Origin of the sequence: Desulfobulbus alkaliphilus (assembly GCF_016918545.1) — a bacterium.
In the GTDB taxonomy this organism is placed as follows: domain Bacteria; phylum Desulfobacterota; class Desulfobulbia; order Desulfobulbales; family Desulfobulbaceae; genus Desulfobulbus; species Desulfobulbus alkaliphilus.
Window position 1 is genome coordinate 1 of sequence record NZ_JAFFQC010000008.1, and the last position, 57671, is coordinate 57671.

Below are 57671 nucleotides of genomic sequence, written 5' to 3' on the forward strand. Positions count from 1 at the left end.
GCCGTAGGGTGGGCAAACGGCCGTATCGTTTGCCCACGCGGAAACGGGATGCAACCAAACAGACAAGCAATGGTCACGCGGGGAAACCGAACCCGTGGGCGGCAACCAACCCGCCCCGCCCTCAAGATCCCCGAGGCGAGACCCGGCAATGACCCGACAAACGCAGGCGAAATGAAACCCAGACAACACCAGGACAACAGACCCGGGATAACGGGACAAGGCGGCTATTCCCTGGTGGAGGTGCTGGTAGTGCTGGCCATCCTCGGTTTTCTGATCGCCATGACCAGCCCGCGCCTGGCCGGGACCATCGCCCGGGGGCTGGAGATCACCACCCGGACCAACATGGCCCGGCTGGGGAATTTCCTCACCCATGAACTGCAGCAGAACCGCCGCTACCCCACCGGGATGATCAATATTGTCAGCGTGGACGGCGCGGACGGCAGCTACCACAAGCCCATGGTCTCGGACCAGGACCCGGGTACCGGCCCGGAGGTGCTCAGCGAGCGCATGGACCGGCGCCACGGCCTGCGCATCCATTACCTTGATGCGGCGGAGGCCGAGGAGCTGCGCCAGTTGGGGGTCTTGTATGTGTTCAATCTCAATTCCCCTTATGACCGGGACGTGGCGGTGGGCATGCCCCGGATGCAGCCGGTGGAGGTCGGGGTGGCGGTGCTGATGACCGGCGGCGGTTTTGCCGCCGACGGCACTTTTGATCTGGCCGCCGAGGAGGCGGACCGGGCCCATCCCCAGCACCTGTTCCGGATGCTGTTTGGCCTGGGCACGGAGACCTCGCTGGTGCGCGACGGGATGGTATTCAATGCCCCCACCTGTCCGGAGAGCGGTCTGCGGCCGATCAATTACGGGTGGCAGTATTACAGCCTGGTGCTGCCGCGCCTGGCGGCGACCTCGGCACGGTTGGAGGAGGTCGATCCCCTGGGATCCGGCGGGCAGGTCACGGCCTACGCCGTCAGCGGCCGCCACGAGGCCGCGGCCCTGCAGACGGTGATGCGGCGGACGGTGCAGGTGTACCAGCCGCAGCGGCGGGGATTTTTTTCGGTCATGGACGCGGAGGGCGGGATGTGGACCCGGGACGAGCCGCCCACATGGGGGATAGACATCAACGGCAACGGGGCCATTGATTGAGAAGAAACCGGCCGGCGTGCCGGTAGGATGGCGGGGTGAAGGATTATCCGCGTGGGCAGGGGGCGGCCCCGCCGACCATGAGAATCGACCGCGTGGGCGGATAAAAACTCGCCCACCCTACGGCTCGATCTTCTGGCGCGGGACCGTAGGGTGGGTAAACGGCTGTATCGTTTGCCCACGCCGGACCACGATGTGGCATGAACAGACAGATTATGAACACGCAGGACGGATCGACCACGTGGGCGGAAACAAACCAACCCACCCTGCAGGTCTGGACCGGTGGAAAAGACAACCGCGTGGGCGGATAAAGACCCGCCCACCCTACGGCTCCATCCTCTGGCGTGGGACCGTAGGGTGGGTAAACGGCTGTATCGTTTGCCCACGCGGTGGCAAGAAGACCATGGCGGGGGGCGTCCCCGCGCCAGAGACAGAATATTGAGGCAGCAATGAGACGAGCAGCAAGACGACATTTTCACGGCAGCGGGACACCGGGGTTCACCCTGCTTGAGGTGCTGCTGGTGCTCACCATTCTTGGTTTTCTGGGGGCCATGATCTACCCCGCGGTGGGCCTGCTCAACAACCGGGAGCGGGAGCGGATCACCCAGGCCAAGATGGAGGAGATCCGCCGGGCCATTGTCGGCGATCCGGACCGCTTTGACGAGGCCGGCCGGCGCATCATCGGCGGCTATGTCGGCGACATGGGCGAATGGCCGGACCTGTGGGAAGCGCGGGCGGAGATTAAGCCGGGTTTTACCGGCTACGGCTGGGACAACCCCGGCAATATGAGTTCGGGCCTGGGCCAGGGACCGGATTATGCCATGAATCCCGCTAACGTCTATTTTCGCCCCTCGGGTCATTTTGTCAAGGGGCGCTGGCAGTGGCACCGCCCCTTCCGCAAGCTGAGTAACGACACTGTCAACAATTACGACCACATCGGCGGCCTGGCCACGGAGAACGAAGGCCAGCCCCGGGGGTTGTGGACCCGCACTCCTGAGGAACTGCCCACGAATCTGGGCACAGCGCCGGACATTTACTCCGCCCCGGGCGAAGACCTGGGCGACCGCTGGCGGGGGCCTTATCTGCTGCCGCCGGTGAACCACAAACCCGAGGCTGCCAGCCACTATGCCGCCACCGACGCGGAATACGCCCAGCTTGCCCCCACCGCGACCGGTCCCAAGGCCTGGGAGGACGGCGATTATACCGCCCTCGCCGGCGGCGAGCACTTTGACGAGAAGGAAGCCTTCCGTCTGCTCCAGACCGACGACCGACTGGCGGACGGCTGGAACCGGGCCCTGCGCTTTTTCATCACCGACGATCCTGACCAGGACGGAGAAACCATCTTCTGGATCCTCTCCGAGGGGGCCGACGGCAGGGCCACCTACCCGACCAAGGGCGACTGGACCGGCGGCAACTGGATCATCAATGAGGATGACACCATGGCCCGGGAATTTGACCCGGACAACCCCGACCTGGGCGGCTACAACCCCAAGGCTCCGGAAAACCTGGATAATATCATCATGAAGATCCATTCCTCGGAATGGCGGGCGATATTCGCCGAACAGAACCGGCGCAAGCGGCAGCAGACCGAGGTCACCCTGGCCGCCATCCGCCGGGCCCTGGTGGGAACCGACACTCCGGCGGAGGGGGGGTTCAATTCAGGCTTTACCGGCGCGATGTGCCGCTTGCCGAAACTATTCCACTGGCGGCAGGCGGACCTTGTCTGGGATGACGCCACCGACGAGGAACCGCCGGTTCCTTACACCAAGGGCCAGCCCCGGGAACTGTGGACCGCCCGGCCCTATACGGCTGATCCCGCGCACGAGCTGGATCCGCCCGCCTGGGGGACCTGGGGCATAGGCTGGCAGGGCCCGTATCTGCCGCCACCCTTTGGCGCTGGCGAGAAAGAAATCCTCCGCGACGGCTGGGGTCGGGAGATCCTCTTTTTCCGCGACGAAACCAACAACAGCCTGCTGGTGCTCAGCCGGGGCGAGGATGGTCGCTTTGATTTCGGCGACGACCTCGACCCCACCGAGCCCGTGGACGTCACCACCTACGACCCCGCCGACCCCGACGGCTGGAACGCCGACAACCTGGTGCTGCGCATCGACGCCAACCACTGGCAGGGTGCCCGACTGACCCTGCACCTGACCGTGCTCAATGCCACCCCGAATGTGACCAAGGCGATGGTGGCGCGCGGCCTGAACGACAGCGGCGACCCATTGACCGAGATCCTCACCGCGCCGGACGATCTCCCCGATGACTGGCATGTCCCCTCGGCCTTTACCTATGATGCCACCACGGATCCCCCGGCCATAAGCGGCACCCGGCAGCTGGTGATCTGGGACGATACTAACAACAATAATCAGGTCGACTCCGACGAAGACCACATTGTCATTCCCCTGACCCTCCATGTTCACAAGGATCTGGACAACACCTTGCGTTACCTGACCATTGATGCAGACAGCCATTTCCCCCGCGAACCCTGACCAGGGGCGCCCAGTCGCGGCGGTGGGCGCCGGAGAACGATGAGAACAAAAATCACCCTTCCAGATCTGAAACAGCTTGCCGCCCGGGTGCGCCACCTGCCGGCCCTGCTCCAGCCCGGTCGGCGCATGCTGGCGGTGGAGATCGCCGGCAAGTGGATTCTCGCCGCCGTGGCCGAGGCCCGGGGGCGGCGGCTGTCGGTGCGCAATTTCGTTGCCCTGGAGCGCACCAATGCCGGCGATGACCTGCCTGATCCGGTCAACCTCAAGGAGATCATGGAGCGCCTCGACTACCGCACCGGCCCGGTGGTGCTGGTGAGTCCCCTGGCCCGCTCGGTGCAGATCACCATGAACCGGGCCAAGGTCAAGCGGCTGCGTCAGTATCAGCTCCGCGACGCCCTGCGCTGGGAGGTGGAGCCCTACACCGGGGTCAGCGGCACCCAGGCCCTGATCGGCGCGGAAAAGGGTGACCGGGTGGAACACGAGGACCTGATGCTGCTCACCGAGGATGAGGAGGAGATGGATGTCAATGTCTCGGTGATCGAACAGAACGTCTACCGGGCGATGAAGCAGATCTTCCGACGCTCCGGGCTGCGACTGGCACGGATGTATCCGCCGGAGGTCTGTTTCTACATGCCGCTGTTCCAGGATCCGCCGGACAGTGCCCAGGCGGTGTTCGACATCGGCGCCGATTACGCCAACTTCACCATTGTCAAGGGCCGGCGGCCCAAGCAGATCAACACCTATCCCCTGGGCCGGGAGGTGCTGCTGGATCTGATCGAGGGCGGCGAGTCGCCGGAGGCGGAATCATCGCTGGACTTCCTCCTCAAACAGGTGCCCGGCCCCCTGCCCCTGCTGCTCACCGGCATCGGCGCCACCCTGCCCCGGATCATCGCCTACCTCGACGAACGCTGCGAGTACGGGGCCGAGGCCCTGGTGCTGAGCCGCTCCGACAAGCTGGCCGCGGCCAGCCACGAGAGCCTCAACGCCATGTACGCCATTACCGCCGGGGCCGCCCTGCGGGAACTCTCCGGCCCCTCCTGGCGGCTGATCGGTATCACCGACGCCATCCCCCTGCCGGTGCGGATCCGCCAGAGCGGCCATGTGGTGCCCATTGTCGTGGCTCTGCTCCTGGCCGGAAGCCTCTTTGCCCATTACGGCTACATGAAAAACAGCCGGGAGCGCTACCAGGCCCAGACCGCCGAACTGCAGGCCCAGGTCCAGGAACGGCAGCGGCAGCAGGAGGCCTTCAACAGGCTCAAAACCCAGGAAGACGAGCTGCGTCGCGATATCAGCCGGTTCCAGCGCCAGATCGCCTTTCTCCGGGGGGGCTCCGATGACAACCTGATCCATATCATCCAGGTGCTGCGCGCCTTTTTCGAGTTGCCGGCGCAGATGCGCCTGGAGAGCATCCAGCAGACGGAGATGAAATTCCTCCTCCAGGGCAGCGGCGATGATTTCGCGGTGATCGGCGATTTTGCCGTGGCCCTGCAGCAGCATCCCTGGTGTCAGGCGGTCAATATCAAGCTGCTGGAGCACAGGGGCGAGGGCAGCCTCCATTTTCAGATCGAGATGGAAACCATTCCCGGGACCTGAACATTCACCGGGACAAAACAGACCAGGATACCGGACCCCGGGCCGGCAAATGATCGCGGCCAACGCGACCCCGAGACGAAGAAGAGACGAGCATGGCGATGAAAAAACTGACCAAACTGGAATCCTTCGGCCTGATCGCCGTCATCCTGGTAAGCGGCAGCTATTTTTACATGAAAAAGGTCTACGACCCCGAGGCCGAGGCCCTCAAGCGGAGCATCAGCCAGCTCAACTCCACCATTGCCAGCTACAACCGGCTGGGAGCTCCCCCGCACACGATGCAGATCAATCGGCAGATCGAGGAATTACAGGGAGAGCTGGATAACCTGACCGAGGAACTGCTGGAGGCGGGAGGCCGCACCGGCACCGCCGCCGAGGTCACCGAGATGCTGGCCAGCATCAGCACCATGGCCAGAAATCACCACATGACGGTGCTCAAGATCAGTCCGGAACGGGAGGTGCGGGACGAGCTGTTCATCTGGCAAGCGGTCAACGTCCAGCTGCGCGGCCGCTACCAGGATTTCGTCGCCCTGATAGAAAGCCTCAAGGGCATGGCCCAGCCGGTGCAGCTCTCCCGGCTGCGGATTGAACGGGACCCGGGCAACGAGGGCGCGGTCCTGATCACGGCAACTTTATTGGTATAAACGGATGAGAACACACACTATCATGATAACAATGATCATCATCGGGCTGCTGCCGGCTGTCGGCGTGGCAGCCGCAAACGACCGCATCCAGCTGGGACCACCGGTGGTGGTTGACGGCTCTCCGGAAGCCGCGACGACCGCGGCGGTCGAGGGGGAAGAACCATCCAGGGAGGCCACGGCGGCGGAACCGGGGCCTGCCGCAGCGGCGACCAGCGGGGAAGAAGCCGCCCCGGCGGCGAGCGAGCCCCTTGAGCGGGTTGAGGAGGTCGTGGCGGTGAACATCGAAGAACCGCGGCCGATCCTGCTGGATCAGGACGGCACCGTGGCGGCGACGGACCGCGACCCCTTTGCCGATCCGCCGAGCCGCAGAGTGTTTGAGGCCGGATACGGCAAGGTGGTGGACTCCATCAACCTGCAGGGCATCATCCGGGTGGGTGAGCGCCAGGTGGGCCTGTTCGCGGTGGACGGGGGCAGCGGTGGGCGCGACCAGGGCCGCCTGCGCCAGGTCGAGGTGGGCGAGCCCCTGCGCTTTTTCATCGGCGCCACCGAGTACCGCTTTACCGTGGCCCAACTGGAGGAGCGGTCAGCGGTCCTGATCGGAGAGAACAACGAAGACTATAAGGTCTGGCTATGAACAGGGCGCTGTTGTTCGTAGTACTTGCATTGCTGGTCCTGCTCAGCGGCTGCGCCGACAAATCCGTTGAGAGCTGGGTCGAGGACGGCCATCCCTTTGCGCCGCCGCCGGCCGGGACACTCGACCACAGCCGCCTGCCGGCAACCGCGCCCGAGGAGCGGCCCATTGTCCGCATCCTCTCCGGCACCGAGGTTACCGGACCGGAGGAGGCCCTGAGCCTGATGACCACACCGCACCCCCACACCCACACCCTGGGCCTGCGCACCATGGTCGACCAGCTGGCGGTGCGGGAGGTACCGCTCATCCAGGTGGCGGCGACCCTGGCCGAGCTGAGCGGCTACAACATCGCCGTGACCCGGCAGGCCGCCGATATTCCGGTGACCGTATACCTGCGCGACATCCCCCTGCGCCAGGCAATGGAGGCCATCTGCCGCCTCAACGATCTCTGGTACCGGGAGGATGACCGCATCATCACCCTGATGACCACCCGGGAATACGGCGAGGAGATGGTCATCCGCCGCAATGAAAAGAGCCGGGCCTACTGGCTGCGCTACACCAACGCCAACGACATGGCCAAGATCCTCCAGGCGGTGATGAGCACCAAGGTGCAGTTCAACGACATCGGATCGGAAGAGGTCTACGGCCATGTCAGTGAAACCAAGGCCGCCGGCTCCACGATCAGCGGCGGAGGCGACGAGACGGCGGCGGCCTCCTTCAATGTCGAGGAGGTCCGCAGACTGCTGGCCCTCAGCGGTCCCGGGGGACTGGCATCGAGCAACGCCCTGGATCTCAACCTGCAGCTCGAACGGGATGTGCCGGCGGTGATCACGGTGTTCAAGCGCAACAATGCCATCATCGCCCGCTCCCTGGATGAAACCATTCTCGAGGACATCGGCCGGGTGATCGAACTGATGGACACCCCCACCAGCCAGGTGCTGCTGGAGATCTCCATCCTCCAGCTCAACCTGGGCGAGGGTTTTGAGAGTTTTTTTCAGCTCGATGTACCCGGGGCCTATCAGTATGCCTATCCGGACAATATTTTCGATTATGACCCCTCCGGAGCCACGCCGATATTCCGGCCGGATCGGGAGGTCCGCCGCGGCGAGAGCAGCGTCACGGATGCCGAGTGGTCATGGAACCCCCCGGTGCGGGCAACGACCGGGGATGTCGAGGAGGAATTCTACCGCTTCAACTACGGCGGACGGGAAATCCTCTACCCGGTCAAGGCCCTGGGCACCACCATCGGCTCCAGCCTCGGCCTGGCCAATACCACCTTTGATGTCCTGTTCGGCAACCGCAGGATCCAGGCCCGGCTGCAGCTCTATGCCAGCGATAACCGGGCCGAGGTCCTGGCCACCCCCTACCTGATGAGCGCCAACAACTCCCGGGTGGAGTTCTTCGTCGGCGAGGAAGTGCCCCTGCGTGACGATGTGGAGAGCACGGTGCTCTTCAACCAGGAAGGCTTCATTACCACCAATATTTTTGATGTCAAGATCAAACGGGAAGAACTGGGCACCGACATCGGCATCAGCTCCTTTATCAACGAGGATGGCACCATCACCATGGACCTGGAAGCGGAGATTTCCTTTCCCCAGTACGGCATCAGCTCCATCGGGGTGGTGAACACGGTCACCGGCGCGGTGGTCCCCTTCCCTCTGGATGGAGTGGACCGCAGCAAGCTGACCTCGATCATCACCGCCGCCTCGGGCCAGACCATCGCCATCGGCGGCATCATCCGCGAACGGCTGGAGGAGTATGAAAAGAAGGTGCCCATATTGGGCGACATTCCCCTGTTTGGTTTCTTTTTCAAGGAGGTCAACGACAAGCGGGCCAAGATCGAGACCGTGATTCTCATCACCCCGCACATCATCACCCACCCGGCCCTGGCCGGGCGGACCAGCCGCGACTTCCTTGAACGGCGCAGCTCCCACCCGCGGATCACCCGCGATCAGGAGACCCTGCTCGACTATCCCACGGTGGAAAACACCACCGGTCTTTCAACCCCTCCGGAACCCGATGCAAGCCCTGACAATGTCCCAGCAGAGCAGCGCTAAACCCCCTTCCATGGAGGATCTGCTCCTCCTCACCCGGGATCTGGAGGCCACGGACCTGCACATGAGCGGGCACATGCCGCCGGCCTTCCGCATCAAGGGGCAGATCACCCCCTACAACTGCCCCGCGTATTCGCCGGCGGAGGTGGAGGGGCTGCTGGCCGAGATCATGGCCAGCCGCCACCACGACCTGCTGCGGCAGAATTTTTCCGTGGATCTGGGACTGCACAAGCCGGGCATCGGCCGCTTCCGGGTAGTGATCTATTACCAGCGGGGCTGCATGTCGGCCGCCATCCGGCTGCTGGCCGACGGCATGCCCAGCTTCGCCGATCTCGGTCTGCCGCAAAGCCTGGCCCAGCTGCCGAGCTTCCGCGACGGGCTGGTGCTGGTCACCGGGGCCACCGGTTCGGGTAAATCCACCACCCTGGCCACCATCATCGACGAGATCAACCGCACCAGCTGCCGCAACATCATCACCATTGAGGACCCCATCGAGTACGAGCACGCCAACCTCCGCAGCATCATCTTTCAGCGGGAGCTGCATACCGACGTGACCTCCTTTGCCGATGCCATCCGCGATGCCCTGCGCCAGGATCCCGACGTCATCCTGGTGGGCGAGATGCGCGACCCGGAGACCATCCGCACGGCCATCACCGCCGCCGAGACCGGTCACCTGGTGCTCTCCACCCTCCACTCGCGGGACGCCACCAGCTCCATCAACCGTATTGTCGGCACCTTCCCCGCCGGGGAACAGAACCAGATCCGCCAGCAGCTCTCCACCTCCCTGCGCACCGTGGTGTCGCAGCGGCTGCTGGCCAATTCCTCCGGCAGCGGCCGGGTACCGGCGGTGGAGATCATGTTCATCAATACCGGTATTGCCAACCTGATCCGCAACGGCAAGGACGAGATGGTCTACTCCTCCATCGAAACCGGGCTCAAGGAGGGCATGCAGACCATGGAGCAGTCCCTCATCCGCCTGGTGTACGAGGGCAGAATCACCGTGGACACGGCCCTGTCGGCGGCGCGGCGGCCGGATCTGCTCCGGAAGCGGCTGACCACGCTGCGGCGATAAGGGGGAAGAGCATGCCCAGGCAACGTTTCGGTGAATACCTGATCCAGCAGAAAGTCCTCGGTAAGGAAGCGGTCTCCGCCATCCTCGACGAGCAGCGCATTGTCCAGGATCCCTTTGGCCAGCTGGCGGTACGCCGGGGCTATATCGGCGAGGAGGATCTGGTCCATCATCTGTCCGGCTTCCTCGGCATTCCCCTGTTCAACCCGGAGACCGTGACCCCGGAGCCGGCCCTGACCGGCAAGATCCCCAGAAAACTGGCCCTCAAGCTGGGGATCTTCCCCGCCGGCCTGGGGCCGGGGGGAGAACTGGTCTGCGCCTGCGCCGGGGCCATCAATATCGCCGCCCTCCAGTCGGTGAGCCGGCTGGTCAACCGGACCGTGGCCCTGCAGCTGGTGACCAACAGCCGGCTGCGGCGGATGCAGAGCGATCTGTACAGCCGCCAGTTCGACACCTCCATCCGCATCAGCAGCGTGGCCGGGGTCGATGATGATGTCCATCTGATTTCCGAGCTGCTGGAAAAGCTGCTCCTGCGGGCCCTGAACATGGAGGCCTCGGATATCCACATCGAACCGACCCTCAGGGATCTGGTGATCCGCATCCGGGTGGACGGGATGCTGGTGGTGGCCGAGTCCCTGCCCGTCTCCCTGGCCAACAAGCTCATCACCCGGGTCAAGGTGCTGTCGCGGCTGGACATCGCCGAAAAACGAATGCCCCAGGACGGGGCCTTCTTTTTCAAACCCGAACGCCTCGATGTGGACATCGAGGGCACCAATATCCGTACTTCGATCCTGCCGGTGGTCTACGGGGAGAAGGCGGTCATGCGCATCCTGCCGCCGCATGACGCCGCCATCGATCTGGAGGCCATCGGCATGCGGTCGGACACCCTGGAACTGTTCCGGCGCATCGTCACCACGCCCTACGGTATTGTCCTGGTCACCGGTCCCACCGGCAGCGGTAAATCCACCACCCTGTACTCGGTGCTGCGGATGCTGCGCAGCGACACGGTCAACGTCACCACCCTGGAAGATCCGGTGGAAGTGAAGATGGGGGGCAACATCAATCAGACCCAGATCGATCCGGGCCCGAAGATCTCCTTTGCCGGGGCCCTGCGGGCCATCCTCCGCCAGGACCCGGACATCATCATGGTGGGCGAGATCCGCGACGGCGATACGGTGCGGGTGGCCCTGCAGGCCGCCATCACCGGTCACCTGGTGCTCTCCACCCTGCACACCAACGACGCGCCCTCGGCCTTCACCCGCCTGCTGGACATGGGGGCCGAGCCTTTTCTGGTGGCCAACTCGATCCGCGGGGTGCTCGCCCAGCGCCTGGTGCGGCGGGTCTGCACCGAATGCAGCCTCCTGGAGCCGGTTTCCGCCGGCGAACTGCGGATGCTCGGCCTGCCGGAGGACGAGCATTTCGAGGTCCGCCGGGGCAGCGGCTGCGAGGCCTGCGGCAATAAAGGCTATCGGGGCCGCAGCGGCATCTTCGAGCTGCTGCCCGTGGATGGGGGCATCGAAAAGATGGTGGCGGACCGCGCGCCCACCGAACAAATCCGCGAGTACGCGCTCCGCCATCTCAATTTCCGCACCCTGCGCCAGGAAGGCATCCTCAGAATACGCCAGGGGCTGACCACCCCCGAGGAAGTGATGCGGGTCACCATGGGTTGACGCGGAGCAAGCAAGCATGCCTATTTATACCTATACAGCCATCGACAACAAAGGCGCCATGAGTCGCTCCACCATGGTGGCCGCCGATCCGTCCGCCGTGGCCGCTTCCATTCTCGCCAAGGGAATGACCCCCATGGCCATCAGCGAGGTCGAGGAAGGCGGGGTTGATTTCAACCGGCTGCTGCGCAGTATCGGGGTGATCCGCCTGCGGGAGGTGGTGCTTTTTCTGCGGATGATGGCGGCACTCATCGGTTCGGGCATCACCATTACCGAGGCCATCGCCGTGCTCCACGAGCAGACCATCAACCGCAAGTTCAAATTCATCCTCGGCGAGGTGAAAATGCTCATCGAGGGCGGGGTCTCGTTCAGCGATGCCCTCAGCCGTTACCCCCGGGTCTTTCCCGAGATCGTGGTCAACATGATCCGGGCCGGCGAGGCGGGCGGCATTCTCGAGCGGGTGCTCTTAGACCTGGTCGAGTACCTGGAAAAACGGGCGGCCCTGAAAAAATTACTGCTGCGCAGCTTCCTCTATCCCTCTGTTGTCCTGGTGGTGGCCATCGGGGTGGTGGTCTTTCTGGTCACCTTTGTCATCCCCAGATTTTCGGAACTGCTCCAGGGCTCAAGGCTGCCGTGGAACACCCAGCTGATGCTCGATCTCTCCGCTTTCCTGATCACCAACGGCAAGACCATCGTCATGTCGGTGATGGCCACGGTGGCGGTGACCGTGCTGCTGTTCGTGATCCGGGAGACCCGACATTACATCGACCTGTACAAGGTGTTCATGCCGGTGCTCGGCCTCATCTCCCGTCTGGGCACCATTGTCCAGTTCGCCCGTACCCTGGGCTCGCTGCTGGCCAGCGGCATTCCCCTGGTGGAAGCGCTCACCATCACCCAACCCACCCTGGGCAATCAGGCGGCGAAAAACGCCATCGACAAGGCGATTGAAAAGGTGGCGGCGGGTGAACAGTTGTCGGTGGTGCTGGCGGGGACCGGCATCTTCACCAGTCTGATGATCTCCCTGGTCCGCATCGGCGAGCAATCCGGCAACCTGGAAAAGCAGGTCCTGCTGGTGGCGGAGATCTATGAACAGCAGTTGGAGGATCGCATCAAGCTGATGACGTTACTGATCGAACCGATGCTGATCATCTTTCTCGGCGGGTTGGTTGGTTTCGTGGCCTGGGCCCTGGTGGCCGGGATGCTGACCATGTATCAAAGCTGAACAATACCGACAAAGGCAGTGCCGGTGCAAGGCAGGGCACATGGCTACCGGATACAGGCAGAAGGCATGGGCCGCCTGACCTGAAAACCAGAACCGATGACCAACACAACAGCCGGGCCAACCCGGCGGTCGTCATCCATATCCGATCAACAAAGGAGAACAACCCATGAAACACCTGATTGCGGCCCTGTGCTGCACCCTGGCGCTGAGCGCCTGCTCCGGCGGCCAATCCGAAGACGGCAACGTCCTGGCCCGCTTTGATGGCGGCGTGATCACCAGCGAGGACGTCAGCGCCCGACTGCAGAGCATGCAGCGCAACACCCGTTTCCGCGACACCCCCGAGCTGCTCACCCCCGAGTTCGCTTTTGAGCATGTCCTCAACATGGAGATGATCATTGCCAAGGGCAAGGCTGAACAACTGCACCGTGACCCGCATATCCGCAATGCCCTCCATGAGCACATGAGTAGTCTCTTTCTCAAACTGATGGAAAACGACCTGATCACCACCATCGATCGGGACGCCATCACCGAAGAAGAGCTGCTGGCCTTTTACGAGGAGCACCTGAACCTGTACCAGGAACATGCCCGCTACACCCTGCGCGCCTTCAGTGTCGCTCCGGAACAAATTGAGGCAGCCACAGCCGCCCTGCGCGAGGAAGAACTGTCCTTTGCGGAGGCGGCGGAACGCTATGCCGCGAAGGAAGAGGAACGCACCAGCGGCGGCATGACCGGCACCCGCACCCTGCAGCGTTTTCAGCCTTCCTGGCAGCCAATCGTGGAACACCTGGTGGTCGGCGAGATTGCCGGCCCGGAGGTCATCGACGACACCACCTACTTTCTGCTCCTGGAAAGCAAGACCGAGGCCCGGCAGCACAGCTTCGAGGACAGGAAAAGCTACATCAGAAACGATGTCCTCTACAACCGTTACCGGGATCAGTGGCGGCAGGTCTATGAAGACTTGCGCGAGCAATTCCAGGTCCGCATCGATGAAGCCAGGCTGGCTGAATTTTACGAGAACGCGGCCGCGGGGAGGTGAGCCGGATGAAAATTATGACAACGACCCTGGCCCTCACGCTGATCCTGATTCTGGGCGGGGGTGATGCCGCCCAGGCTCATTCGACCGAGGGCCGGGTCAGGATCGACCTGAGCCTGAAGCAGCCGGGGGTGGACGACTTTGCTTATTTCATGGAATATTATGTCCATAATGAGCTGCACCGCGACCGCGAACCCCAATGGAAGGGGCGCTTTTACGTCAAGACCTTTGACCGGGTGGAGCGGGAAGGCAACCGGGCGGTGGTGTATTTCGATACCCTGGACCTCAAGAACAGAACGGATTTTGCCGACAGCATGACCTTTGCGCGGGGCAGTGACGGCCTCTGGCGCTATACCAGCGAAGAGGGCGAACAACTGGTGGTCTATACCTATGTCACCAAGGTAACCTATTATTACCAGAAGTTTGTCCTGCCGCTCTCCATTGCCGGCCTCTCGCTTGCCGTCATCGGTCTCGGCCTGCTGCGCCTGCGCCGCAAACGCCGGCAACAGGCGGCAGCCGCAAGCGGGGCCGCTGTCTCCATGACGTCTCCGGATGCGTCCGGAGACCAGAAAGGCTGAGCAGGGAGTTGAAGGATTATGGGCAATATCTCCCTTGCGGTGCTGGTACTGGCCGGGACATTACTGGTCTTCACCGATGCCCCGGAGCGTATCAGGGCCCTGATCGATGACTCCATCCATACCGGGCAGCAGCTCGCCACCGCCGGTGACCTGCGCTCCATATCGACCATGCTCGATATTCAGTATGTCAAGCAGGGCCGCTACCCGGCGGAGGAGCGTTTCGAGGCCTGGATGGCGGCCACCTTCAAGGAAAACCATGCCGGCGACCTGGCCCGGGACCACTGGGGCAATCCGTATGTGTATACGGTCATCGACCAGGGCAGGGGGTATATCCTCCGCAGCGCCGGTGCCGACGGCCTGCTGGGAACCGAGGACGATATGTGGGTGACCGGACCATGATTTCTTTTGACATCAACACCATGAGCCTGGAGGCCCAGCTGGCGCTGATCACGGTGTTCGGCCTGGCCCTGGGCAGTTTCCTCAATGTGGTGATCTCCCGCCTGCCCGGCGGGCGACGGGAATTCTTCAGCTCGATTTTTTCGCGCTGCCCGCACTGCCGCGGCCGGATCCGCTGGTATGACAATATCCCCCTGCTGAGCTACCTGCTCCTGCGCGGTCGCTGCCGGGACTGCGGGGTGACGATCCCGCTGCAGTATCCGCTGGTGGAGGCGGCCATGGCCGCGGTGGCGGTGTTTTTGTATCTGCAGTACAGCGCCACGGCTTATTTTTATCTCTATATCTGTTTTTTCGCCATCCTGATCGCGGTGTCGGTCATCGACCTGCGCCAACGATGGATTCCCGACAGCCTGGTGATCATCGGCATCGGCTGCGGCATCATCGGCAGTCTGTTCACCCCCCTGCCCGGCTGGACCCATGCCATGGCCGGGCTGGTCTTCGGCACCACCATCCCGCTGATGCTGGTCACCACCTATGAAACCCTGCGCGGCAAAATTGTGATGGGCGGCGGTGATATCAAACTGATCGGCATGATCGGCGCCTTCCTCGGCTGGCAGCCCCTGGGACTGATCCTCTTTTACAGTGCCCTGGTCGGCAGCCTTGCCGCCCTGGGACTCAAGTGGGCCGGCCGTTTTCCCAAACTGCCCTTTGCCCCCATGCTGACCCTGGGCACGCTGCTGGCGGTGTTTGCCCCTGACCTGATACCCTTTCTCAAGGTACGATTATGAAACTCCTGCAGACCTTTAAAAAAATCAACCGCCTCAGCCTGAAACGGCTCAACGGCAAAAGCGCGGCCCTCTTTCTGCTCAACCGCAAAATCCCGGCCATGGCCGGAGGCAAGACCAATTTCGGTACCATCACCGATCTGCAACTGGACCGGACCGGCAAGACCATTTCCTTTGAAATCACCCGTAACACGGTGGCCAACACCATCACCGTGCGCGGCTACCGCATCGATGCCCGCAAGGGCCAGTCCTGCCTGGGCTGGCAGGCCATGGAATTCGCGGGCCCGGACAAGGAGCACTACCGGCGCGCCTTTGCCGGCGTCGATCATATCCAGGTGCCCAAAACTTCGATCTTCATGCTGGAGGCGGTGCTGTGAATTCCACCCGACAACGGCGACGATATCTGGTCCACCTGCGCTACCAGCTGCCCCAGGCCGGCGCGGCCCTGGCGGCCAATCTGCTGGTGATGCTGTTCATGGCCGTGCTCATGTCCTGGTTGTACCTGCTTTTTTACCAAGGCAATCTCGTGGGCAGCCACAACCGGCTCTTTCCCCTCTATCTGGCCGGCGCGGCCCTGGTGGTGATGCTGCTCTCCACCCTGTGGAGCCTCAGGCGCAGCCGGGCAGTGGCCGGCATGATGGGTAAAATCTTTCTGCTGCTCACCGACGCCTCCCGCGGGGTGTTTCCCCGGCAACCGCTGGTTTTCCGGCAATCGGATCATTTCCGCGACCTGGCCCAACCACTCAATGCCTGCTTTGTGCGCATGAAACGGCAACAGGCCAGTCAGGAGGAGACCCTGGAGGTGCTGCAAGGCCTGCAGGAGGCACTGCAACGGGATGAACTGAATCAAGAGATTATTGATGCGACCCTGGCCGAGGCCATCGAGCTTTTGCAACGGGAGTGACCCGGGGCAAAAGCCGGGCAGGCTCGCAACCCTCACCAACACGGGGGTTGTGCCGGTGTGATGGCGCAGCCTGAAACGCTTCGGTGGTCAGGCGGGTGATCAGCCGCGGGGTGTCCACCTTGCAGCCCCCCCCCGGCAAGGACCCTCGTCGCTCTCCCGGGCAAGAAAAATCAGACAGTTAATGCTAGCCAGACAGTTAATGCTAGCCAGACTGCTCATGCAAACCAGACTGCATATGCAAGCCATTTTCCCTTCGGATTTCGCCCTTCCGTCATAACGTTTTTTCGACATGACGCCTTTTCGATATGACGCCTTTTCGATATGATCGTACCGCGGGCCGCGGGCCGCGGGCCGCGGTAATCCCCCTGGACCCCAGGACGCCTGCACCACCAGGTCAGCCCTGCTCTCGCCTTTGAAACGCACCGCCCTTTGTGCCGGAATCGGCACGATGGCCCCCCAGCCGGGATGACTGCTGCCCCGCGCCTGCGGTCGGCGCGCCGAAAAGGAACCACACCCTTTGAACTGCACCTCAGCCCCTTGAATAACCTTAGAAATCCCTGACCAAGGATGCCGTCCCTTGTCAACAGCGCAGGCAGTCTGACTCTGCTTTTCGCACCAGTAGTGCTTTGCAGCGCTGGGGCATGGTCCCGGGTGAACAAGATGGCGCAGGGTTGCGGGTGGAAGGCGCGACACATTGATTTGCCGGCCAGCGGCGATTGTGTCGCTTGCGCCTGGGGGGTGGGGATGTGGGCTGGGGCGGTTGGTTGGATGGTGTTGCCGGGCGATCCCAAGCACCTCAAGGCGCTTGGCTTTCCTTCGACCGCCAGGGCGCTGGCAGTCACGATTCGAGCGAGGCGCCGAGGGGTGATCCGCTCCTCCCTGGATGGAATGGGGCGGTGCGCCGATAGCCGTGCTGTGCACATTGACCGGGAGGGGCCGTGCGGCCCCTCCCGGAGAGGTTCAGGTTGGTGTCATGCCCGGTCGTCTGCATCAAACCAGGCTTTGATGATTAATCCTCCGGCCACTCAGCAGCTGTGTAGAAGACCCAATCATCCAACTCGTCGGTTTCCGGCCAGGAGTGGCCTTCGGGGCAAGCAGTGTAGAAATTCCACGCCTGGGTTGTGGTCAGGTTGATGCCTTCGCGGATGACTCCTTTGCCTTCATCGGCGCGGGCGGATACGCTGCGCATAAAGACAGCAAAATCAGTTGTTGCCTCTGCCTCTGGATCGCTAACTGCATACCTGTCTACAGTCGCACTCAGGCGGGGCAGGACGATGCTGTAGTTGTTCCAGGTAAACCGATCTCCGCTGATACCCGCAGGGCACAGCCCGGCGGTGGTGATCATGCCTTCGGTGATCAGGGTGTTCTCGGGACCGACACCCAGGACGATGCGGCCGGGAGTATCATACCTGCCGAAATGGTCGGCTCTGGTATGTTCTTCTGGCGCCGTAATGCCGCCGAAGTTGACAATGTCAGCATCGTCATCTATAGCACCCATGCCCGCCATGAGCACGCCCAGACCTCCCTGGACAGAGACTCGAGCCATGAAATCCCCGCGGTCATCGGAGTCTACAGGGGTCATCCTTCCTTCTACGTTCCCGCGACCTTCCCGGTAGGCTTCGGTTTCGTAATTCTCGGGTACGCCATCAGTGCATTCAACTCTATCCAAACCGCAATCCAGCGCATCATAATCATACGCATTCAGGTTGTAGAGGGTGGTAATGCCCAGGCTGCGCAGTTCATTGGCTTCAGCATCATTCAGGATGTGGATCTGGAACCAATGGTGCTCGTCAAAGTCCTTGGAAAAGGTGGCCGGACCGACGTTCGGGTCGGTGGTCCTGGTGGTGGTGGGTACGCGGTAGTGGGCAAAAAGGTTGGAAGCTACAGCATCATTCGTATCCACCAGGTTGACCAGACCATTGGGAAAATTTCCGTTCCTGGTTTCATTAAAGGTTGACAGTGCCGTAACCAACCGCTGCTGGTTGGAGTCGCACACCACTTCTTCGGTGCCGCCGACGATGCCCGCAAAGCGCGGGGCCACCATGGCAATAAGAAAACCCATGATGGCCACGACCACCAGAATTTCCAGCAGGGTAAAGCCTTCCTCGGATGTTGCCTTGCGTCTGAGTTGTTGAGTCAACATGTTACATTCTCCAAAAGTTGTTCCGTTGATAATGGTGCAACAACTCACCCTCAGAGTCTGTGGCTACCGGCCATAATATCAGCATATCTTGGTCACGGCGGATATCTTATGCTGGCAATTTTGACCTTGCCTGCGTCCACGGGATGATCCGCCATCCCCTTCCCAGCACCCTGCCGGGCAAAGGGTGGTACTTCTTTCCCTCCACTCTAGGCATCACCTCCTTAAACGATTCATGATGAAGTTAAAAAAACAAGCACACGTACCCAGGTAACAGCGGCCTGCAATTGTTTGCAGAAACGGCGCGGGCCTGGTCACTCTTTCCTGAATCCGTGACGGCTGGACGCTTGCTTTGGATATACCTTGCTGTAATCATTTTATAATTGCAGCGAAATCCCTGGCAATAACGTTCACCAGCCGCCCTTCGGGCCATCCGTCCGCACGCCATCTTCATTGCTCGTAACCATCCGATAAAGTGTCCATTAATCGAACGGTCACGAACAACAAAGCTGACGCACGGACAAATGCTCACGGATCCAGGTCTTTTTGACCATACGCATTCCTGGCCTGCTGTCTTGCCGGCGGCCGACACGGTCGCCAAAACCGTGGCAGGCTTTGTCCTTTCCCATCCCTTTGTGCCAAGGCCCGGAAATTGTCAGTTCAGCCACCGAACAATCAATCTGTGCCATTCCTGTCAGATTACGTTGTCAGCAATGAACCTTCATGCCTGCCAATCATTCTCCACAGACCAGCCGTTACCCATCCTCTCTATTGTTATTTGGGCGAGATGTGCAATGCTCACCCTTTGGGTCGTTATGCTAGCAGACCTTCGTTAGCCTGTCAATCCTTTTTTTGCACACCCTAAAGATTGTACACTCGACCAACATGAGGGCCACGGGACGACAGGAAAAGGTGAGGCGCGTCAGTATACAAGAGGGGCGTGCTGCTCTACGACGGCATAGAGAGACGATGCCGCTGGCCGACGGAATCTGGACAGCCCCATTAAAACCGCCATTCCGCAAGGCTCTTTCAGTTGTAATGTTTCAGCCATCGGACCGCTTCCGACTTACGCTCAAAAGTCTGTGACATGCAGGGGAACCCTTTCAACCTCACCTCTGCACAGGATACCGTCCCCTTTTTTCGTTTACGCGCTTTCACGGTAGTCAGAGAACCTCCGCCTCAAGGCGAGGATTTTCTGGTCGCATTTTTGGTCGCATTTTTTTGCTGATTGATGCGATTTTCTGATAACGGGAGATATTTGCAGCTCATCGAACCCCTGAAAACAAAAAAGGCTAACCCGCCGATATCCGGCAGGTTAGCCTTGCAAATGAATGGTGCCGAAGGCGAGATTCGAACTCGCACGACCGTGGGCCACTACCCCCTCAAGATAGCGTGTCTACCAATTCCACCACTTCGGCATGTTGTTTTTATTGTGTTGGTTCGTCCGGCAACGCCCCCTCGGCTGGCTCAACGGGAGTCACCGGAACCACAGGTGCCGGTAGCGGAACCACCGGAGACGGCATCGGTTCCTCGACCGCGGGTGGTTCCTCGGGTTGCTCGACCCTCAGGTCGCCCATCACCGTCCCGGTGCTTCTTGTCGAGGCAAGATAAGCAAGGCTCACAGAGGTGAGCATGAAAATGATGGCCGCCAGGGTAGTGATTTTATTAAGCAGCGGCACAGGGCCTTCTGAACCGAAAAGGGATTGGCTCGATGATCCTCCGAAGGTCGCACCAACATCCGCTCCTTTCCCCTGTTGCAGCAACACAATGCCAATGAGAAAAAAACAAATAAAAACGTGGACTGCGATAAGTATTGTTGTCATGTAAAATGAACTATCCGTGCAAACGAATCGGGGTTGAGGGCCGCACCACCAACAAGCGCGCCATCTATATCAGGCTGGGCCATCAACTCGTCGATATTGTCAGGTTTAACCGAACCACCATACAACACTCTCACCGTTTCGGCAATCTTTTTATCGTACAGTCCTGCCAGTAATTGCCGAAGAAAATGGTGGACCTCCTGGGCCTGTTGCGGGGTGGCCGTTTTACCGGTACCAATAGCCCAGACCGGTTCATAGGCGAGCACCACCTGCTCTGCCCGGGCTGGCGGCACATTTTCAAGCCCTTCGCACAGCTGCGTTTCCAGGACCTTGAAGGTCGCTTCGGCTTGCCGCTCGTCCAGGGTCTCACCGATGCAGAGAACAGGTACAAGCCCGGCATCGAGTGCCGCCAGCAGGCGCTGATTCACCATGACATTGTCCTCGCCGAAAATGTGTCGCCGTTCAGAATGACCGATGATAGCCATGCGCACCCCGAGGTCGGTGAGCATCCGAGGAGATATTTCTCCCGTGTAGGCCCCTTCCTGCTCCCAGGCAACATTCTGTGCCCCAAGCAGAACGGCGGAGTTGCGCAACTCCGCGGCCACTGCCGCCAGCGAGGTAAACGAGGGCGCCACCATGACGTCACGATCGGTATGCTCCCGGCTGATCGCGGCTATGGCTTGAGCCAAACGCACGGCTTCCCCGCTCGTAAGATACATTTTCCAGTTTCCGGCTAGTAACGGCCGCCTGCTCATAATCCCCTCCTCTCTTTGCTTCGCTCTTCGGTACCCATCCGTGTATCAACCCAGGGCCTTGACGCCCGGCAGTTCCTTGCCCTCCATCAACATGAGAAAAGCGCCGCCACCGGTGGACATATAGGAAATATTATCCGCCTCACCCGACATTTTGACCGCCGCATTGGAGTCGCCGCCACCGACAACGCTCAAGGCGTGGGAGGCCGCGATGGTGTGCGCCAGGGCCAGAGTGCCCCGCGAAAAAGCCTCCAACTCAAAGGCTCCCACAGGGCCGTTCCAGACAATGGTCCTGGCATCGGCCAGCACCTCATTGAAACAGATCACCGAGGCCGGACCGATATCCAGGGCCATCCACCGGGCTGGTATATCCTGCACCGTCACCTGCTTGCAGACCGCATCAGGGCTGAAGCGGTCCGCGGCGATCACATCGACCGGTAAATACACCTTGACCTTTTTCTCCCTCGCTTGACGGAGTATTTCGACAGCGTCTTCGAGCAACTCATCCTCGACTTTGGATGCACCGACATCATAGCCTTGCGACTTCAAAAAGGTATTGGCCATGGCACCACCAAGGATCATGCTGTCGACCCGATCCAGCATGGCATGCAGGGCCTCGAGCTTGCCCGAGACCTTGGCGCCGCCGATGACGGCCACCAGGGGACGCTGGGGCGTTTCCACGCAACGATGGAAGTACTCCATTTCCCTGGCGAGAAGAAAACCGGCTGCCCGTTCGCGCACATGGGCGGTTACGCCCACCACCGAGGCATGGGCCCGATGGGACACCGCAAAGGCATCGTTGACGTAGATATCGATGCCCGCGGCCAGTTGCCGGGAAAAGTCCGGATCATTTTTTTCCTCTTCGGCGTGAAAGCGAAGGTTTTCCAGCAGGAGCACCTGGCCATCGGCCAGTTCCGCCACCGCTGCGGCGACCTCCGGGCCGATGCAATCAGGGGCAAGGGCAACGGGCATGCCCAGCACGGCCCCGAGATGGGCGGCCACAGGGGCCAGCGAGTACTTCGCCACCGGCTGTCCCTTTGGCCTGCCCATATGGGTACAGAGGATGATCCGTGCCTTATGTTCGATCAGGTAGTGCAGGGTGGGGAGCACGGCCCGGATGCGCAGGTCATCGGTCACCTCTCCCTGCTCATTCATGGGCACATTGAAGTCCACCCGGACAAGGACATTTTTGCCGGCAGGATCAAGGTCGCGTAGGGTTTTCATGATTTCTCTCCAAGAGGATTGACCAGATCAGCGCGAAAGAGGAGAGCATCCTCACTTGGCTGGGTGTAATACTTTTTCCGCAGTCCGACCTGAAAAAACCCGGCGGCGCGGTACAGATGGATTGCAGCTTCATTGGCGGCACGCACCTCAAGGAAGCAGGTGGTATATCCCTGCTCCACCAGGATTTGCAAGCCAGTATCGAGCAGAGTTCGACCGATCCCGCGCCGTTGCCATTGTTCATCTACAACCAGCCGTATCAGTTCGCATTCAGGTCGGCAGGCCCTGAACATTGCATAACCAAGCAACCTTCCATCCAGGAGAGCAGTCAGCCCGGTGCTGTTCGCCAAAGCCAGTTCCTCCTTGACCTGGGCAGCGCTCCAGGGGTGGGCCATGGCCGATTGTTCAATGGCGAGAACACCGCCCAGATCGCCCGGCTGAAGCGGCCGAAAGTTCACACCATACGGTCAGCCACGGAAACGGTGAGTTCTCCGAGCATGTTAGTATAACTCCCCAGTTCATTGTCATACCAGCCGTAGATGACCGCCTGGGTGATCGGTACCTCGAGAATGGGGGCGGTGAATCCTTCCTCGAATTTATAATTTTTCAGGTTGTGGAGGTTGACCCTGATGCTGGCGGTTCGGGTATGGATTTCATTGGATTCGATGACTACCGCCGCCTTTGGGATGCCGATGATATCCGAGGAGACATTCTGTTCCGTGGAGAAGATCAGATATGGACTTGTTTTGGAGTACTCTTCATAGATGGAGTTCAGCAGGGTCCGGTTAATCGGGTTTTCAAGTTCATCCTGCAGGTTGAGCACCAGGACGATGAGCGAGCCGGTTGAAGTGGGGATGCGCACCGATTCCGCGGTGAAACCGATGGATTTCATCTCCGGAATCACCAGCCCCAGGGCCTTGGCGGCTCCAGTAGAGGTGAGAATGATATTGTTGAGAATCGATCGGTTCTTGCGCAGATCCGATGCCCCGGCCTCAGGCAGGCGGTCAAGAACCTGCTGGGAGCCGGTGACGGCATGCACGGTGACCATGGAGGCGGAAAGCATTTTTTCGGCACCGAAATGATCGATCAGAGGTTTGATCATATACGAAAGGCAGGTGGTGGTACACGAGGCCGCGGAGATGATGCTGTGTCGGGAGGGGTCATAGTCGTCATCATTGATCCCCATGACCGTAGTGATCGCGTCCTCAGGCATATCCAGCCCTTTGGCCTGAATTTTAAACGGGGCCGAGACCAGCACTTTTTCCGCACCGGCAAGCAGGTGGCCGCGAACAGAACCCCGGCCTTCGTCGGGATCTGCTGTCGGATCCTTGAAGGCTCCGGTGGTGTCCACCACCAGTTGCACCTGGTTGCCGCGCCAATCGATATCCCGGGGGTTCCGTGCCTGGCGGAGAAAGGTGACCGGTATGCCGTTGATGGTCATGGAGCCTGCGGCCTCATTCAGGTTTTCAATCACCCGCCCCCCTTTATGACCGTGGAGGTACATGCTGAGCCTGCCGTAGGTGGAGTCCTTTTCAATGGCCGCGGCAATGTCTACCAGGCCGGAGCCGACGTTTCTCCCCAGGTTGACAATAATTTCCGAAAAATATTGGCGGGAGGCATGATGCCACAACGATAGTTTGCCGATTCTTCCAAGTCCATTAAGCCCGAGTTTCATTATGAAGTTCTCCTTTAGGTTGGATTATGGCGGAAAACCTGGTATATGGCCAACGATGGATACCAGTTTCCGCTCTTTTCCGGCAGGACGTACTTTTTGCTGCCATAATAAGTGTAAATAGAGTAAAAAACAAGCCCACTCGAAAGCATAACCTTGTCCACTCAGGGAAAAGTCTGCACTGGACACCCGCAAGTGGCCAGCCTGATTGCTGCCCATTTCGGGCCTGAAAACAACCCGCTATGCTGCTCCCTCCGGATCGCCAGAACGGCATTCTCCTCAAACGGTATAAACGCTTTCTTGCCGATGTGCGGATGGAAACCGGCCGGACCCTGACGGTCCACTGCCCCAACTCGGGCTCCATGCGGGGCTGTGCCGAGCCCGGCAGCCCGGTGATCATCAGCCACTCCGCCAATCCGCGGCGGAAATATCCCTGGACCCTGGAAATGGTGCAGCACAACGGAATCTGGATCGGTGTCAACACCGGCAGGACCAACGGGCTCGTCAGAGAGGCCCTCGAACAGGGGGTGATCAATGACTTCGGTACCATCACCGCCCTCACAGCGGAAATCACCGTATCCGGACAAAGCAGACTGGATTTTCTGATCGAAAGCTCGACAGGCTCGACCTACCTGGAAGTGAAAAACTGCTCCCTGGTTGAAGAGCAAATCGCTTTCTTCCCCGATGCAATCACCATCAGGGGCACCAGACACCTGATGGAACTTGCTGCGCTCAGAAGTGCCGGCCATGGTGCCGTGGTGCTCTTCTGCATCCAGCGTCAGGACGCCCGCTGCTTCAAACCGGCGGCGCATATTGATCGAAAGTATGCGGAAACCGTGGCCTGGGCGCAGGGAAAAGGCGTTCAATTTCTAGCCTATCAGGCAGAAGTAACGCCTCGGGCCATAAAAATAACAAGAAAAATACCGGTTCACCTCGAGTAAGTGCCCACCGGGCAGGACGGGGTTCGTTGCTCTCTCAACACCTCCGGCAAAGCCCTACCCTTTTGACCCTGTGCGGGCACCTGGGTCCGTGAAGGCTGGTCTTGTTTTGGATATATCTTGCTGTAATCAGATTATACTTGTAGTGGAATCCTTGATGATACCCTTCAGCAGCCACCCTTCGGGGCGTTCGCTCACGGATCCAGGTAATTGACAATCGATATATGCGCCGGTGTACGCCGATCCACTCCCCGGCGCACCCGGAGCAACGCTTCTTCCACACCCTCATCACCCATGCACACAGATTTCGTTGCCACCAGAGAGGCCGTTGTTTTATTGAGCGGCGGCCTGGACTCCACCACTGTCCTGGCCCTGGCCCGCGCGCAGGGCTTTTGCTGCAACTGCCTCAGTTTTCAATATGGCCAGCGCCAGAAAGTCGAACTTGACCGTGCCCGCCTGATCTGCCGCCAGCACAAGATCAAGCGCCACCTGGTGCTGCGCGTCGACCTTAATGCCATCGGCGGTTCTGCTTTGACCACTGACCTGCCTGTTCCCAAGGACCGTTCTCCAACCGAAATGGAAGAGGCGATACCAGTGACCTATGTACCCGCCCGCAACATCCTCTTTCTCGCTCATGCCCTTTCCTGGGCGGAGGTTCTCGGGGCTTCGGACATCTTTCTGGGCATCAATGCCGTCGACTACAGCGGCTACCCGGATTGCAGACCCGAATTCCTTGCCGCCTTCACCCAGATGGCCAACCTGGGGACCAGGGCCGGGGTAACGGGTCGACCGGTGCAAATCCATGCCCCGCTCATGTATCTGAGTAAAAAGGAAATCATCCTTGAAGGGCTTCGCCTGGGGGTCGATTACAGTCAGACACTCAGCTGTTATGATCCCGTGGCCGACCTGGCCTGCGGACGCTGCGATGCCTGCACACTCAGACTGCAGGGCTTTGAGGAAGCCGGCCTGAATGACCCGGCGCGGTATGTGGAGAATGACCCGTTCCGGTGAGCAGCCGGCTTATCCCTGCCCGGCCCGGTGCCTGACCTCGCCGCCGACCATGCTCCAGGCGGCGCGCCCTTGCAGGCGCCAGTCAAGGAAGGGTGAATTACGGCTTTTGGAAACAACCCGGTCTACGCTGTACACATACTCGGCATCCGGGTCGATGATGGTGACATCCGCGGCAACACCTGCCTGCAGCGTTCCCGCGGGCAGGCCAAGGATGGCTGCCGGATAAACGGCAAGCAGTTCCACCAGACGTTTTGCATCGAACAATCCGGCACGCACCATGGCCAGGGTCAGGGGCAGCACTGTTTCCAGGCCGATTATGCCGTTGGCCGCCGCATCGAACACGGTCTCTTTTTCGAGAATGGAATGAGGCGCATGGTCAGAGGCGATGGCGTCAAGGGTGCCGTCGGCCAGTGCCCTTCTGATTGCCTCCCGGTCCGCCGCGGACCGCAGAGGCGGGTTCATCTTCATGTTGGTATCATAATCAACCAGCGCTTCATCGGTGAGGGTGAAGTAATGGGGCGCGGTTTCAGCGGTCACCCGGACTCCACGATCCTTGGCCCGCCGGATCAGGTCAACAGACATCTCGGTACTGACATGGGCGATATGCACCCGGGCGCCGACCCATTCCGCCAACGCCAGTTCCCGATACACCATGACCGATTCCGCGGCGGCCGGGATGCCCTTGAGCCCGAGCCTGGTCGACATGGCCCCTTCATGCATGACCCCCCTGCTCAAGGCGGCTTCCTCGCTGTGCGATATAACAATGAGGCCGAAATCACGGGCATATTCCAATGCTCTGCGCATCAACTGGGCATCATGCACCGGGCGGCCGTCATCGCTTACAGCGACCGCCCCCGCCGTTTTCAGGGCAGCGAATTCAGCCAGCTGCTTTCCCTCACCGCCCTTGCTGACGGCACCAACCGGATACACCCGAACCGAGGCCCCGGCAGCCCGGGCCAGGATGGTCGTGGTGACCGTTTCGCAGTCATTGACCGGCCGGGTATTGGGCATACAGGCAACCCCGGTGAACCCGCCGGCGGCAGCGGCCCGCGCGCCGGAGAGGATATCCTCCTTGTACTCTTCGCCGGGCTCGCGCAGATGGACATGCATATCGGTCAGCCCCGGCACCACCCAGCAACCAGCGGCATCGATGACCGGGGTGCCAGGCGGTGGTGCCTGATCAGGGGCGGCTATGATCCCGTCGATAATCAGCAACTCCCCGATTCGATCAGTGCTGGTGGAGGGATCGATAATGCGGCCGTTTGTTATTCGCCAGGAATTGTTCATTGCGATGTATCCTCCGCGAAAAAACACATTATCCAGAGTCCGTGGGCGTTCGTCCATGCGTCAGCTGTATTGTCTGTGACCGTTCGATTAAAGTACACTTTATCGGACGGATACGGGCAAGGAAGATGGCATGCGGACGAACGCCCCGAAGGGTTGCTGGTGAAGGTTATTATCAAAGGTTCCACTGCAATTATAATTTGATGACAGCAAGATATATCCGCAACAAGCGTCCTGTCGTCACGGATTTACGGATTATGCATTCCCCATGACCAGATAAAGCAGGGCCATGCGAACCGCCACTCCATTGGTCACCTGGTCGAGAATGACGGAGCGGGCACCATCGGCAACGTCGGGGGTCAATTCCACTCCCCGGTTGACCGGCCCCGGATGCATGATCAGCGCATCGGGCCGGGCAAGAGAAAGAACCTCGCTGGTAATACCGAAATAGCGGGCATATTCGCGCAGCGACGGCAGGAGGGGATCGTTTTGCCGTTCCCTCTGGATGCGGAGGGTCATGACCACATCCGCATCGCGGACCGCCTGCTCCAGCGAGGTGCAAACCGTGGCTCCCAGGTTGTCGATCCCATGGGGGATCAAAGTCGAGGGGCCGTAGACAAAGACCTCGGACCCCATTGTGGTAAAGCCTTCAATATTGGAACGGGCCACCCTGCTGTGGGTAATATCGCCAATAATGGCAATTTTCAGCCCCGCAAGGCTGCCCCTGTGCTCCTTGACGGTCATCAGGTCAAGCAAACCCTGGGAGGGGTGTTCATGGGCGCCATCTCCGGCGTTAATCACGGCTGCATTGACGTGGCGACTGAGCAGATGCGGTGCACCGGAACTGGAATGACGAAGGACGATGATATCCGGATGCATGGCGGAAATGTTTCTGGCCGTATCTATCAGCGTCTCCCCCTTGGTTGCACTGCTGGTGGATGCGGAGATGTTAAAGGTATCAGCACTCATCCTTTTGGCCGCCACTTCAAAAGACAGGCGGGTACGGGTGGAGGGTTCAAAAAAAAGATTGATGATGGTATGCCCGCGAAGCGTGGGGACCTTCTTGATGGGCCGGGAGGAAATTTCTTTGAAGGAATCGGCGGTGTTGAGGATATGATCGATATCTTCACGAGCGAACTGATGCATATCGAGAATATGCCGGTGGGTGAAATCCATACCGGGAGCCATACTGTATCCTCCGGAAATCGTACACGTTCAGCAGTTGCAGGCAAAGGATTCCCTTCCCTGATACCCGAAACAGCCCATTGCCACCACAAAAGGTGGCGGGCAACGATTTATTCCTGAATCCATGACGGCTGGACTCTTGTTTTTGATTTATTATGCTGTAATCAGCTAATAAGTAGGCGATTTCTTGACAATTCGCCTTCACCGGCCGCCCACCTTGAGCAGAACAAGCAGACCGGCAAACCTTTCAACCCGCTGCACGACAGCCTGCTTGTCGATGGATCAATGGACGCTGTCCCCCAACCGGTTCCACCTGATGGAGCGAAGACGATCGATGGAAAACAAAGGCAGTTGCACATCCCAGGACCAGTAAATTCTCCATGCTTTCCCTCGAACCGCCGACATATCGACAAACCCCCAGAATCGGCCGTCAAAGGAATTATCGCGATTGTCCCCCATGACGAAAAGCTGCTCGGGAGGAACGGTCACCGGCCCGAAATTATCTCGAGGCGCAACCGAGGCCGGCAAGATCATGGGGTCGAGAAAAACACCGTGGGTGTCGGGAAAAAGTGTCCCGTTGATATAAAGATTTTTATCCTTGATCTCGATACGATCACCAGGAACACCGTGTACCCTTTTAATATAGTCCAGCGAGGGGTCCTGGGGAAATTTGAAGACAATGATATCTTCAATCCCCGGCTGGGTGATCGGCAGCAAAACCGTGCCGGTGAAGGGCATCCTGATGCCATAGATGAATTTACTGACCAGAAGATGATCGCCGATCTGCAGGGTCGGCAGCATGGATCCGGACGGGATCTTGAAAGCCTGCACCACAAAGGTGCGGATAAAAAGAGCCAGGAGAACAGCAATGAGAATCGCCTCCACGTTCTCACGCAAACCGGATTTTTTCTTAGCTGTGCTGGATGTTGCCACTGGGAAAACCTTGGGGAAGAAGAAAAAAGTAAAAAAAATTAAACAAAACCATGTAAACGAAAAAAAAGCTTCATCGCAAGAAAATAACGATCGCCTTGAAAGTTAATTTTATTAATTTCATACAATTAAAAGCAAAAAAATTCAAACTACCTTTCCGAAATCAGCTTTGTCGCCGAATTTCCCGCCGGAAGAAAATCAAAAAAATTGCACTCGCTTCTTGACAAAGTACCTTTTTTATGTGCTTAATACAATCAGATAAAAAACACTTAGAATCTCCGCCGTTACTTGGTTTCATCCACTCTGAACAAGACGAGAAGAACATGGGCAAAAAGGAGAACCTGATCACAGGTATCGATATCGGTTCACATGCCGTTAAAATCTGCCAGTTGCAGAAAACCGGGAAGGGCTACAAACTCCTGGCGCTCGGCAGCATGGCCATCCCCCCGGGGAGCGTGGAAGACGGGGTGCTCGAGGAACCCGATGAGGTGAGGAAGGCCATAGCCGCCCTGCTGAAAAACCTGAAAATCAAGAATACAAAAATTGGTATCTCCATATCCGGATATTCGGTAATCGTCAAGAAAATCAATCTTGAAACCATGGATGACGATTCCCTGGCCGAATATATCAAGGCCGAAGCGGAACAATACATCCCCTTTGACATTGACGATGTGTATCTCGATTTCCAGAAACTCCCGCCCAGAAAAGAAGGATCAGACCAGATTGAAGTCATGCTGGTGGCCGCCAAAAAAGAGGTGATCAATGATTACCTCGATATGCTCCATAAGCTCAAACTCAAAACCGTGCTTGTTGATGTGGACGGATTCGCCCTGGAAAATATCTGGGAAACAACGACGGATGCACCCGGTAACGTGGCCCTGGTCGATATCGGCGCCTCCAAGATGAACATCAACATCATATCTGACGGTGTCTCGGTGCTGGCGCGTGATATTATCGTCGGCAGTGAACAGCTCACCGAGCAACTGGCCAATGCCCTGGAGATCGAATACGAGCAAGCCGAACAAATCAAACTGGGATTGGTTGCGGCCGAAGAACAGCGCGAGAAAATCGAGGAGATTTTCACCCGCACCTGTACCCAATGGGTTTTGGAAATCAAAAAAGCCATCGACCTCTATCTCGCCAACAATCCGGACAAGCCCTTGATCTCCCTGGTCCTGAGCGGCGGTGGCTCGAAGGTGACCGGCCTGCAGGAATATATCCATAAGGAAACAGGTTTGCCGGTCATTGCCTTCAATCCCTTCCAAAATATGATCTGCGATGAAAAGAAATTTGACCGCGAGTATCTCGAATCAATAGCGCCAGAGATGGCTATTGCCACCGGTCTTGCTATCCGACCAGCAGCTTTTTAAAACATCATGATCAAAATAAACCTCCTTCCCGTTCGGGACATCAAACGTCGCATCAGGGCCAAAAAAGAGATTTATCTTGCCCTGACTGCTTTTCTCGCCCTTATCGTTCTCCTGACCCTGCTGGCGCTTTTCCGCATCAACACCATCAATGCCATGCAGGATGAGAACCGGAAACTGCAGCGCGAGAAGGAGCAGTATACGCACATATTAAATGAAATCAAAAAGCTGGAAGCCGACAAACAGATAATCGAAACCCGGATCGGTGTCATAGAACAACTCAACCAATCCTCATCCCTGACCGTCCGGGTCATGGATGAGGTTGCCAGGATGACGCCGCCGCAGCGCATGTGGTTGACCGGCCTTTCCCAAACCGGATCCTCCCTGCGCCTGACAGGGATGGCTCTGGACAACCAGACTGTCGCCGCATTCATGGATGATCTGACCAGTTCTCCCTTGATAGGTAATGTTGTGCTGGCAAACTCCTCGCTGCAAAGATTCGCCGAACGGGACTTGATCCAATTTTCAATCTCCTGCAGTGTATCCATCCCGGACCCCCAGACTCTCACCCAGGATTAAAACACAGGTCGCAACTGATGATTGCCGGTAAACAACAGTTAAAATTCGATCTTTTCATTGAAAAGAAATATCTGCCTCTGGAAAGGAAAGTCAAGGTGTTGATCTGCCTCGCCGCCCTGCTCATTCCCGCGGCCTTGTTTTATTTTTTCCTGTTTCAGCCGCAATCGACCAGAATGGCCTCGTTAACCAACCAGATCAGAGTCTCCACGGAAGAATTACGGACGGTGCAACGGGCGGCAAGAGAGCTGCCCAGGCACCAGCAGGAATTCGCCGCTGTCCAGCAACAATTCGAGGAATTGTCCGTGCTGCTGCCCACCAGCCAGGAAATTCCCGATCTCCTGCGCAATATATCCGATCTGGGCAGAAGGGCCGGACTGGATTTTTTATCGTTCGTACCCGGAGCGGAAATCCCCCGGGATTTCTTCGCTGAGATACCTGTCGATATCAGAATCAGAGGGCCCTACCACAACCTGGGTGCCTTTCTCGACGCGGTCAGCAAGCTGGACCGGATTGTCACGGTCAACAATATCAGCATGGACAAGGCAGGGGAAGAAGGGACGGAAATACTGCTCAACTCTTCCTGTCGCCTTTTGACCTACCGTTTCACCAACATCGCGCTGCAACCGGCGGAGGAGCAGTCCCGGCCAAGACGCCGGTAAACAGACATCGGTTACGCATATTCATCACCTTTGTTTCCATGGATCGCACCTATGCGGATTTATTTACCCTGTACATTTTCAGCTCGTGCACTTGTCGGTCTCGCCATCCCGGTTTTCTGGCTGGCGGTAACCACCTGCACCTTTGCCCGGGACATTGACGAAACCAGCACCGATGCAAGTGGCGCCCCCTCGTTGGAAGCCCCCTTTGTGTACCAGACCGAGGGCCGGCCGGACCCCTTCAAGCCCTTTATTACCCCGCGGCCACCCATCCCCCAGCGCCTGGATCCGGACGAAATTGTCGAAGTTGAGGCTGAATTGACCGGCATGCAGCTTTTCGAGCCAGGTCAGTTGACTCTGGTCGGTATTCTCGGCAGTGGTAGTAAGAGGATTGCCATGGTCGAGGATCAAACTCACCAGGGATACCTCTTGCAAGAAGGCATGCTCATCGGCAGGAGGGGGGTGGTCACCAGGATAGAGCCTCAACAGGTCATCATTACGGAAACAGCGTATACTCGAGCAGGCGAAGAAGTTCAGGATACGATAATAATGCGACTGACAAAAGAGGGAGATAGATAGATATGGCTCGTTTTTCTCCAGGATTTTATACTCAAGGGCTTGGCACAACCCTCTGTGTTTTGCTGCTGACCCTGTGCGTTTCCTCCCCCTCCGTCGCCCAGGATGCGGCAACGGAAATCGAATCCATCACCTGGCGCATGATCGAATCCCAGACGGAGATACGGATCAAAGGCTCCCGACCGCTTCTCTTTACCGCATACGAACTGCCCAGCCCACCAAGAATTATCATCGATATTGCCGAAGCCCGACCTGCCGCCAACCTGACCGCGGAATTACCCGCCCATGAGGCCTTCACCCTGTCCGTGGCCGAGGTGGCAGATGCCCAGCCCCCCATCACCCGGCTGACTTTTTCCCTGACGGAGTCCACGCCCTTCACATCAATGCTGGCGGACAACGAAATTCTCCTCTCTTTTGCCGTCCCTGGCAGTCCGGGGGTCCCCACAGCGGGGGAAAACCCGGTCTCCCAGCTGACAGCACTTCAGGTTGTCCCCCAACCGGGCACCACCGTGGTCCGTTTCCTGACCAGCGACCCCATCACTGACTACTCCCATGGAGTTCTCGAAGGCGAGGGATCAGCACCGCCCCGGCTCTATATCGACTTGAATGCAATCACAATGGACGCATCACTGCCAAGGGAACAGGCAGTCGGCACGGCACTGGCGAGAATCAGGTTGGCTCCACGGGGCTCTGGGGTACGCGCGGTCCTGGATTCCGGTCTCGATACCCTGTTCCCGTATACCATTCATACGGCGGAGACCGGGCTTGAAGTGCGCATCAACGAAACGGCTCGGCAGGATCAGGTCAGCCGCCTGATCAATCAAAATCTGGATGTCGAAGAGCATCTCCCCTCCATTGACCCCCTTGCCACCAGACTGTCTCCCCAGGCCCAGCAGCAGCAGATGGAAGATGCTTTTCTTTTCTCCGGCTACACCCGGGAAAGGATCTCGGTCGAATTCCAGAAGATGGACCTGCACAATGTGTTCAATTTTCTCCGCCACGTCAGCGGAGTCAATATCGTTGTCGACGAATCGGTCCGGGGATCGCTGACCCTGGTGCTGGACGAAGTTCCCTGGGATTTTGCCCTGGACATCATCCTCAACCTCAAGGGTCTCGAAAAAGAAGAACGGTTCAATACCCTGGTTATCTATCCAAAAGGACGAGAATTCGTCTGGCCCCAGCAGGCTGAAGCAAGGCTCAGTTTCCAGACCGACCTGGAAGTTGTCGAGCAGGAAGCCCTGCTGATTCGACAAATTGAAGATCAACCCCCCGGGGTCATGGAAGCCAAACAGATCATGGCCCGCGCCCGGGATTTTGAACAACGGGGTGACATTGAAACCGCGGTGCAACTCTATGAAGAGGCCCTGGCCAAGTGGAGCGACAACAGCCAGATTGCCAACAAAATCGCTTCGCTGTACCTGGTCCAGCTTCGCCAGAACGCCAGAGCCTTGTATTTTGCCCGAGTGGCCCTCGATCTGGATGCGACCAACAGCATGGCCGCGCTCAATGCCGCCATCGCGGCGGCCAATATGCAGGACAATCAACTGGCCCGACAATACTTTGAACAGAGCCTCAACATCGATAAACCCTCTAAAGAAGCTTTGCTCAGTTTTGCCGCTTTCAGCGAACATCAGCAGCGATACGCCGATGCGCTGCGAGTTCTCGACATGCACAGATCCCTCTACGGTGACGACCTTAACTCCATGATCGCCACGGCACGGGTGTATGACAAAATGGGGAACCAGGAGAAAGCCACTGCAACCTATCAGGCCATCCTGTTGTCCGGATTCCGTATCTCACCGGATTTAGCACAATATATCAATGCGCGGGTTACCATTTCTCAACCGATGTATTAACCGGCTGCAGACTGTATCAGAGGATTGATTCAATGAGAAAACACCACCAGTACCTTGCACCCTGCCTGATTCTGCTTTGCTTCGCTCTCTCCTCCTGTGGGACGAAAAAGCAACCCGAGCCCCCGCGGCTCAATGCCTCCCCACCGGTGGAAGAGGTCCGCACAGAGCAACCGGCCCAACCTCTGCAGCTGCCGGTACGTTATCAAATGCCGGGCTTTGTCACCGCATTTGACGGCCAGGATGCGGATCTCGCTGAAATCACAACCGAACATCAGATCAGGGTTGGCGCCACCATCCGCTCCACAGGCGGCCCTCAGCCACTTTGGGATGTCCTCAAACGGCTGGCTAATCTTAAAGGCATGACCGTCAGCTGGGCCAGTGATGTCAACCAGAACACTCTGGTAGATGTGGATATATCCGCTAATGACAATTTTTTTGAAGCGGTGGATAATCTCCTCAGGCAAGCCGATTATTTCCATGAAATGGTGGGTAACACCATAATTGTCCGCTACAAAGACACCAAAATTTATCGGCTGGGGATTCCTGCCATGAAAGGCGGCTACACCACCACGGTGGGTGGTAATTTCCTCGCCGCCAGCGATGCCGCCAGCGGCTCGGAAGGAACCGTCAAGATAACCAGCGACCAGAACCTGTTCGATGTCTGGGACAATGTCAAGCTGAACCTGGACACCATATTGGAAGTATGGAGCATCAGAAGAGAAAGAGAAACCATTGCCATTGACCCCGATGCTATTGACGACGAGGTGGCCGATGTCTCCAGGACCTTCCAGGGCACCATCCAGGCAACCGACATGATCCAACGTTCGGCCCAGGCGTATTACACCATTGATCAGAGTGTGGGCATGATCTCTGTGACGGCCCCTAGACCTCTTTTAGAAAAAGTCGACCAATATATCGAAAACCTGAAAGAAGAACTGTACCGACAGGTTGCCATCGAAGCAAAAATTATCGAGGTCTACCTGCAGGACAACTCCAAAATAGGCCTAGACTGGAGCAATGTTCTCAAGGATTTCAACATCAGTGGCACAACCTTTTTCGGCACCGCCGGCACCGGCGGTGATGGACAGGTCTATCCATGGATCCCGGCCGTGGGGGATGACCCCTCCATTACCCGCTTTGTCAGTAAAATCACTCTGAACCCCGCAAACTTCAACGTCCTGCTCAATGCATTGAATGAACAGGGCGATGCCCATGTATTGGCCAACCCCAAACTCACCGTACTCAACGGTCAGCCGGCCATGATCTCCGTGGGCAAGAATGTGGCATACATAAGAACTGTCACCAGGGAAGTAGACGATAATAACCGAATCACCTTTACCGCTGAAACCGATAATGTCGTTGATGGAATAGCCTTAGGCGTTATGGCCTCGATCATCGACAACCGCAGAGTCACCCTCCACCTGACCCCGATCACCACGAATCTGGTTGGTGACACCATCCAATACCGGAGCTTTGGCGACGATGGCCTCGTGGTTGGTCTGCCGGAGATCCGCGTACGTCAGATGTCGACCATGGTGGATGTTGAAGATGGGGAAATGCTCATCATTGGCGGCCTGATCGACAGTGTGGAATCATCATCAGGCAAATTCGCTCCCCTTGTCGGCCGAATTCCGGTGGTGAAATATCTTTTTGGCGTCGAAGAAAAACGTATGGAAAGACGAGAATTAGTCATTCTGCTGACCCCGACGATCCTTAACGCAAGGGCCAACTGATGGCCAAGAGCACAAACAGGAGAAATGGTATGAAGTTCAGTCGCCATCTGCTTATAGGTGTAGCCATCCTCTGTCTCAGTGGATGCGGAGTAACCGTCAACGAATCGCTCAAGGTCCAGTCCGAGGCCAAAAATCCCGTCGGGGCCAACAGAACCGTGGTCGTGCTCCCTTTTGCTGATTATTCCTACGCCGATAACCTGGAGACCGCCTATCGGCGTAATCTCTTCGTCAGCGAGAACCTCACCGACCAGTTGACGAGAAACAGCTTCCACATGCCGGTTGGCGAGGATGTTTTCCTTTATCTCGTTGACCAGAACATCATCAATGTCGTTTCCTACCAAAGGAAAAGAGCCTCAACCCTGGAACGTGAACTGCAAAACGACTGGTCGCCGGCGATGAAAGGCCATCTGCAGCGCTACATCAACCAGGTGCACCGGGCAACCCCCAATACCGCTGTTGCTGACAGCCCTGGCACCCACGGCCTGACCCAGCAGGAAATCGTCAAGATCGGCCGGCACTTTTCCGCCGACTACATCGTCCGCGGCCGTATCATTCAGTACAAGGATCGGCAGGATCCCTCCTGGGCACCCTGGAAAAAAGGGGTAATCGGTTTTGTCACCGGCGTCTCCAACCGGGTGGCCTTTGGTCAGGCGAGAAGCGACAAATACGATGAATGGGGCCACATGCTGGCCGGCGGGACCTATGGGGCCCTGTATGGCGACTGGGACCCCAAGTGGCCTTATTCAGGAAGAGCCGATCAAACCATCTTTGGTGTTTCCGGGGGAACCATGGGCAACACCATTGTCTGGGGGGCTATTGGAGCGGGACTGGGTAACATGGCCTATAACACCGGCAGTATCCCGCAGGCTGTTGTTCAGCTGAGAATCTGGGTTCAGGATGCCTACACCGGCGCGGTTGTCTGGACCAACCGGGTGGATGTCAAGGTTTCGCCGGAATCGGTGTTGGCTGACTATCAGTATGATGCGCTGTTCGAGAATGCCACGGAAAAAGCCATCGCCACCCTCATCGACGATTTCACCCGCACCTTGTAAAAGCAAACGCGCGGCAGTTCCCCGCCATCCACCCCGTCCAATCAGAAATTGATTGGACGGGGTTTTTTATCTCCGATCACGTCAACCCCCAGGGGCCATGGAACATGGGCTTTGTACGGGAAGCCTTGAGAAACGGTTCCTGTTCCCGGGCCAGGCAGTCATGCGCCGCACCCGGCATGCGGTTCATGCTCCTGATTCCCAGGATATGACATGGGTGCAGCCTTCTCCTCGATCCGTGACGGCTGGGGCTTGTTTTGATATCTTGCTGTACTCGGCTTATACTTGTAGCGGAATTCTTGATACTCCCCTTCCCCAGGCACCTATCAGGGCGTCATCAGGGCGCCATCAAGGGCGCCACCAGGGCGCCACCAGGGCGTCCGCACGCTATCTTCATTGCCCGTAACCGTCCGATAAAGTTTGCTTTATTCGAACGGTCACGAACAACAAAGCTGACGCACGGATGAACGCACACGGATCCAGGTTTCTGTGTCAAGCCTACAAAACAGGGACCTGAAAACCGGAGCTGACCAGAAGAATGGAGGCATCCACTTTTTTTACAATTGTTTCCGCCACCGAACCAACCACAAAAAGTTTCAAGCCTTTGCGACTGGCTGTTCCCAGAACGAGAAGACTGGCACCCCAATCTTCCGAGGCCTTGACAATGGCATCCCCCACACCCGTCAATCCATAGATCGGGTCCGCGGTCAGCAGTTGCGTCTCCACCTGCAGGGCGCTGTCAACAGAGCGAACGAAGGCCAGACCGGTCTCCAGCACCCGATAGCCTTCTTCCTGCTTGGCTGTGTCTTCACTACTGGTCACATGCACAACGCAAAGCGTGCCGCGATGCAATTTGACAATATTGACGGCTTCTCTGAGCGCTTTTCGGCTGACCAGGTTATCGATATACGCGACCATCACTCTGTTGTACATGGACATGGTTCACCTCCTCCCGAATCCGTGACGGCTGGACTCTTGTTTTGGGCATATCTTGTTGTCATCAGATTATACGTGCAGTGGCATCCATCACCAGCCGTCCTTCGGGGCCTTCGCTCAACGGATCCAGGATGGATTGTGCAGAGGAACAGCATCAACTTACATCGCGACTTTGTTTCTTGAGATTTTCAAAATACCTTTTAACAACATCTCTGCCCGGTATCTTCTCATTCTGGGTATAAACCATAAAATGGATGATGCCGTGTATGGCCATGGCAATCAACAGACCTTCAAAAATACCGACCTGATAGACCAGCGCACCGCATACAGTGGCGAGAATCAGGGCATAGCGGCCATACTGGGTGACATGGATCAACCCGACAATCATTTTATACCCGGAAAACATCATCACCGCCGCCAGGGCAAATTTGGGCAGATAGGTCAGATACTGAACATTGATGGTAAAAAAACCGACAACAAGGGCAATGAAAAGCAAGGAAAATTTGGTGTAGGCTCCAGCAAGTTTATTGGTGGTGCTTTTGGCCAGCCCGTCGAGATTGGTCATGCCGCCAAAGAAACTCGACCCAAGATTTGCCACCCAGATGGCCAAAAGACTGTTGTTGCTGTTACATTTTCTCCCCAAAGGATCAATTTTTTCAATCGCGGCGTTGCTCATCACCTGCTCGATCACATCAATGACGGCAAGCATGGCGCAAAAGAGCACCATATAGATCAGGATCATGATCCCATCAATCTGCGGCAGGGGCAAAGCCAGTCTGAGGGCGACATCTTCGACATGGAGCATGGGCACAGGAACAAAGAGAGCAAAAACAACGCCGGCTACAATGAGGACAAAATAAGGCAAGGCAGGTTGTTTGTCTTTGAACTTGTTGAATAGATAAATAAAACCGACAAAGGCCACCAGGGATATCGTGATCATCTGGACCCGGGCCAGGCTCCAGAAAGCACCGGTCGTGTCAAGGTCGGCGGGAAGTTCGTAGGTAAAGGTGAGGAACTTCATGAAGATTTTCAACCCGACCCCGGCCAGAAGCCCTTCAATCAGGAAGACGGGTACCGCGACAAGAAGATACCTCTGCCAATTATATTTCCAGATCACAGCCTGCATGACAGCGGTCAGGAAAATGCAGAAGGCCATATTCTGCACCCCAAAAGCACTGACCCCCAGAGCGAGGACAGGGGCCAGACCGGCCGCGATTCCCGGAGAACCGATGTAGTTCCCCGGTCTGAACCAGGAAAAAGTCCAGCCGATGAGGCTGGCAAAAACTACCGTTGCCAGTCCGACCTTGATCGGATAGGCTGACATCATGGCAATCCCCACGGAAAGAGGAATAGCCATTGTTCCCGTGATCATACCTGCCGCTGCATCGCGGCCCACATACTTGAGCTGAAACGCGGCAGATGCAGGTTTGTCAACAGGCATTTTTCCTGTAGGCTCGTTTTTACTCACCGCCATAGATCCATTTTCCTGTGATAGAGGTTTCAAGTGATGGGGAGACCTTTGTGAACCCTGTTCGAGCAAGGAAAGGCGGCACAGGCAAATAGTGGTTGTACTCAATTCCTTGTTCGTACCCTTCCAGAAACGGCTCTCTTCATCTGAATCTTGGCTTCGCAGCCAGATGCACTCTTCGGAAGACTCATTCCCTCCCGGCGGTACCATTCGCCAACGCGCCTTGATTCAGAACAAAATATCTCGTTTCTCGATGGACAACTGTTCGTTGCCGGCCGCACTCAGCGGCTGCAATCCAAGTTGCAGAAGTATCCTCCTTTTCCGTTGCCACTGCACTGTGCTGCCAAATCACAGTGTAAGACAGCAAAAACCGGAATGCGCTGCGAGTCAAGATTTTTCTAACCTGAAAATATCCCGAACCGGTTGACCCGTTTCATCTCGGGATGCAACCTCCGCCGGATTGCTGGCTCAATAGGTTTGGGCCGATTATTTCCTGTCAGGTGAACGTCACCGGCATCCCGTGGCCAAAGGAATACACTTTCCCACGACAGCAATGATGCTGACGATAGCATCCGGGGGCCATCAGGTCTCTTCCCTGCCTGTTGCTTCCCGGTCCGCACTCTTTTTTTTGCTTTCCAGGATTGGTCGAATATGCTTTGCTGAGAAAAATATCTGTCCACAACCTTGGATCCGTGACGGCTGAACTTTTATTTTGGGTATATCTTGCTGTACTCAGATTATCATGGCAGCGGAATCCTTGAGAATACCCTTCACCAGCCGCCCTTCGGGACGTTCGCTCACGGATCCAGGCACAATATTTCCTCTCCCCCCCCCTGCCACTGTCATGCCGCAATTGATCATATGCCAGGATGCCCAGAATTATCGACTGATAGAATTTGCACACTCCCTGACCATCGGCAGGGAGCCAGGCTGTGACGTTCTGCTCGATTCACCCCAGGTCTCGCGTCAACACGCCGCCATCCGCCGCAGTGCGGATGGGGAATACATGCTCCAGGACCTGGGCAGCACCAATGCCGTCTGGATGGAAAAGAAGAAAATTGATGCGGTGCCGCTCAGCCACGGCCAGACCTTCCGCATCGTCAATTTTTCTTTCACTTTTCTTGTCCATCAGGATCAGCAGGCTCCGCTGCCTGTCCTGGCCACCCCCCACCATTGTACCCAATCCGAGCCTGCTGTGGTCGAATCCGCGACCCTGTTTTTCCCGCACGAGATACCACCACCCCGTGCTGTTCAGCCTGAGGACACCTCCCCCTCGGAGTTCGAGACCAACCTGTTGCGGCTGTGCACTTTTTTTCACCAACTGCGACAGGCGGACAATGAACAGGCCCTGTGTGAACAACTGCTCACCGGGAGCCTCGAACTCATTCCTGCCCAGGGAGGATTTCTGGCCCTGCTCGACGAAAAGCAGCAACTCCTCTATGCCACCACCGCCCATTTTGACCCTGAAAAAGAACACCAGGCAATCCGGCAGGATATCGTCCGCCGGGTGATGATTGAAGGGTGTAGCGCCATGGGCGACCAGGAAGATCAGCACAAGCGGAGCAGCCGGGCCACCCGCCGTTCGACGTCGGTGATCTGTTCGCCCCTGCTGCAGCATGGAGGCACGAACGGGTGCCTGTACCTCGACCACCACCAGCCCGAAATTTTCTCTCAGATCCATCTCAGCATGCTTGAACTCATCAGCCTGCAAGGTGCTGCCCTTCTCGATACCCTTGTCACCCGAACCAGAATATCCAGTGATCGTCAATCGCTGACCGCGCGCCTGGCAACAAAGGATGAAACCATCATCCGCAGCGAGAAAATGCTTCGCCTTTATGAAGACATCCGCACCATTGCCCCCATCAATGTTCCCGTCTTTATTTCCGGAGAACCGGGCAGCGGCAAGGAACACGTTGCCGCCGCACTCCATTCTTTTTCCAAACGCAAAGGGGCGTACGTACCCCTCAATTGCGCTGCCATTCCTGAAGGTCTTTTCGAGAGCGAACTCTTCGGTTCCCGCAAGGGAGCCTTTCATGAAGCCATTGACAAACCGGGCAAGCTGGAGCTGGCCCATGGCGGCACCCTTTTTCTGGATGAGGTCGCGGATATGACCCTCACCCTGCAACCCAAGCTGCTCAGGTTTCTGGAAAACGGGGAAAGCACCAGGCTGGGTGATAATACCGTTAAAAAACTCGATGTCCGGGTCATAACCGCCACCAACCGAAACGTGGCGGCTATGATCGATGCCAGCGAATTCCGCGACGATCTGTATCAACGCCTCTCCTGTTTCACCTTGATCGTCCCGCCTCTTCGTGATCGCCGGGAAGACATCGAGCCCCTGACACGATATTTCCTGAAAAAATTCTCCCATGAGTACAACTGGCAGGAATCACCGTGCACCGACGGCGCCATGCAGCTCCTCCATCAGTACCATTGGCCAGGGAACATCAGACAGCTGCGCAATGTTCTCCTTCGTCTTGCCGTGCACACCCAGGGTAAAGCGATTACAGAAAAAGATATCCGCACGCTTTCCGATGAGTTTGCCACCTCGGCTTCGCCACGGCTCGATATGTTTCCCACCCTTGATGATGTCGAAGAAAAACATATCCGTTTCGCCCTTCGTCAGACCGCGGGCAATATTTCCGACGCCGCCGCCCTGGTCGGCATTGCCCGCTCCACCTTGTATCAGAAGATAAAAAAATATAACATTCTCCTGGATCCGTGACAGCTGGGCTGGTGTTTTGAATGTATTATACTGTAATCAAGGTGTACTTGTAGAAAAATAGGCATACCAGGTCTGCATTCGCCGTCCTTCATGACGTCCGTCCACACGCCATCTTCATTGCCCGTACCCATCCGATAAAGCCTTCTTTCATCGAACGGTCAGCAAGCAAGGATGCTGATCAGATCCAAAGTTTCCATACCCTTTGTCCGATAATCAGCCAACCATCGCAGAAAACTGACCGGAATCGAGACAAGGGAAAGAATCAAAAAAAATCATACATATCAAAATATTACCATAATAACCGCCCAATCTGTGTTCGATTTTCAAACACAGCCGATCCTGTTCCGCCGCTTCCCAGCAGCCTGCCTTCCCTTCTCTGATGTGACACCAACACGACCTAGTCACTATCTATTGAAAATATCAGTATTTTTTTACCGCAACAATTGAAAAATCTGGTTGGCACTTTGTTTGCTATTTACGGGCAGGCAATCAGTTCAACTCGTCTTTTTTCATTTCACAGGAGGTAGATGCATGCGAAAAAAAATGATACTCGCCGCAGCCCTGGTCTTTGCCATGGCCACAGCTGCCCAGGCCGATTCCACGCTTTCGGGATCATTTTTTAACAAAAGTAAAGGGTCCAATCATCATAACACCTACATTCTTACCAGCCAGAGTACCCACACTCATCCCTCCAAGGGTGAACAAGGTACTGAAAACAAGGCTCAAGGCACTCTGGTCAAGGCCGACGTACACAATGAGATCAGAAGAGCCGGGAACATCAGCAGTATGATCAAAGGTGGTAATGACAACCAGGCCAATGCCGCTTCCATCGCTGTCAACGGCAATGCATCGGTGACCGGATCCCTGAACAACAGGGTGGACACCAAAGGCAACATCACCAGCATGGTAAGAAACGGTGATCAGAATCTGGCCAATGCCGCCTCAATTTCTGTTTCTGGCGCGGTCATTGATGGTCACATCATCAACAACGTGCAAAGAACCGGCGATATCTCTGCCCTGGTCCAGAACGGCAGTAATAACCAGGCCAACGCCGCTGCCATCTCCATTCATTAACCTGGATCCGTGAGCGTTCGTCCGTGCGTCAGCTTTATTGTCTGTGACCGTTCGATTAAAGTAAACTTTATCGGACGGTTACGGGCAATGAAGATGGCGTGCGCACGGACGCCCCGAAGGGCGGCTGGTGAAGGTTCTCTTTAAGGATTCTGCTAAAATTGTAATAAGATTACAACAAGATATATCCAAAACAAGCGTCCAGCCGTCACGGATTCAGGATTAAACCCAGGGGTTCCCATGCCGGCCCGACAATGGCTGGGGCATGGGAAACCTCCTACATTTCAGAAGAATTTCGGAGGACCAGATGAAAACCATCCCAATAACCCTGCTCGGAGCGATACTCCTGGCTCCCGTCCTTGCCGGCGCCGATCTACTCAATATCCGCGCGGAAAACCAGGTGGAAAAAGGGGTACACCATGCGGTGGTGCAAGGGAACAATACTGTTGCCAATGCCTCCTCCATCCACATCCGGCAGAGCAACGCCAGGGAAATCAGCAACCTGGTCAGTGCGAGCGGCACTGTTTCCGCCTCGGCAACAGGTCATACCAACACGGTCAACAGTGCTTCCGTGCTCCTGGAGGACGCTACGGCCGGAAAAATCCATAATCGTGTCTCTGTCAAGGATCTCAACAATACCGTGCACGGCAGCAACAATGTGGCCAATATCGGCTCGGTCATGGTGCGTCAGGCCGCCACCGGTGCCGTTGATAACTCCCTGGAGGGAGGCAGTGTCCGTGGCGTGGTTCGCGGCGACAGCAATCGGCTCAACATCGGTTCCGTTCAGGTGAACAGCAATCATCGCGGCACCATCACCACCAGGATGGACACAGGCAACATCTCGGTGGCCATATCAGGAAAAAACACCGATATCGCTGTTGATTCGGTCATTATTGAATAGCAGGGAGGACAGGTCATGCCATTGCGCGCAATAGTCTTGTGGACGGTCTGCATCCTCTCAGGGGGCCTGGCGGCCGCCTGTCTGGCCAATGATCTCGATGACGGCATTGAAATCGATGACAGCATCGAACAGTACAGCACCATCGGCAACCGTCCCGATCTCAATTTTTCCTACCTGGCCCAACGTGCCCGCTCCCGAGCGGCAACCGGTACCGGCGGCATAGTCCGCACCAGGGAGGGGGTTCTCAACAGTGTCATCCTTGAACCGGGGTCTCAGTTGCATGGCGACATCGTCATCATTGATCAGTCCAGGGGCGACAAGACCATTATCGCTGAATAACTCGTGCATCGAGGCAAAGGTATGTTGTATTCGAAACAAAGAACACCGGGCTGGAAAAAGTGGCGCAAGGTCGTTCCGGTGCCGCTCATGGCTTTATTGCTGACCTCCTGCGCGCAGGTCGATCCCCGAAGGGTTGATATCGATCTGCAGCCAAGCCTGCCCGAGATCAAAGTCACCAGCTTTGACCAGCCATTGGCCGACCTGGGGAAAATGAGCCAGATCTACGGTAAACGCGTCATCATCCAGGGGCAGGACATTGCCGACCACACCGGCCTTTCCCAGTATGGGTTTGGAGAAATACCCCGGGATATCACGGAAATGACCAAGAGCGCCCTCAATTCCATCGGCGGCAACGTGGTCTACATCCCCTATGTCCCTGTATTCATCAACAATCAGATGGTCACCGGCTATTCCGATTTCCGGGATAAATATATTCCTGACATCGTTCTATCCGGCGGGATTACCGAATTTGACCGCGGCCTGCAGACCCGTGGCGCCAATACTGATTTCGGCGTGACCACCCGACCTTTCAATGTCAATGAATCCTGGGTGCCAAATGATTTCATTTCCGTTGATTATGGTCAGGGGACCAAGGAAAGCCTGGCGCGTATTACCCTGGATTTTAATCTGGTTGACTTCAGAACCATGTCCGGAGTTGCCCGCATGCAGACAGTCAACTCCATCGATGTGTATAAGGGGCTGGCTGCCAAAGAGCTTGGGTTCACCATTTTCGGACCCAGTTTCGGCTTCAAGGGTACGGTGACCAAGGTACAGGGCCGTCATGCCGCCATTCGCCTGCTCGTGCAAACCAGTGTGCTTCAGATTGTCGGCAAATATCTGTACCTGCCCTACTGGAAGCTGATACCGGAAATGCCGCCTGATCCGGTGGTTCTTGAACGAATCGCGGGAACCTACCGGCAACTCAGTGACCGGGACAAGATTGCCGAGATCCAAACCTGTCTGTATCTGAAAGGATACAATGTGTCCGTTGACGGCCGCCTTGATACACGAACACGCGAGGCCCTGGCCCGGTTCAAACCAGACGCCCAGGCAGCAGGCGCTCCACCGGATGCGGCCCTCTATATCGAGTTGTGGAGCTCCCTGGCCGACGATATGGATCAGGTGGCCGAACGTCGGCAACTGCTCGCCAGAAACCTGGAAGCCTTTGAAGCAGGGGAACGGATCGCCCGTACACCGGCCCGTGTACCGGTACGGGTCAACCCGGATCCCGCCGGCGGTCGCAAGACCGCACCGAAAACAGAAGCGGCAACCCCGGCAAAAATGGTGCCGGCGCCCTCTCCCTCGGCCGCAGCCACCGCTGTTGCCCAGGCGCAGCCCGATGAGAACGTTGGAGATGAAGCAGCCCCGGCAGCCGAGCAAAAGGAAAAAGACCAGGAAAATATTGCCCGAATCATGCGCAGGCCCTATCTACCAGGCAACACGTATTCCGTGGAGGCTTTGATCAATGAAAGAGCAGTGGTCGAATAGATTTCGCAGCGGTTTTTTAGCGGGGGCGCTGGTTGCCCTGTTGAGCTGCCTGTTGATGGCTGCAGTCTCCCACCCCTCGTCAACCCTGCCGGTGGCTGTGCTGCCTCCGGAAACCAAAGGGACAACACCGCTGTCCCTTGCCGGCCGCTATCAGATAGCTGCCTGCTCGGTGGACAGAGGAGGATGCGGAGTTTTTATCCTGGATACCGCAACCGGAATCACCAAGATTGTTTATGGTAAAGGGCCTGATGGCCGTACCGTCAATCATCTGGGAAAACCCTATGCACACATCCCCTGAAGGGCAGCAGCGGCAAAAGACAAGAGCACTCCCTTGCATCATTGTAACCCGCACTCCTCTTTCCGCTGGAAGAGCACCTGTTCCCGCAGAGCCGAGCGTAGGGCCATATATCATAATGAACCAAAAATACCTCTATCCAAGGAGATTGACATGCAATACCTGTCGTTCAACAAGACTGCGCCACTGCTAACCAGGCGGGCCAGGCTGCTGCTTTTCTCGGTGTTGGCCCTTGGTCTGACATTGCTCATTGCTCCGGCCAGCACCACGGCCTCCACCCTCCAGGGGGGCTATGGTCTGAAGATTTTTCGGGTTGAATCAGGACTGTACCCTTTTGTCCACGTCTATATGCGCACCTTTGACCAGGATATGAATCCTCTGGTGAATCTCAATGTGCTCAACATCGGTGTCATGGTCCAGGGACGAGCATATGATCCGCGCAAAAAACAATACTTCATCCAGCCGATTCGCAACCGTGAAGAGGCCATCCGTTCCATCCTGGTCCTCGATACGGACAAGAAGCTGCAAGGGGTCGAGTTTGAGAACCTGGTCCGGGCGGCTGCCCGCTTCATCGATGCCAAAAGGCCCCAGGATCAAATCGCGATCGTGGCCCTTGACAGCAGCAGTGAAGGCTACACGATCCTTTCCAACTTTGAACGGGAACCTGCCGCATTGGGTCGTCGTCTTGCCGACCTGCAGCCAAGGGCGGATAAAATCCGTCTGTATGACGGCGTGGCTGGAGCCATGCAGCTTGCAGGAGGTGTTGGCGGTGGTTCGGCCAGCAGCACGATTGATTATCCTGTGTCCACCTCCATCGTCATTCTCGCCACCGGCAAGGATGACGACAGTGCCATCAACCGCTCTGACCTGATGACCAGGATTGCCAACCTGCCTCTTCCGATCCCGATCTATTCCCTTGGCTTCACCGCTGGGAACAGTACCGGGCAGCGCAACCTCCAGGCCCTGTCCACCAATTCTTTCGGCAAACATTATCCCATCAGCGCTACCCACGACACCATAACCCGCAGTATCGAGAATATACAGAACATCATGCAGAGTGACTATGTCCTCACCTTCCGTGCCTATATTCCTGTTGACGGTGGCCGGCACAACGTCAAAATCGGGGTGGAATACCCCACCGACAGCGGTATCATGTACTATGACAGCTCCACCTTCGAGGCTCTTGAACCGCCCACCTTTCCCCAGATTTTAGAAGCCCAGCAGAAACTCGACGCCATCATGCCGGCGCTCAACAATGAAGAGTTGTACCTGAAAAACCCCTTTACGCCGCAACCTGTGGTCCAGCCGGTTGCCGCCGGTCGATAATTCCCACCCCCGTCCGGATACAGCCGGTTGATGTCCTCATGACCCGGAAAGACCCTCTTCAGCAGAAAAAGTCCGAACCACATCTGCACATGTTGCCGCGGGCAACACCGCGGGAGCCGCTACAGCTTCTGCACGATTGCCCGCGGATCGATCAGGCCCACGCGGCCTATCTGGTGGCTCTGGACACCGGCGTCTCATACCGGGAGTTCCGGCTCGGCACCATTGGGGTGAACATTGGTCGTGATGCCGATCAATGTGATATCGTTGTTGCCGGACCTGGTGTTTCTCGACTGCATGCCCATATCCGGGCCGATGCGATGGGCATTTTTCACCTCAAGGATCAGGGTTCAACCAATGGTCTGTTCATCAACGGCATCCCAATCCAGGCCAGGACCGCCCTCAACGATGGGGATCTGATCGGTCTCGGCCGCAGCAACGATCCTCACCTGCGCTTCCAGAAGCAGAGCATCCGAGCTCCTCGCCATCTCACCCTGCCCCCCCGCGCCCAATGGCTTATCGGCCGTGCCTCGGACTGTGATCTGCCCCTGCCAGGCGAACCCACCGTCAGCGCCCGACACGCCATCCTCACCAGACAGGGAACCCACCTGCATATCCTTGACAACTCCAGCCGCAACGGACTCTGGGTCAACGGTGTGGCACGTCAAAAAAGCCTGCTCTGCTCCGATGACACCGTCGTTATCGGCACCACCCATTTTCGTTTTCACCTCGAGGCAGACGGGGCTCTGACCGCGGTGCAACGGCAGTACGGTCAAAGTATCAAGCTCGAGTGCGTCGGCCTGGGTCTCACCAGCAAGGAGCGGCGCCGTCCTGGAAAAATACTTGTTGACGACCTGACCCTTTCCCTGGAACCGGGAGAATTCATCGGTATTCTCGGCCCCAGCGGCGCCGGAAAAACCACTCTGTTATCCCTGCTTTCCGGCTTGATCCTTCCCGATCGGGGCGACGTCCTGGTCAACGAAACTCCATTGGCCGCCACCGGAGACATGTTCCGGCATTCCATCGGCTATGTTCCTCAGGATGATATTCTCCACAGCGAACTGCGGGTGGAGGACAGTCTGGATTATATCGCCCGCCTGCGCCTGCCCCCGGACATGACCCCTCTGCAGCGCGACAGCATCGTTTCCGCCACCATCGAAAACCTGGGCCTCAACCGGGTTCGTCACCGTCCCATCCATCAACTGAGCGGCGGCCAGCGCAAGCGGGTTTCCATTGGCGCGGAACTGATCGTCCGGCCAAGCATTCTTTTCCTCGATGAACCGAGCGCAGGGCTTGATCCCAGCAGCGAAGAACGGCTGATGCACCATTTTCGGACCATGGCCCGCAGCGGCACCACGGTGGTCATCACCACCCATGTCCTCTACAACCTGGCCCTGCTCGACAAGGTAGCCATTCTTGCCCAGGGCAGGCTGGTCTTCTATGGTCACCCTGGCGAGGCGCTGGAATTTTTCAGTGAAAAGGGCCGGCCCCTGACCAGGGCGACCCGGATATTCGATCTGCTCACCGGGGAGAATCACCCCCGCGCAGCGGTTGCCAGGCATGCAGTCCTTGCCGACGAAGAGGAAATCGCCAGCAGGTATGCCCATCGATACCGAAAATCTCCCCTGTATTCTCGTCATATCGAGCAGCACCTCTCTCCTACCGCCCGTGCCCGACTCACCAGAAAAAAGGACGGGCGCATCGATACCCGGCCCGTTCTTCCCCCATTGACGATCTCCAGTCGCACCAGCCACGGCAGTGGCTCTCCATTGCTGACAGCAAAGACACCCTCCTGGATCCGCTCCTGGCTCATTCTCGCCTCCCGGCATGTGCACATCCGCTGTCTTGCCGGAAGACGACAACTGCTGTTGCTGTTCATTCCTCTGATCCTTGCGCTGGTGACTTTGTGCCAACAGATGCATGTCCCCCTTGGCGAAGAGGTGATCAGGGTGGAGAAAACAGCCCTGGAAGCAACGGTCGCCCAGGGAGGGCCGGTCATGGCACTGCAGCTCAAGGCCCTGCTTTCCCCTGCCGGCCACCAGGATCCCCGCTCCGCCGCCGAACTGTTGTATGCCCTGCGGTACCAGGGCGTCGGCAATCTGCCCATCCCCCTGAGTGTTGCCCTGATGATGGTGATGACCGCAGTGTTTTGCGGCACCCTGATCTCCTGCACCGAAATTTCCGCGGAACAAGCCATTTACCGCCGCGAGCGAATGGCCAATCTGCCCATAACGGCCTATCTTGGTGCAAAGCTCCCCTTCTGCCTGACGATTACAGCCGGGCAATGTTTCGTGTTCCTCGCTCTCTGCTGGCTGCATCCTTCCCTGCGTCAGACGGCTTTCTTTTCCGTCTGGTTGACCATGACCGCCATCGCCTGGTGTTCGGTGACCATCGGCCTGTTCCTCAGCAGCCTCGATTCCTCCCCAGGTCGCTTTTCCGTACTCCTGGCCATAGCCGTAGTCCTGCCACAGCTGGTCTGCTCCGGTGGCATCGGGCCGGATTTTTATGCCCATATGCACCATCTGCTGCGGATCACCGCCGACCTGCTGCCTGCGCGCTGGGGGCTTGAGATGATCTGTACCGCACTGTACACACCCCTGCTCAATGGAGAAACACGCTGGATTGAGACCACCATCCGGGAAGTGATAGGTTTTGACTTCGGCAGATCGGTCTATTATAGTGGATTGATTGTCCTAACGACCCAATCCCTTCTTTGGCTTTTTTTCAGTGCATGGCTTCTGAAACGCCGCGATCCCCGCTGAATGTCCCGGAAACACTTGCTGCCGGCAATCATCCTCAACATTCACCCACGAGTTCGACTCCCAGTGCTGCCGGGCAGCTGATTGCCGGCCGATACCTGCTCAAGCGCCCGCTGGGGGAGGGCGGCATGGGACATGTCTACCTGGCTGAAGATCAATTCCTGCTTCGGCAGGTAGCTGTGAAAACCATCCGTCCAGAGCTGAGCATGAACACAGAAGTTCGGGAGCGGATCAGAAGTGAATGCCGCATGCACGCCGCCATCGGTACTCACCCCCATATTGTCACCCTGTACGACTCTCTTTCCGATGACGGGCGACTGTATCTGATTATGGAATATTTTGCCGGTGAAACGCTGGCGCAGCGGCTTGCCGCCCGATGCGGGGACCCGCCTCTTCCCCTGGAGCAAACGCTAGCTATCGTTCACCAGATCCTCCAAGCCCTGGCCTGCATTCACAGCCATGATATTGTCCATCGCGATATTAAAACGGCAAACATACTCATCAGGGGTCAGGGGGACAATCTATGGCTGGTGAAACTGACTGATTTTGGGATCGCCCGGGTCGAGACCGGCTGGCATGGCCAGACCAGCCTGACCCAAATCGGCGGGCAAGGCCCGGGCACCCCGGCCTACATGGCGCCTGAGCGCATCGATTCCCGGGCCTTCGGTACTATCAGGCCCGCCACCGATCTCTACGCGGTCGGCATTATACTCTATGAATTGTTGACTGGAGCGCCTCCCTTCAGCGGCACAATGGCCGAGGTATTCACCGGGCACCTCATGCAGGCCCCGGACCTGGAGAGAGTGCCGGCGTCAGTCCCGGCTGGACTGCGGACGATTCTGGACAAGGCGCTTGCCAAGCAACCGTTGGACCGGTACCAGCATGCCGACGCTTTTGCCTCTGCGCTCACCGCCGCGGCCGCAATTCCTCTTCCCCCACCTGTGTACTCGCCAGGCCAGGAACAAGCGACTCTCGTCGCCGGCAGCTTCCCTCCCGCAAAGGAGGCCGCGACCATTCTCATCCCTGCGCAAGAAGTCTCGAGCCGCATCACCTGGAACAGAACCCGGATCACTGTTGCTGTTCTCCTGCTGACAACCGCGGTCCTTTTGTATTTTGGTCTTCGTTTCCTGCTCCATCAACCTCTGAGCAGCCAGTTTACCGAAACGGCCCGACCGATGCAGACCGTACCTGCCGAGGTGGATATCGAACCTGGCGCTATCCGGAGCACCGGAAGCAGGGAGCAGAGCGGATCAGCCCTGCAAACCGTCGAGGAAGCGCGTCGAGGCAGCCATACCTCGACACCCCCAGGCGGCCAGAACAATGCCAATGAAACCTCGTCCTCGGAATGGCAGGTTCTGGAGCAGCAAACCCGAAAAATTCGCTGACCAGGGTCTTGAAATCCATGCATAACCTGATATATGCCACGCTCTGCATTGCCGCCCTTTTCCTGCTCCCCGGCTGCGCTCCTCTTGTTGTCGCCGCCGGTGCCGGCGCCGGTTATCTGGTCGCTGATCAGGAATCCAGGCAAAAGGTCGACCATTTCTTTCAGGATCTGAACAAATCGATCAAAAAAAGTACCCGCAGAATTCTTGGAGAACAGCAGACCAGGAAACAAATCGCGCATCAACCGTCAGCCGGCTTCACCCTCACCATTCAGCAGGATACGCTCACACCGACAAGTGTCCTTCCGGGTGAACGGATCAATCTCAGGGTGCAATACGCTATCATGGGAGCGCCGGCCGCGGGAATACGCATCAGCAAACAACAGACCCTGTTTTTTGCAGGCAAACAGGTCACGGTCATCAACAAGGAATCAACAACCAGAACAAACGGGACCTGGGAAAACACCTTGGCCTTTGCGGTGCCGAAATCCGCACAACCCGGCACCTATACGGTCAAGCAGGAAATCAGCGCCCAGGGGAAGACCCGATCCACTCAACGGACTTTTACGGTCCGCTGAAAACAAGAACACCCCCTTTTGTAGCCCTTGACAAAGCAACGGAAAGGACCAGGTTGGCGAACAGAACAGACCGATGGATATGACCGCAACCGACGACAACCCTTGCGCTCCACTTGGCTTTTCCTTGATATGTTGAATAGAAGGGCCCAGCCGACGTCCCCTGCAACCCATCACCAGCTCTTCGGGTTCAGGGTACAGGTTTCGGCAAAAACCGATCCGGGCCGTGTCCGCCCAACCAATGAAGACAGCTACCTGCTCCTTGCCCGCGCCGGTGTCTTTGCCGTTGCCGATGGCCTGGGCGGATTGGAGGCAGGAGAGGTCGCCAGCACCATAGCCCTGACCCACCTGGAGGCGCTCAGCACCGACCTGAACCAGTACCAGAAATCCGGGCCGTGTCCACGGACGATAGCCCAACTCCACGAAAACATTGCCATCGTCAACAAGCGTACCCATGAACACAGTACCCGCGTCAGCAAGACCATGGCCACAACCCTGGCCATGGTGCAGTTCCATCCACACGGTGTACTCATTGCCCATGTAGGTGACAGCCGGGTTTATCTCTGGCGGAACACGCACCTTCTTCAATTAACCAGTGACCATTCACTGGTCAACCAACTGCTCGATCAGGGCACCCTGACCGCCCAGGAAGCGTCCCGTTCACCGCAGCGCCATATCATCACCCGGGCGATCGGTGCCGCACCAGTGGTTGCGCCTTCCATACAGGAGCAACCACTTCGCAATGGGGATGCCCTCTTGCTCTGTACCGACGGATTGACCGGCATGTTGAGCGATACTGATATCGCCCGTATCATCCATAGCGGTAACGGCGCCGCTGATTCTATGGTGGAACAGTTGGTGACCGCCGCCAATCAGGCCGGAGGGCAAGACAACATCACTGTGCTGCTCCTGATCATAGAAGCCGCGGAGGTGTGATCGGCCGCCCTCTCCCCAGACCTCAAGCGCCTCTCCCTGCAGAGACAGGGTATCCCGGGTTAGCCGGGACACCCTGAGCTTGAACAGAAACGATGGAGGGACAAAAACAACTGGATTGCAGAGCGGAGAACCAGGGTCCATAAACAAGGGGAGGTGGGACAAGCACCTCAAAAAAAAACCCCAGGAAGCCTGGGCTTCCCGGGGTTATTGGCACTGCTCAGGTGCCGACCGCGTATGCTGATCCTGGGATCTTAGCCACGTGGTGCAGGCGGCTTGGCCAGCCAGAGGAGGAGCAGCGAGATGGCCATAACAGCGGATGCTGTGGCAAAGGGGATCATGTAGTTCCCCTGAACAGCGTACAGCCAGCCACCAACCGTTGGCCCAGCCAGGCCGGCAAAACCAAAGGAGCTGAACAGCAGCCCGTAGTTGGATCCCTGCGCCGTGGGCCCATAGTAGGCCAGCGTGGCGGAGGGGAACAGGGTGAACTGGGCACCATAGTTCCAACCAAAGATCAAGGCAACGATCCACAGCAGGGTCGCGTTACCAGCCATCGGGTAGATGAGCAGCAGCATGACGACCTGGATCGACCAGAGCAGCATAAAGCATGGTCTGACCCCGATCTTATCGACAAAACCGCCGATGACGACCCGGACAGCCGCATTGGAGAAAGCGAGAACACTGACAGCCCCAGCTGCAGCCATGGGTGCCAGGCCCCGGTCAATACCAGCACCTGCCAGATGGCCGACAACCATCAGGCCGGAAAAACAGGAGCAGAAGAAGGCGGCATAGAGCATCCAGAACTGCGGTGTAGCCTTGGCTTCATCGTGGGTGTAATCGACCTGTGCCTTGGTTCCCGGTGCGGGCGCGGGGGGCGTATAGCCGGCGGGCTTCCAGCCGGCGGGGGGGTTCTGGAGGCAGAAAGCGGAGAGAACACCCAGAACACCCATGACAATCCCCATATACCAGAATACCGGACGCCAACCCATGTTTTCAATCATCCAGGTGGCAATGGGCGCCATGATAAAGGAGCCGAGTCCCAGACCGACAACGGAAAAACCAGTGGCAAGGGATCGTCTATCCGGCCACCATTTGGGACCGGTGGCGATGGGCGGCAGATACATCATACCACCACCGAGACCGCAAATGAGACCGTACGTGATATACAGGCCCATTTTGGAGTTGATGAACCCGGAAGCGCAAAAACCTATCAGGACGAGCACGGACCCCATGAGGACGACTTTACGGGGACCGATTTTGTCGCTGAGGCGACCGGAAGGAATGGTGGTCAAACCAAAGACGAAACAGCAGATTGAAAAGGCCAGCGCAATTTCAGCGCGCGTCCAACCGAATTCAGCTTGGAACGGTGCGATGAAAACACTCCATGCGTAGAGCAAAAGGCCGCAGGCGGTACTACCGAGCAAACCTCCCAACAAAGGTACCCAACGTGGTAAAGTGGCGACAGGAACATCACTTGTAGCTTGTGCTTGACTCATTAATGCACTCCCCCTTTTTTTATTTTAGGTTAACTGCTTACGGCTTAGCACTCCTGACTCTCGACGTTTTCACCTCCCTATTGTCTTGGATATTATTGGTTGTTTTCCTTCTTCAAGGGTCTCCTACCTATTGTGTTTCGACTATAAAGGAGAAGGAAAGCACTGTCAATCAACAAAACGCATGCTTTTGGCCTGTCTCGCATTTTCTTGGCAGAAGAGCACCATCGACCCGATCTCTCCCCCGTGCATCAAGAACGGATCGCTTCGACTCATTCCGACGCTCCCACAGGGTGTCCCGCACACCAATTGCTGGTCACCTGCAGGGCGTGAAAACCGGTCCTCTTCAACCGGCAAGAGGCACGGCAAAGAGCACGCACCTCCCTGCCGTGTAAAAAACAATGAAAATTCAAATCAGTATCGAAAAAAGACAACGTGCCGTCTGTCCATCCGGTCCGGTCCTGTGCGAACCAATCAGCCCACAGGGGCCGGGCCATCCCCGACCAGCGGTACCACTTTAACCACCTGAAAACGGACCAGATGTTTCGGGCCTTTGGCCACGTCCTCTTGCGGACTGAGGTGCCGGCGGGTCATGGAGGCGATCAGTTCAGGGTCATCGGATTCATCGAGCTTGCGCAGAAAAAGGCGCAGACCTTTGAACCCCGGCCCCTGCTCAATAAACATATAATTAGCATGACCGTTCTCTTTCAGGTGAGCATAGGTGAGGCGCTCGCGCATGATAAAGGTCAGGCTGCCATCGTCCATGACATGCGGCCGGGCATAGATGGCGGTCGTCACCTCCCCGGAGACAGCGGCGGTGGCCAATATTCCGGTGCCCTGGGTTTCGGCAAAATACTCCTGCAGTTGCATTTCAGTTCTTCCTCCATGAGACAATGTATTGTACAGGTATCTTTACCGGACAAGACCGGCAAAAAACATCGAATGCTCAAAATACTCGAAAACCGCTGAAAATACGACAGTGAAGACCATCGTCACTCCCGCTGCCCGTGCGGCACTGATTATATCCGCGTTCCTGATCACCCGGCCGACCAGCCGTGGTCAGTGCCTGCTTCCTGGCACTCTTTGCAAACAGTGCCAGACCGGACCACCCAGCCACAGCCCGACGTCCGGAGCCACAGCCTTATGAGATCCGGACCAGCCATGTCCCCGGTGATTCTCATGTTTACTGGGGCCTTTATTATCTCTTTTTCAGGCGTCTGGGTGCAGTTGGCCCAAGTTTCACCAACTGCTTCCGCTTTTTACCGGGTCTTTTTCGGCTTCCTCTTTCTGCTTGCCATCTGCCTCTGCAAAGGTGATCCATGGCACCTCAGCGTCCGACACCTGGCCTGGGCCATCCTCTGCGGCTTTTTTTTCGCTCTGGACCTGTTCTGCTGGCATGCCAGCATCCTGTACATCGGCCCGGGCCTGGCGACCATCCTGGGAAATTTTCAGGTCTTCTGCCTGGCGATCATTGGCATTTTGTTCCTCGGGGAAAGGCCCCGCATCACTTTTCTGCCGGCTCTTCCCCTCGCTGGCTGCGGCCTGTTTCTTGTGGTCGGCACTGATTGGCAGGCCTTGCCGCCGACATATCGACTCGGTCTTGTTCTGGGCCTGATGACCGCGATCAGCTACAGCGGCTTTCTTCTTATCCTCCGCAAACTCCAAGGAGCCGCCAGTTCCTCCTCCTTTTTTTTCAACCTGATGCTGGTTTCCGGGGCCACCGCTTTTTTTCTGGGCGGGTATATGGTCATGGCCGGTGAATCCTTCACCATCCCTGACACCACCAGCCTGGCAGCCCTCCTCGGCCTCGGTCTGCTCAGCCAGACCATTGGCTGGTCCCTGATTGCCAACGCCATGCCGAAAATTCCCGCCTCCCTGGTCGGGTTCCTCCTCCTGCTGCAACCAGCCCTGACCTTTGTCTGGGATGTCCTGTTTTTTTCTCGACCAACATCCTTGATCAATTGGCTGGGGGTTCTGGTGCTCCTTGGAGCACTGTACCTCGCCATGCTGGGCAGTGGCCAACCCGCCCCGGCATCAACACCCAGGCACGACAACCATCACCTTGACGAATCCGGAGAAACACCACCATGAGCGAAGAACAAAAGGAATTGCAGGAACTGCAGCAACAGATCGAACTCATCCTTGAGGCAGCGGCAACCGATGACCTGGACACCATCTACGATCATCGCGCCACCATCGTGTCCATGTATGCCCAGGCCATGGCTGAATTCCATTTTCAAGAAGATCAGCTCAGCTGGCTTAACGAACTCCTGGGCGCGGTGGAAACCAACGACATGGTCGCCTGCCATCAACTGCTGGAACAGGAAAGCGACACGGATACCCGTTTTCTCGCCAGCCAGTTCATGGCGGTCATGGCCGGTTTCTTTCATCATGACGAATGCCTGACCCTGATCCAGGCCATTGGCCTCAAGGCCTTGCTGGAAGGAATGGCTGAGGAAGAATGAAAAATCACTCCTGAACATCGATCGAAATGGTTTGGCGGCCTCAACAGCGCTCTCATTGGCAAAAAATCATAAAATAATCACCCTGTATGGACAGAAAACAATTCAGGGTATACTTTCTGGAAATAAAGTGTTTTATCCAGTTTTATCCAGTAAAAGAGATTTTGTGCTGCATCGAGGCACACTGATATCCAGGATAGAGGTTCTCCTGGGAGGAGTCCATTTGACCGCGCAGCAAAGAGTCAGGGCTGCAGAGCTGTTTGCTGATGGATACCGGTACGGTATTTGTGCGGTATACTGTCCGCCGGCTCCCACGAAACCTCCTGTTCAATGTCGCCTTACGAGAGCCTGATGAGATACCCATGGACGCAAAAACACTCCACACCAGTGGTCAACTGGAGCGAAGGGTAGAGAGCGCCCGTCGCCTCCTGGGGCGATGCATCCTCTGTCCCCGTCGTTGTCGGGTTAATCGCCTTGCCGGCGAGACCGGCCTGTGTGCCACCGGTCTCCGGGCGCGGGTAGCAAGCTATGGCCCCCATTTCGGTGAAGA

52 protein-coding genes and 1 tRNA gene (1 of these 53 running past the window's edge) are annotated in these 57671 nt (G+C 57.5%); 39 read left to right on the forward strand and 14 right to left on the reverse strand.

Annotated elements, in window-relative coordinates; translation table 11 throughout:
* The first annotated feature begins 171 nt into the window (after positions 1-171).
* The 15 genes from JWG43_RS05760 (at position 172) to JWG43_RS05830 (ending at position 16202) form a co-directional block, all read left to right on the forward strand.
* Positions 172-1143, forward strand: coding sequence for a type II secretion system protein (locus JWG43_RS05760; RefSeq protein ID WP_205241872.1), 972 nt, complete (start codon positions 172-174; stop codon positions 1141-1143).
* Between the two features lie 446 nt (positions 1144-1589).
* Positions 1590-3629, forward strand: a complete 2040-nt coding sequence (locus JWG43_RS05765) for a prepilin-type N-terminal cleavage/methylation domain-containing protein (RefSeq protein ID WP_205241873.1) — start codon at positions 1590-1592, stop codon at positions 3627-3629.
* Positions 3630-3668: 39 nt separating this feature from the next.
* Positions 3669-5222: a PilN domain-containing protein gene (locus JWG43_RS05770; RefSeq protein WP_205241874.1), complete on the forward strand. Its 1554-nt coding sequence runs from the start codon at positions 3669-3671 to the stop codon at positions 5220-5222.
* A gap of 92 nt (positions 5223-5314) precedes the next feature.
* Positions 5315-5863 carry a type 4a pilus biogenesis protein PilO gene (gene pilO, locus JWG43_RS05775; protein WP_205241875.1) on the forward strand — a complete coding sequence of 183 codons (549 nt, stop codon included), beginning with the start codon at positions 5315-5317 and terminating at the stop codon, positions 5861-5863.
* A gap of 4 nt (positions 5864-5867) precedes the next feature.
* Positions 5868-6497, forward strand: coding sequence for a hypothetical protein (locus JWG43_RS05780; RefSeq protein WP_205241876.1), 630 nt, complete (start codon positions 5868-5870; stop codon positions 6495-6497).
* The gene (locus JWG43_RS05785) at positions 6494-8551 is read left to right on the forward strand and encodes a type II secretion system protein GspD (RefSeq protein ID WP_205241877.1); all 2058 of its coding nucleotides are present in this window, start codon (positions 6494-6496) and stop codon (positions 8549-8551) included. The genes JWG43_RS05780 and JWG43_RS05785 overlap by 4 nt, the downstream gene beginning before the upstream one ends.
* Entirely contained in the window at positions 8514-9620 is a 1107-nt protein-coding gene (locus tag JWG43_RS05790) for a type IV pilus twitching motility protein PilT (RefSeq protein ID WP_205241878.1), read from the forward strand. Before JWG43_RS05785 ends, JWG43_RS05790 begins: the two co-directional genes overlap by 38 nt.
* An 11-nt stretch (positions 9621-9631) precedes the next feature.
* A complete protein-coding gene (locus JWG43_RS05795) occupies positions 9632-11287 on the forward strand; it encodes a GspE/PulE family protein (protein ID WP_205241879.1) in 1656 nt (551 codons plus the stop codon).
* Between the two features lie 16 nt (positions 11288-11303).
* The gene (locus JWG43_RS05800) at positions 11304-12506 is read left to right on the forward strand and encodes a type II secretion system F family protein (protein WP_205241880.1); all 1203 of its coding nucleotides are present in this window, start codon (positions 11304-11306) and stop codon (positions 12504-12506) included.
* 166 nt (positions 12507-12672) lie between these two features.
* Complete coding sequence (locus JWG43_RS05805; protein WP_205241881.1) at positions 12673-13542, forward strand: peptidylprolyl isomerase; 870 nt, start codon at positions 12673-12675, stop codon at positions 13540-13542.
* A gap of 5 nt (positions 13543-13547) precedes the next feature.
* The gene (locus JWG43_RS05810; protein WP_205241882.1) at positions 13548-14117 is read left to right on the forward strand and encodes a hypothetical protein; all 570 of its coding nucleotides are present in this window, start codon (positions 13548-13550) and stop codon (positions 14115-14117) included.
* A gap of 18 nt (positions 14118-14135) precedes the next feature.
* The gene (locus tag JWG43_RS05815; RefSeq protein ID WP_205241883.1) at positions 14136-14516 is read left to right on the forward strand and encodes a type II secretion system protein GspG; all 381 of its coding nucleotides are present in this window, start codon (positions 14136-14138) and stop codon (positions 14514-14516) included.
* On the forward strand, positions 14513-15301 hold the full coding sequence (locus JWG43_RS05820; protein ID WP_205241884.1) for a prepilin peptidase: 789 nt from the start codon (positions 14513-14515) through the stop codon (positions 15299-15301). The genes JWG43_RS05815 and JWG43_RS05820 overlap by 4 nt, the downstream gene beginning before the upstream one ends.
* Positions 15298-15675, forward strand: a complete 378-nt coding sequence (locus tag JWG43_RS05825) for a hypothetical protein (RefSeq protein WP_205241885.1) — start codon at positions 15298-15300, stop codon at positions 15673-15675. The genes JWG43_RS05820 and JWG43_RS05825 overlap by 4 nt, the downstream gene beginning before the upstream one ends.
* Positions 15672-16202 carry a hypothetical protein gene (locus tag JWG43_RS05830; protein WP_205241886.1) on the forward strand — a complete coding sequence of 177 codons (531 nt, stop codon included), beginning with the start codon at positions 15672-15674 and terminating at the stop codon, positions 16200-16202. The genes JWG43_RS05825 and JWG43_RS05830 overlap by 4 nt, the downstream gene beginning before the upstream one ends.
* A gap of 1009 nt (positions 16203-17211) precedes the next feature.
* Here the strand turns inward: JWG43_RS05830 and JWG43_RS05835 are convergent.
* From JWG43_RS05835 to JWG43_RS05865, 7 genes are all read right to left on the reverse strand, one after another.
* A complete protein-coding gene (locus JWG43_RS05835) occupies positions 17212-18345 on the reverse strand; it encodes a type II secretion system protein (RefSeq protein ID WP_205241887.1) in 1134 nt (377 codons plus the stop codon).
* A 1329-nt stretch (positions 18346-19674) separates the two neighbouring features.
* Positions 19675-19760, reverse strand: a tRNA-Leu gene (locus JWG43_RS05840).
* 9 nt (positions 19761-19769) lie between these two features.
* The gene (gene secG, locus JWG43_RS05845; RefSeq protein ID WP_205241888.1) at positions 19770-20165 is read right to left on the reverse strand and encodes a preprotein translocase subunit SecG; all 396 of its coding nucleotides are present in this window, start codon (positions 20163-20165) and stop codon (positions 19770-19772) included.
* Positions 20162-20917, reverse strand: a complete 756-nt coding sequence (gene tpiA, locus JWG43_RS05850) for a triose-phosphate isomerase (protein ID WP_205241889.1) — start codon at positions 20915-20917, stop codon at positions 20162-20164. Before tpiA ends, secG begins: the two co-directional genes overlap by 4 nt.
* Positions 20918-20962: 45 nt before the next feature.
* Positions 20963-22138, reverse strand: a complete 1176-nt coding sequence (locus JWG43_RS05855) for a phosphoglycerate kinase (RefSeq protein WP_205241890.1) — start codon at positions 22136-22138, stop codon at positions 20963-20965.
* Positions 22135-22593: a ribosomal protein S18-alanine N-acetyltransferase gene (rimI, locus tag JWG43_RS05860; protein WP_205241891.1), complete on the reverse strand. Its 459-nt coding sequence runs from the start codon at positions 22591-22593 to the stop codon at positions 22135-22137. The genes JWG43_RS05855 and rimI overlap by 4 nt, the downstream gene beginning before the upstream one ends.
* Positions 22590-23810: a glyceraldehyde 3-phosphate dehydrogenase NAD-binding domain-containing protein gene (locus tag JWG43_RS05865; protein WP_205241892.1), complete on the reverse strand. Its 1221-nt coding sequence runs from the start codon at positions 23808-23810 to the stop codon at positions 22590-22592. Before JWG43_RS05865 ends, rimI begins: the two co-directional genes overlap by 4 nt.
* 239 nt (positions 23811-24049) lie before the next feature.
* On the opposite strand from JWG43_RS05865, the gene sfsA reads away from it, so the two are divergent.
* Both sfsA and queC read left to right on the forward strand, forming a co-directional pair.
* Positions 24050-24748, forward strand: coding sequence for a DNA/RNA nuclease SfsA (gene sfsA, locus JWG43_RS05870; protein WP_205241893.1), 699 nt, complete (start codon positions 24050-24052; stop codon positions 24746-24748).
* 291 nt (positions 24749-25039) lie between these two features.
* A complete protein-coding gene (queC, locus tag JWG43_RS05875; RefSeq protein ID WP_205241894.1) occupies positions 25040-25756 on the forward strand; it encodes a 7-cyano-7-deazaguanine synthase QueC in 717 nt (238 codons plus the stop codon).
* 9 nt (positions 25757-25765) lie between these two features.
* Here queC and JWG43_RS05880 read toward each other — a convergent pair whose 3' ends face one another.
* The 3 genes from JWG43_RS05880 to lepB form a co-directional block, all read right to left on the reverse strand.
* A complete protein-coding gene (locus tag JWG43_RS05880; RefSeq protein ID WP_205241895.1) occupies positions 25766-27043 on the reverse strand; it encodes a dihydroorotase in 1278 nt (425 codons plus the stop codon).
* 252 nt (positions 27044-27295) lie between these two features.
* A complete protein-coding gene (locus tag JWG43_RS05885; RefSeq protein ID WP_240193420.1) occupies positions 27296-28228 on the reverse strand; it encodes an aspartate carbamoyltransferase catalytic subunit in 933 nt (310 codons plus the stop codon).
* Between the two features lie 279 nt (positions 28229-28507).
* Positions 28508-29122, reverse strand: coding sequence for a signal peptidase I (gene lepB, locus JWG43_RS05890; RefSeq protein WP_240193421.1), 615 nt, complete (start codon positions 29120-29122; stop codon positions 28508-28510).
* Between lepB and JWG43_RS05895 the strand changes: the two genes are divergently transcribed.
* From JWG43_RS05895 to JWG43_RS05930, 8 genes are all read left to right on the forward strand, one after another.
* Positions 29094-29264: a hypothetical protein gene (locus JWG43_RS05895; protein WP_205241988.1), complete on the forward strand. Its 171-nt coding sequence runs from the start codon at positions 29094-29096 to the stop codon at positions 29262-29264. The two genes, lepB and JWG43_RS05895, sit on opposite strands and share 29 nt — an antisense overlap.
* Positions 29265-29478: 214 nt before the next feature.
* Positions 29479-30525 (forward strand): type IV pilus assembly protein PilM, encoded by a 1047-nt coding sequence (gene pilM, locus JWG43_RS05900; protein ID WP_205241897.1) that lies wholly within the window; start codon positions 29479-29481, stop codon positions 30523-30525.
* Positions 30526-30531: 6 nt separating this feature from the next.
* Positions 30532-31101: a PilN domain-containing protein gene (locus tag JWG43_RS05905; protein ID WP_205241898.1), complete on the forward strand. Its 570-nt coding sequence runs from the start codon at positions 30532-30534 to the stop codon at positions 31099-31101.
* 17 nt (positions 31102-31118) lie between these two features.
* Positions 31119-31760, forward strand: coding sequence for a type IV pilus inner membrane component PilO (locus JWG43_RS05910; protein ID WP_205241899.1), 642 nt, complete (start codon positions 31119-31121; stop codon positions 31758-31760).
* 51 nt (positions 31761-31811) lie between these two features.
* Positions 31812-32336, forward strand: coding sequence for a pilus assembly protein PilP (locus JWG43_RS05915; RefSeq protein ID WP_205241900.1), 525 nt, complete (start codon positions 31812-31814; stop codon positions 32334-32336).
* Between the two features lie 2 nt (positions 32337-32338).
* Positions 32339-34189 (forward strand): AMIN domain-containing protein, encoded by a 1851-nt coding sequence (locus JWG43_RS05920; RefSeq protein ID WP_205241901.1) that lies wholly within the window; start codon positions 32339-32341, stop codon positions 34187-34189.
* Between the two features lie 32 nt (positions 34190-34221).
* Positions 34222-35922 carry a secretin GspD/PilQ domain-containing protein gene (locus tag JWG43_RS05925; protein WP_205241902.1) on the forward strand — a complete coding sequence of 567 codons (1701 nt, stop codon included), beginning with the start codon at positions 34222-34224 and terminating at the stop codon, positions 35920-35922.
* Between the two features lie 29 nt (positions 35923-35951).
* Positions 35952-36974 (forward strand): hypothetical protein, encoded by a 1023-nt coding sequence (locus tag JWG43_RS05930; protein WP_205241903.1) that lies wholly within the window; start codon positions 35952-35954, stop codon positions 36972-36974.
* A gap of 495 nt (positions 36975-37469) precedes the next feature.
* On the opposite strand, the gene JWG43_RS05935 is transcribed toward JWG43_RS05930, so the two are convergent.
* On the reverse strand, positions 37470-37910 hold the full coding sequence (locus tag JWG43_RS05935) for a universal stress protein (RefSeq protein ID WP_205241904.1): 441 nt from the start codon (positions 37908-37910) through the stop codon (positions 37470-37472).
* Positions 37911-38061: 151 nt separating this feature from the next.
* Positions 38062-39381 (reverse strand): SulP family inorganic anion transporter, encoded by a 1320-nt coding sequence (locus JWG43_RS05940; RefSeq protein WP_205241905.1) that lies wholly within the window; start codon positions 39379-39381, stop codon positions 38062-38064.
* A 736-nt stretch (positions 39382-40117) separates the two neighbouring features.
* On the opposite strand from JWG43_RS05940, the gene JWG43_RS05945 reads away from it, so the two are divergent.
* The 11 genes from JWG43_RS05945 to JWG43_RS05995 all read left to right on the forward strand — a co-directional run bounded on the left by JWG43_RS05945 (position 40118) and on the right by JWG43_RS05995 (position 53169).
* Positions 40118-42100: a sigma 54-interacting transcriptional regulator gene (locus JWG43_RS05945; RefSeq protein ID WP_205241906.1), complete on the forward strand. Its 1983-nt coding sequence runs from the start codon at positions 40118-40120 to the stop codon at positions 42098-42100.
* A gap of 531 nt (positions 42101-42631) precedes the next feature.
* The gene (locus tag JWG43_RS05950; protein WP_205241907.1) at positions 42632-43174 is read left to right on the forward strand and encodes a hypothetical protein; all 543 of its coding nucleotides are present in this window, start codon (positions 42632-42634) and stop codon (positions 43172-43174) included.
* A 304-nt stretch (positions 43175-43478) separates the two neighbouring features.
* On the forward strand, positions 43479-44072 hold the full coding sequence (locus tag JWG43_RS05955) for a hypothetical protein (RefSeq protein ID WP_205241908.1): 594 nt from the start codon (positions 43479-43481) through the stop codon (positions 44070-44072).
* Between the two features lie 15 nt (positions 44073-44087).
* The gene (locus JWG43_RS05960) at positions 44088-44411 is read left to right on the forward strand and encodes a hypothetical protein (protein ID WP_205241909.1); all 324 of its coding nucleotides are present in this window, start codon (positions 44088-44090) and stop codon (positions 44409-44411) included.
* Positions 44412-44432: 21 nt separating this feature from the next.
* Positions 44433-45899 (forward strand): hypothetical protein, encoded by a 1467-nt coding sequence (locus JWG43_RS05965; protein ID WP_205241910.1) that lies wholly within the window; start codon positions 44433-44435, stop codon positions 45897-45899.
* Complete coding sequence (locus tag JWG43_RS05970; protein ID WP_205241911.1) at positions 45877-46197, forward strand: hypothetical protein; 321 nt, start codon at positions 45877-45879, stop codon at positions 46195-46197. Before JWG43_RS05965 ends, JWG43_RS05970 begins: the two co-directional genes overlap by 23 nt.
* 150 nt (positions 46198-46347) lie before the next feature.
* Positions 46348-47520: a vWA domain-containing protein gene (locus tag JWG43_RS05975; protein WP_205241912.1), complete on the forward strand. Its 1173-nt coding sequence runs from the start codon at positions 46348-46350 to the stop codon at positions 47518-47520.
* A gap of 38 nt (positions 47521-47558) precedes the next feature.
* On the forward strand, positions 47559-50279 hold the full coding sequence (locus tag JWG43_RS05980) for an FHA domain-containing protein (RefSeq protein ID WP_205241913.1): 2721 nt from the start codon (positions 47559-47561) through the stop codon (positions 50277-50279).
* Entirely contained in the window at positions 50249-51661 is a 1413-nt protein-coding gene (locus tag JWG43_RS05985; protein ID WP_205241914.1) for a serine/threonine-protein kinase, read from the forward strand. The genes JWG43_RS05980 and JWG43_RS05985 overlap by 31 nt, the downstream gene beginning before the upstream one ends.
* A gap of 17 nt (positions 51662-51678) precedes the next feature.
* On the forward strand, positions 51679-52236 hold the full coding sequence (locus JWG43_RS05990) for a hypothetical protein (RefSeq protein WP_205241915.1): 558 nt from the start codon (positions 51679-51681) through the stop codon (positions 52234-52236).
* Between the two features lie 129 nt (positions 52237-52365).
* Positions 52366-53169, forward strand: a complete 804-nt coding sequence (locus tag JWG43_RS05995; protein WP_205241916.1) for a protein phosphatase 2C domain-containing protein — start codon at positions 52366-52368, stop codon at positions 53167-53169.
* A gap of 251 nt (positions 53170-53420) precedes the next feature.
* Here JWG43_RS05995 and JWG43_RS06000 read toward each other — a convergent pair whose 3' ends face one another.
* Together JWG43_RS06000 and JWG43_RS06005 are read right to left on the reverse strand one after the other, a co-directional pair.
* Complete coding sequence (locus tag JWG43_RS06000) at positions 53421-54662, reverse strand: L-lactate MFS transporter (protein ID WP_205241917.1); 1242 nt, start codon at positions 54660-54662, stop codon at positions 53421-53423.
* Between the two features lie 471 nt (positions 54663-55133).
* Positions 55134-55529 (reverse strand): pyridoxamine 5'-phosphate oxidase family protein, encoded by a 396-nt coding sequence (locus tag JWG43_RS06005; protein ID WP_205241918.1) that lies wholly within the window; start codon positions 55527-55529, stop codon positions 55134-55136.
* A 273-nt stretch (positions 55530-55802) separates the two neighbouring features.
* On the opposite strand from JWG43_RS06005, the gene JWG43_RS06010 reads away from it, so the two are divergent.
* The 3 genes from JWG43_RS06010 to JWG43_RS06020 form a co-directional block, all read left to right on the forward strand.
* The gene (locus JWG43_RS06010; protein WP_240193423.1) at positions 55803-56750 is read left to right on the forward strand and encodes a DMT family transporter; all 948 of its coding nucleotides are present in this window, start codon (positions 55803-55805) and stop codon (positions 56748-56750) included.
* A complete protein-coding gene (locus JWG43_RS06015) occupies positions 56747-57124 on the forward strand; it encodes a hypothetical protein (protein WP_205241919.1) in 378 nt (125 codons plus the stop codon). Before JWG43_RS06010 ends, JWG43_RS06015 begins: the two co-directional genes overlap by 4 nt.
* A 359-nt stretch (positions 57125-57483) precedes the next feature.
* A protein-coding gene (locus tag JWG43_RS06020; protein ID WP_205241920.1) for a radical SAM protein crosses the window boundary here: on the forward strand, positions 57484-57671 show its beginning. 748 nt of this gene lie beyond the right edge of the window; 188 of the gene's 936 nt are visible here — the first part of the coding sequence; its start codon is at positions 57484-57486; its stop codon lies off the right edge, out of view.

Excerpts from the sequence above, each read along its gene's own strand:
- JWG43_RS05760 (WP_205241872.1), top strand. The coding sequence starts at position 172 with ATGAAACCCAGACAACACCAGGACAACAGACCCGGGATAACGGGACAA.
- JWG43_RS05765 (WP_205241873.1), top strand. The coding sequence starts at position 1,590 with ATGAGACGAGCAGCAAGACGACATTTTCACGGCAGCGGGACACCGGGG.
- JWG43_RS05770 (WP_205241874.1), top strand. The coding sequence starts at position 3,669 with ATGAGAACAAAAATCACCCTTCCAGATCTGAAACAGCTTGCCGCCCGG.
- pilO (WP_205241875.1), top strand. The coding sequence starts at position 5,315 with ATGGCGATGAAAAAACTGACCAAACTGGAATCCTTCGGCCTGATCGCC.
- JWG43_RS05780 (WP_205241876.1), top strand. The coding sequence starts at position 5,868 with ATGAGAACACACACTATCATGATAACAATGATCATCATCGGGCTGCTG.
- JWG43_RS05785 (WP_205241877.1), top strand. The coding sequence starts at position 6,494 with ATGAACAGGGCGCTGTTGTTCGTAGTACTTGCATTGCTGGTCCTGCTC.
- JWG43_RS05790 (WP_205241878.1), top strand. The coding sequence starts at position 8,514 with ATGCAAGCCCTGACAATGTCCCAGCAGAGCAGCGCTAAACCCCCTTCC.
- JWG43_RS05795 (WP_205241879.1), top strand. The coding sequence starts at position 9,632 with ATGCCCAGGCAACGTTTCGGTGAATACCTGATCCAGCAGAAAGTCCTC.
- JWG43_RS05800 (WP_205241880.1), top strand. The coding sequence starts at position 11,304 with ATGCCTATTTATACCTATACAGCCATCGACAACAAAGGCGCCATGAGT.
- JWG43_RS05805 (WP_205241881.1), top strand. The coding sequence starts at position 12,673 with ATGAAACACCTGATTGCGGCCCTGTGCTGCACCCTGGCGCTGAGCGCC.
- JWG43_RS05810 (WP_205241882.1), top strand. The coding sequence starts at position 13,548 with ATGAAAATTATGACAACGACCCTGGCCCTCACGCTGATCCTGATTCTG.
- JWG43_RS05815 (WP_205241883.1), top strand. The coding sequence starts at position 14,136 with ATGGGCAATATCTCCCTTGCGGTGCTGGTACTGGCCGGGACATTACTG.
- JWG43_RS05820 (WP_205241884.1), top strand. The coding sequence starts at position 14,513 with ATGATTTCTTTTGACATCAACACCATGAGCCTGGAGGCCCAGCTGGCG.
- JWG43_RS05825 (WP_205241885.1), top strand. The coding sequence starts at position 15,298 with ATGAAACTCCTGCAGACCTTTAAAAAAATCAACCGCCTCAGCCTGAAA.
- JWG43_RS05835 (WP_205241887.1), bottom strand. The coding sequence starts at position 18,345 with ATGTTGACTCAACAACTCAGACGCAAGGCAACATCCGAGGAAGGCTTT.
- secG (WP_205241888.1), bottom strand. The coding sequence starts at position 20,165 with ATGACAACAATACTTATCGCAGTCCACGTTTTTATTTGTTTTTTTCTC.
- tpiA (WP_205241889.1), bottom strand. The coding sequence starts at position 20,917 with ATGAGCAGGCGGCCGTTACTAGCCGGAAACTGGAAAATGTATCTTACG.
- JWG43_RS05855 (WP_205241890.1), bottom strand. The coding sequence starts at position 22,138 with ATGAAAACCCTACGCGACCTTGATCCTGCCGGCAAAAATGTCCTTGTC.
- JWG43_RS05865 (WP_205241892.1), bottom strand. The coding sequence starts at position 23,810 with ATGAAACTCGGGCTTAATGGACTTGGAAGAATCGGCAAACTATCGTTG.
- sfsA (WP_205241893.1), top strand. The coding sequence starts at position 24,050 with ATGCTGCTCCCTCCGGATCGCCAGAACGGCATTCTCCTCAAACGGTAT.
- queC (WP_205241894.1), top strand. The coding sequence starts at position 25,040 with ATGCACACAGATTTCGTTGCCACCAGAGAGGCCGTTGTTTTATTGAGC.
- JWG43_RS05880 (WP_205241895.1), bottom strand. The coding sequence starts at position 27,043 with ATGAACAATTCCTGGCGAATAACAAACGGCCGCATTATCGATCCCTCC.
- JWG43_RS05885 (WP_240193420.1), bottom strand. The coding sequence starts at position 28,228 with ATGGCTCCCGGTATGGATTTCACCCACCGGCATATTCTCGATATGCAT.
- JWG43_RS05895 (WP_205241988.1), top strand. The coding sequence starts at position 29,094 with ATGAGAATCGCCTCCACGTTCTCACGCAAACCGGATTTTTTCTTAGCT.
- pilM (WP_205241897.1), top strand. The coding sequence starts at position 29,479 with ATGGGCAAAAAGGAGAACCTGATCACAGGTATCGATATCGGTTCACAT.
- JWG43_RS05905 (WP_205241898.1), top strand. The coding sequence starts at position 30,532 with ATGATCAAAATAAACCTCCTTCCCGTTCGGGACATCAAACGTCGCATC.
- JWG43_RS05910 (WP_205241899.1), top strand. The coding sequence starts at position 31,119 with ATGATTGCCGGTAAACAACAGTTAAAATTCGATCTTTTCATTGAAAAG.
- JWG43_RS05915 (WP_205241900.1), top strand. The coding sequence starts at position 31,812 with ATGCGGATTTATTTACCCTGTACATTTTCAGCTCGTGCACTTGTCGGT.
- JWG43_RS05920 (WP_205241901.1), top strand. The coding sequence starts at position 32,339 with ATGGCTCGTTTTTCTCCAGGATTTTATACTCAAGGGCTTGGCACAACC.
- JWG43_RS05925 (WP_205241902.1), top strand. The coding sequence starts at position 34,222 with ATGAGAAAACACCACCAGTACCTTGCACCCTGCCTGATTCTGCTTTGC.
- JWG43_RS05930 (WP_205241903.1), top strand. The coding sequence starts at position 35,952 with ATGAAGTTCAGTCGCCATCTGCTTATAGGTGTAGCCATCCTCTGTCTC.
- JWG43_RS05935 (WP_205241904.1), bottom strand. The coding sequence starts at position 37,910 with ATGTCCATGTACAACAGAGTGATGGTCGCGTATATCGATAACCTGGTC.
- JWG43_RS05940 (WP_205241905.1), bottom strand. The coding sequence starts at position 39,381 with ATGGCGGTGAGTAAAAACGAGCCTACAGGAAAAATGCCTGTTGACAAA.
- JWG43_RS05945 (WP_205241906.1), top strand. The coding sequence starts at position 40,118 with ATGGCAGCGGAATCCTTGAGAATACCCTTCACCAGCCGCCCTTCGGGA.
- JWG43_RS05950 (WP_205241907.1), top strand. The coding sequence starts at position 42,632 with ATGCGAAAAAAAATGATACTCGCCGCAGCCCTGGTCTTTGCCATGGCC.
- JWG43_RS05955 (WP_205241908.1), top strand. The coding sequence starts at position 43,479 with ATGAAAACCATCCCAATAACCCTGCTCGGAGCGATACTCCTGGCTCCC.
- JWG43_RS05960 (WP_205241909.1), top strand. The coding sequence starts at position 44,088 with ATGCCATTGCGCGCAATAGTCTTGTGGACGGTCTGCATCCTCTCAGGG.
- JWG43_RS05965 (WP_205241910.1), top strand. The coding sequence starts at position 44,433 with ATGTTGTATTCGAAACAAAGAACACCGGGCTGGAAAAAGTGGCGCAAG.
- JWG43_RS05970 (WP_205241911.1), top strand. The coding sequence starts at position 45,877 with ATGAAAGAGCAGTGGTCGAATAGATTTCGCAGCGGTTTTTTAGCGGGG.
- JWG43_RS05975 (WP_205241912.1), top strand. The coding sequence starts at position 46,348 with ATGCAATACCTGTCGTTCAACAAGACTGCGCCACTGCTAACCAGGCGG.
- JWG43_RS05980 (WP_205241913.1), top strand. The coding sequence starts at position 47,559 with ATGACCCGGAAAGACCCTCTTCAGCAGAAAAAGTCCGAACCACATCTG.
- JWG43_RS05985 (WP_205241914.1), top strand. The coding sequence starts at position 50,249 with ATGGCTTCTGAAACGCCGCGATCCCCGCTGAATGTCCCGGAAACACTT.
- JWG43_RS05990 (WP_205241915.1), top strand. The coding sequence starts at position 51,679 with ATGCATAACCTGATATATGCCACGCTCTGCATTGCCGCCCTTTTCCTG.
- JWG43_RS05995 (WP_205241916.1), top strand. The coding sequence starts at position 52,366 with ATGTTGAATAGAAGGGCCCAGCCGACGTCCCCTGCAACCCATCACCAG.
- JWG43_RS06000 (WP_205241917.1), bottom strand. The coding sequence starts at position 54,662 with ATGAGTCAAGCACAAGCTACAAGTGATGTTCCTGTCGCCACTTTACCA.
- JWG43_RS06005 (WP_205241918.1), bottom strand. The coding sequence starts at position 55,529 with ATGCAACTGCAGGAGTATTTTGCCGAAACCCAGGGCACCGGAATATTG.
- JWG43_RS06010 (WP_240193423.1), top strand. The coding sequence starts at position 55,803 with ATGAGATCCGGACCAGCCATGTCCCCGGTGATTCTCATGTTTACTGGG.
- JWG43_RS06015 (WP_205241919.1), top strand. The coding sequence starts at position 56,747 with ATGAGCGAAGAACAAAAGGAATTGCAGGAACTGCAGCAACAGATCGAA.